This window comes from Ottowia sp., from assembly GCF_047975795.1.
Lineage (GTDB): Bacteria > Pseudomonadota > Gammaproteobacteria > Burkholderiales > Burkholderiaceae_C > Ottowia.
Genome location: NZ_JBKEEE010000048.1, coordinates 1 through 47,272 on the forward strand (window position 1 = coordinate 1; position 47,272 = coordinate 47,272).

At 63.2% G+C, this 47,272-nt stretch carries 41 protein-coding genes, 1 tRNA gene and 1 pseudogene; 25 read left to right on the plus strand and 18 right to left on the minus strand.

Annotated features, from left to right (window positions below):
• Nucleotides 1-156 precede the first annotated feature (156 nt).
• Nucleotides 157-233, minus strand: a tRNA-Pro gene (locus ACK5NW_RS07965).
• Nucleotides 234-260: 27 nt separating this feature from the next.
• Nucleotides 261-1,190, minus strand: a complete 930-nt coding sequence (locus ACK5NW_RS07970) for a polyprenyl synthetase family protein (protein WP_416926893.1) — start codon at nt 1,188-1,190, stop codon at nt 261-263.
• Nucleotides 1,191-1,441: 251 nt separating this feature from the next.
• Here ACK5NW_RS07970 and rplU point away from each other — a divergent pair, with 251 nt between their 5' ends.
• The 4 genes from rplU (at nt 1,442) to proB (ending at nt 4,613) form a co-directional block, all read left to right on the plus strand.
• Nucleotides 1,442-1,759, plus strand: coding sequence for a 50S ribosomal protein L21 (rplU, locus tag ACK5NW_RS07975; RefSeq protein ID WP_416926816.1), 318 nt, complete (start codon nt 1,442-1,444; stop codon nt 1,757-1,759).
• Between the two features lie 21 nt (nt 1,760-1,780).
• Nucleotides 1,781-2,044, plus strand: a complete 264-nt coding sequence (gene rpmA / locus ACK5NW_RS07980) for a 50S ribosomal protein L27 (RefSeq protein ID WP_416926818.1) — start codon at nt 1,781-1,783, stop codon at nt 2,042-2,044.
• Between the two features lie 286 nt (nt 2,045-2,330).
• Nucleotides 2,331-3,392, plus strand: a complete 1,062-nt coding sequence (cgtA, locus tag ACK5NW_RS07985; RefSeq protein ID WP_416926820.1) for an Obg family GTPase CgtA — start codon at nt 2,331-2,333, stop codon at nt 3,390-3,392.
• Between the two features lie 63 nt (nt 3,393-3,455).
• Nucleotides 3,456-4,613, plus strand: coding sequence for a glutamate 5-kinase (gene proB, locus ACK5NW_RS07990; RefSeq protein WP_416926822.1), 1,158 nt, complete (start codon nt 3,456-3,458; stop codon nt 4,611-4,613).
• A gap of 37 nt (nt 4,614-4,650) precedes the next feature.
• Here proB and ACK5NW_RS07995 read toward each other — a convergent pair whose 3' ends face one another.
• From ACK5NW_RS07995 to ACK5NW_RS08010, 4 genes are all read right to left on the minus strand, one after another.
• Nucleotides 4,651-4,872 (minus strand): hypothetical protein, encoded by a 222-nt coding sequence (locus tag ACK5NW_RS07995; protein ID WP_416926824.1) that lies wholly within the window; start codon nt 4,870-4,872, stop codon nt 4,651-4,653.
• Complete coding sequence (locus tag ACK5NW_RS08000) at nt 4,869-5,228, minus strand: class I SAM-dependent methyltransferase (RefSeq protein WP_416926826.1); 360 nt, start codon at nt 5,226-5,228, stop codon at nt 4,869-4,871. Before ACK5NW_RS08000 ends, ACK5NW_RS07995 begins: the two co-directional genes overlap by 4 nt.
• Nucleotides 5,229-5,352: 124 nt before the next feature.
• Entirely contained in the window at nt 5,353-5,892 is a 540-nt protein-coding gene (locus ACK5NW_RS08005; RefSeq protein ID WP_416926828.1) for a CNP1-like family protein, read from the minus strand.
• Nucleotides 5,889-6,569: an RNA pyrophosphohydrolase gene (locus tag ACK5NW_RS08010; RefSeq protein WP_416926830.1), complete on the minus strand. Its 681-nt coding sequence runs from the start codon at nt 6,567-6,569 to the stop codon at nt 5,889-5,891. Before ACK5NW_RS08010 ends, ACK5NW_RS08005 begins: the two co-directional genes overlap by 4 nt.
• Before the next feature lie 120 nt (nt 6,570-6,689).
• On the opposite strand from ACK5NW_RS08010, the gene ACK5NW_RS08015 reads away from it, so the two are divergent.
• The 13 genes from ACK5NW_RS08015 to ACK5NW_RS08075 all read left to right on the plus strand — a co-directional run bounded on the left by ACK5NW_RS08015 (nt 6,690) and on the right by ACK5NW_RS08075 (nt 22,553).
• A complete protein-coding gene (locus tag ACK5NW_RS08015; RefSeq protein WP_416926832.1) occupies nt 6,690-8,435 on the plus strand; it encodes a proline--tRNA ligase in 1,746 nt (581 codons plus the stop codon).
• Between the two features lie 128 nt (nt 8,436-8,563).
• Nucleotides 8,564-9,133: a lytic transglycosylase domain-containing protein gene (locus tag ACK5NW_RS08020; RefSeq protein WP_416926834.1), complete on the plus strand. Its 570-nt coding sequence runs from the start codon at nt 8,564-8,566 to the stop codon at nt 9,131-9,133.
• A gap of 565 nt (nt 9,134-9,698) precedes the next feature.
• Nucleotides 9,699-11,831: a TonB-dependent receptor gene (locus tag ACK5NW_RS08025; protein WP_416926836.1), complete on the plus strand. Its 2,133-nt coding sequence runs from the start codon at nt 9,699-9,701 to the stop codon at nt 11,829-11,831.
• A 3-nt stretch (nt 11,832-11,834) separates the two neighbouring features.
• The gene (locus ACK5NW_RS08030; protein ID WP_416926838.1) at nt 11,835-12,839 is read left to right on the plus strand and encodes an ABC transporter substrate-binding protein; all 1,005 of its coding nucleotides are present in this window, start codon (nt 11,835-11,837) and stop codon (nt 12,837-12,839) included.
• A gap of 10 nt (nt 12,840-12,849) precedes the next feature.
• Nucleotides 12,850-13,692, plus strand: coding sequence for an ABC transporter permease (locus ACK5NW_RS08035; RefSeq protein WP_416926840.1), 843 nt, complete (start codon nt 12,850-12,852; stop codon nt 13,690-13,692).
• Nucleotides 13,693-13,699: 7 nt separating this feature from the next.
• Entirely contained in the window at nt 13,700-14,557 is an 858-nt protein-coding gene (locus tag ACK5NW_RS08040) for an ABC transporter ATP-binding protein (RefSeq protein ID WP_416926842.1), read from the plus strand.
• Nucleotides 14,558-14,585: 28 nt separating this feature from the next.
• The gene (locus ACK5NW_RS08045) at nt 14,586-15,833 is read left to right on the plus strand and encodes an NnrS family protein (protein WP_416926844.1); all 1,248 of its coding nucleotides are present in this window, start codon (nt 14,586-14,588) and stop codon (nt 15,831-15,833) included.
• 178 nt (nt 15,834-16,011) lie between these two features.
• Nucleotides 16,012-17,781, plus strand: coding sequence for a hypothetical protein (locus tag ACK5NW_RS08050; protein ID WP_416926846.1), 1,770 nt, complete (start codon nt 16,012-16,014; stop codon nt 17,779-17,781).
• Between the two features lie 114 nt (nt 17,782-17,895).
• Nucleotides 17,896-20,073, plus strand: a complete 2,178-nt coding sequence (gene recG, locus ACK5NW_RS08055; RefSeq protein ID WP_416926848.1) for an ATP-dependent DNA helicase RecG — start codon at nt 17,896-17,898, stop codon at nt 20,071-20,073.
• A gap of 79 nt (nt 20,074-20,152) precedes the next feature.
• A complete protein-coding gene (locus tag ACK5NW_RS08060; RefSeq protein WP_416926850.1) occupies nt 20,153-20,350 on the plus strand; it encodes a heavy-metal-associated domain-containing protein in 198 nt (65 codons plus the stop codon).
• The gene (gene cueR / locus ACK5NW_RS08065; RefSeq protein WP_416926852.1) at nt 20,347-20,784 is read left to right on the plus strand and encodes a Cu(I)-responsive transcriptional regulator; all 438 of its coding nucleotides are present in this window, start codon (nt 20,347-20,349) and stop codon (nt 20,782-20,784) included. Before ACK5NW_RS08060 ends, cueR begins: the two co-directional genes overlap by 4 nt.
• Before the next feature lie 181 nt (nt 20,785-20,965).
• On the plus strand, nt 20,966-21,595 hold the full coding sequence (locus ACK5NW_RS08070; protein WP_416926854.1) for a Spy/CpxP family protein refolding chaperone: 630 nt from the start codon (nt 20,966-20,968) through the stop codon (nt 21,593-21,595).
• Between the two features lie 127 nt (nt 21,596-21,722).
• Nucleotides 21,723-22,553, plus strand: coding sequence for a crotonase/enoyl-CoA hydratase family protein (locus ACK5NW_RS08075; protein ID WP_416926856.1), 831 nt, complete (start codon nt 21,723-21,725; stop codon nt 22,551-22,553).
• A gap of 58 nt (nt 22,554-22,611) precedes the next feature.
• On the opposite strand, the gene ACK5NW_RS08080 is transcribed toward ACK5NW_RS08075, so the two are convergent.
• The gene (locus ACK5NW_RS08080; RefSeq protein ID WP_416926858.1) at nt 22,612-23,892 is read right to left on the minus strand and encodes an FIST signal transduction protein; all 1,281 of its coding nucleotides are present in this window, start codon (nt 23,890-23,892) and stop codon (nt 22,612-22,614) included.
• Nucleotides 23,893-23,928: 36 nt separating this feature from the next.
• Complete coding sequence (locus ACK5NW_RS08085) at nt 23,929-24,852, minus strand: PhaM family polyhydroxyalkanoate granule multifunctional regulatory protein (protein WP_416926860.1); 924 nt, start codon at nt 24,850-24,852, stop codon at nt 23,929-23,931.
• A gap of 338 nt (nt 24,853-25,190) precedes the next feature.
• On the opposite strand from ACK5NW_RS08085, the gene ACK5NW_RS08090 reads away from it, so the two are divergent.
• From ACK5NW_RS08090 to ACK5NW_RS08120, 7 genes are all read left to right on the plus strand, one after another.
• Nucleotides 25,191-27,524: a TonB-dependent siderophore receptor gene (locus ACK5NW_RS08090; RefSeq protein WP_416926862.1), complete on the plus strand. Its 2,334-nt coding sequence runs from the start codon at nt 25,191-25,193 to the stop codon at nt 27,522-27,524.
• Nucleotides 27,525-27,532: 8 nt separating this feature from the next.
• Nucleotides 27,533-27,898 carry a DUF3649 domain-containing protein gene (locus ACK5NW_RS08095; protein ID WP_416926864.1) on the plus strand — a complete coding sequence of 122 codons (366 nt, stop codon included), beginning with the start codon at nt 27,533-27,535 and terminating at the stop codon, nt 27,896-27,898.
• A 20-nt stretch (nt 27,899-27,918) separates the two neighbouring features.
• Nucleotides 27,919-29,583, plus strand: coding sequence for a PepSY-associated TM helix domain-containing protein (locus ACK5NW_RS08100; protein ID WP_416926866.1), 1,665 nt, complete (start codon nt 27,919-27,921; stop codon nt 29,581-29,583).
• Complete coding sequence (locus ACK5NW_RS08105) at nt 29,580-29,921, plus strand: DUF3325 domain-containing protein (RefSeq protein WP_416926868.1); 342 nt, start codon at nt 29,580-29,582, stop codon at nt 29,919-29,921. Before ACK5NW_RS08100 ends, ACK5NW_RS08105 begins: the two co-directional genes overlap by 4 nt.
• A gap of 43 nt (nt 29,922-29,964) precedes the next feature.
• On the plus strand, nt 29,965-32,547 hold the full coding sequence (locus ACK5NW_RS08110) for a TonB-dependent siderophore receptor (protein WP_416926870.1): 2,583 nt from the start codon (nt 29,965-29,967) through the stop codon (nt 32,545-32,547).
• A gap of 108 nt (nt 32,548-32,655) precedes the next feature.
• Nucleotides 32,656-34,863, plus strand: a complete 2,208-nt coding sequence (locus tag ACK5NW_RS08115) for a TonB-dependent receptor (protein ID WP_416926872.1) — start codon at nt 32,656-32,658, stop codon at nt 34,861-34,863.
• Nucleotides 34,864-34,889: 26 nt separating this feature from the next.
• On the plus strand, nt 34,890-36,116 hold the full coding sequence (locus ACK5NW_RS08120) for a PepSY-associated TM helix domain-containing protein (RefSeq protein ID WP_416926874.1): 1,227 nt from the start codon (nt 34,890-34,892) through the stop codon (nt 36,114-36,116).
• Nucleotides 36,117-36,282: 166 nt separating this feature from the next.
• Here the strand turns inward: ACK5NW_RS08120 and ACK5NW_RS08125 are convergent, their stop codons facing one another.
• The 9 genes from ACK5NW_RS08125 to ACK5NW_RS08165 all read right to left on the minus strand — a co-directional run bounded on the left by ACK5NW_RS08125 (nt 36,283) and on the right by ACK5NW_RS08165 (nt 45,509).
• Nucleotides 36,283-37,785 (minus strand): hypothetical protein, encoded by a 1,503-nt coding sequence (locus ACK5NW_RS08125; protein ID WP_416926876.1) that lies wholly within the window; start codon nt 37,783-37,785, stop codon nt 36,283-36,285.
• Between the two features lie 13 nt (nt 37,786-37,798).
• Nucleotides 37,799-40,072, minus strand: a complete 2,274-nt coding sequence (locus ACK5NW_RS08130; protein ID WP_416926878.1) for a TonB-dependent receptor — start codon at nt 40,070-40,072, stop codon at nt 37,799-37,801.
• 63 nt (nt 40,073-40,135) lie between these two features.
• Nucleotides 40,136-41,479, minus strand: coding sequence for an MbnH family di-heme enzyme (locus tag ACK5NW_RS08135; RefSeq protein ID WP_416926880.1), 1,344 nt, complete (start codon nt 41,477-41,479; stop codon nt 40,136-40,138).
• Complete coding sequence (locus ACK5NW_RS08140; RefSeq protein ID WP_416926882.1) at nt 41,476-42,459, minus strand: MbnP family copper-binding protein; 984 nt, start codon at nt 42,457-42,459, stop codon at nt 41,476-41,478. The genes ACK5NW_RS08135 and ACK5NW_RS08140 overlap by 4 nt, the downstream gene beginning before the upstream one ends.
• A gap of 120 nt (nt 42,460-42,579) precedes the next feature.
• Entirely contained in the window at nt 42,580-43,266 is a 687-nt protein-coding gene (locus ACK5NW_RS08145) for a Crp/Fnr family transcriptional regulator (protein ID WP_416926884.1), read from the minus strand.
• A 107-nt stretch (nt 43,267-43,373) separates the two neighbouring features.
• Entirely contained in the window at nt 43,374-43,799 is a 426-nt protein-coding gene (locus tag ACK5NW_RS08150; RefSeq protein ID WP_416926886.1) for a DUF2946 family protein, read from the minus strand.
• Nucleotides 43,800-43,843: 44 nt separating this feature from the next.
• On the minus strand, nt 43,844-44,314 hold the full coding sequence (locus tag ACK5NW_RS08155; protein ID WP_416926887.1) for a copper chaperone PCu(A)C: 471 nt from the start codon (nt 44,312-44,314) through the stop codon (nt 43,844-43,846).
• A 79-nt stretch (nt 44,315-44,393) separates the two neighbouring features.
• Nucleotides 44,394-45,053, minus strand: coding sequence for an SCO family protein (locus ACK5NW_RS08160; protein ID WP_416926896.1), 660 nt, complete (start codon nt 45,051-45,053; stop codon nt 44,394-44,396).
• Nucleotides 45,054-45,143: 90 nt separating this feature from the next.
• Nucleotides 45,144-45,509: a DUF2946 family protein gene (locus ACK5NW_RS08165; protein WP_416926889.1), complete on the minus strand. Its 366-nt coding sequence runs from the start codon at nt 45,507-45,509 to the stop codon at nt 45,144-45,146.
• A gap of 124 nt (nt 45,510-45,633) precedes the next feature.
• On the opposite strand from ACK5NW_RS08165, the pseudogene ACK5NW_RS08170 reads away from it, so the two are divergent.
• Nucleotides 45,634-46,275 (plus strand): annotated as a pseudogene (locus tag ACK5NW_RS08170) (glutathione S-transferase).
• Nucleotides 46,276-46,375: 100 nt separating this feature from the next.
• Here ACK5NW_RS08170 and ACK5NW_RS08175 read toward each other — a convergent pair.
• A complete protein-coding gene (locus ACK5NW_RS08175) occupies nt 46,376-46,846 on the minus strand; it encodes an FKBP-type peptidyl-prolyl cis-trans isomerase (protein WP_416926891.1) in 471 nt (156 codons plus the stop codon).
• Nucleotides 46,847-47,272 lie beyond the last annotated feature (426 nt).

Below are 47,272 nucleotides of genomic sequence, written 5' to 3' on the forward strand. Positions count from 1 at the left end.
ACGCTTGCGCGTGCGTTTGGCTGCAAGCTCGAATCCAGTGGTGGCAAGGCTTGTCTGTTGCATCGCTCCACTGTCTCAGATCAGGCCGTCATGGGGCTGACTTTTGCAGACCTTCCCTAAGTGCTTGATCCACTTGGGCTTTTCTGTTTTTTTGTTTGGTCGGGGTGAGAGGATTCGAACCTCCGGCCTCTACGTCCCGAACGTAGCGCTCTACCAGGCTAAGCTACACCCCGATAAGTGGCGTGGTGCGTAGCAAAAAACTACGAGCGCCGCTCTAAAAGTTGAGCCGCCAATTCTAGCAAACTGTCGGTGTATGGATTGCTCGGCAATTGGCGTGCAGCGTCTATGGCGCGCTGGGCTTGGGCGGCTGCGGCGGTGCGTGCGCCTTCCAGTGCACCGCTGGTGCGCACGATGTTCGCAATGGCTGGTAAATCGTCAGTGTTACCGGTTTCTATGGCTTGCCGGATCATGGTGGCGTCGCTTGGTTGTGCAGCCTGCATGGCCAAAATGAGCGGCAGTGTGGCTTTGCCTTCGCGCAGGTCGTCGCCCAGGTTTTTACCCATTTCTGCCACGTTGCCGTCATAGTCCAGCACGTCGTCGATAACCTGGAATGCGGTGCCCAGCGATTGGCCATATTCAGCACACGCGGCTTCCAGTCCAGACGGTGCGTCTGCCAAGACCGCAGCCAGGCGGCTGCTGGCTTCAAACAGCTTGGCGGTTTTGGAGCGGATAACGCGCAGGTAAGCGGCCTCATCCAGCGAGGCATCGTGCATGTTCATCAATTGAAGCACTTCACCTTCAGCGATAACGTTGGTGGCATCGGCCAGAATTTGCATGACACGCATGCTTTCAGCTTCCACCATCATCTGAAAAGCGCGTGAATACAGAAAATCGCCCACCAGTACGCTGGCTGGGTTGCCAAAGATCTCGTTGGCGGTGGAGCGGCCACGGCGCAAGGTCGATTCATCCACTACGTCGTCATGCAGCAGCGTGGCGGTGTGAATGAATTCCACCACGGCGGCCAGGTTGAAACGATGCGGGCTGGGGCAGTTCAGAGCGCCACACGTTAACAGCAGCAAAGCGGGGCGCAGTCGTTTGCCACCTGCGGAGATGATGTAGCGGGCCACTTCGCCCACCAAGGGCACACCAGAATCTAGTCGCTGGGCGATGGTGATGTCCACCTGCTGCATATCGGCAGCGACAAGCGTTAGCGCACGGCTGGTGGGTGTGTGAGGGGCTGACAAGACAAACGATCCAGTACTCGGCAAAGTGGCGCAGAAGATGCCTGCACGCTTGGCGCAGAGTTGGGCTGATTATAGATTCGCTCTGTGGCTGAATTCGGCTGTATGCAGCATCGTTTGCCAGTGATCTCTGAGACTGATAAAATGCGCAGTTCCCTGGAAATCCGTTCAGGGGAAAACTTTCAAAGAGGTTTCTTTACATGTACGCGGTCATAAAAACCGGTGGCAAGCAGTATCGCGTTGCCGCTGGCGAGAAGATCAAGATAGAACAGATTGCTGCGGACGTGGGTCAGGAGATCACCATCGACCAGGTGCTGGCTGTCGGTAACGGCGGCGAGTTACAGGTTGGTGCTCCTCTGGTCGCTGGTGCCACTGTGGTGGCCAAGGTGCTCAGCCACGGCAAGCACGACAAGGTGCGCATTTTCAAGATGCGCCGTCGCAAGCACTATCAGAAGCGCCAAGGCCATCGCCAAGGCTATACCGAGCTTGAAATTGGTGCCATCAACGGCGGCAAATAAAGCACAAGGAGTTCAATCACCATGGCACAGAAAAAAGGCGGCGGTTCCACGCGAAATGGCCGCGATTCCAAACCCAAGATGCTGGGCGTGAAAGTATTTGGCGGTCAAACCGTCAGTGCAGGCTCCATCATCGTGCGTCAGCGCGGCACACGCTTTCATGCAGGCACCAACGTAGGTGTGGGCAAAGACCATACGCTGTTCGCGTTGGTGGACGGGCAAGTGTCGTTTGCCACCAAAGGTGCGCTGAACAAGAAAACGGTGGAGATTAGTCCGCTGGCAGCCTGATCGGACGCAAGTCACAACCGTTTTGCAAGAAGCCTCGCCTGTGCGGGGCTTTGCTGTTTTGGTGGCTTGTGCGCGTTCGACGCTGATCCCGTGGCTTTAGAGCGTGTTCAAAGTATTCTCGCGACCATGTGGGCGCGTCTTCGGGCGGTCTGCTGCGTTGCAAATCCTTGCTGATACCCGCCTGGTATCGCTGCGATTTGCGCCTTGCATCCCGTCCCATCCCGATCCGCATTCCACACCTCTTTCGCAAAGACTTTGAACAACGTTCTTACACTCTGAGGTGATCATGAAGTTCGTTGACGAAGCTTATATCGACATCGCTGCGGGCGACGGCGGCAACGGTTGCGTGTCGTTTCGGCACGAAAAATACAAGGAGTTTGGTGGTCCCAACGGTGGTGACGGTGGCCGCGGAGGGCATGTGTATGCTGTGGCTGATACCAACCTCAACACGCTGGTCGACTTTCGCTACGCACGCAGGCACGAGGCCAAACGCGGCCAGCATGGCATGGGTTCGGACATGTTTGGTGCGGCGGGCGATGACGTTACGCTCAAGATGCCGGTGGGTACCCTGATCAGCGATGCTGAAACAGGCGAGGTGCTGTACGAGCTGCTGACGCCGGGCGAAACCCTCATGATCGCCAAAGGCGGCGATGGCGGCTTTGGCAACATGCGCTTCAAAAGTGCCATCAACCGCGCGCCCCGGCAAAAAACCCCGGGCTGGCCGGGTGAGCGCAAAAGCCTGAAGCTGGAGCTGAAAGTGCTGGCCGATGTGGGTCTGTTGGGCATGCCTAATGCAGGCAAATCAACCTTTATTGCGGCTGTCAGCAATGCGCGGCCAAAAATAGCCGATTACCCCTTTACCACCTTGCACCCCAACCTGGGCGTGGTGCGGGTGGGGCCAGCGCAGAGCTTTGTGGTGGCCGACATTCCCGGTCTGATTGAAGGGGCCAGCGAAGGCGCGGGCCTGGGCCACCAGTTTTTGCGCCATTTGCAGCGCACCCGCTTGTTGCTGCACATCGTGGATATGGCACCGTTTGACGATGCGGTTGACCCGGTGCAGCAGGCCAAGGCCATTGTGGCCGAGCTGAAAAAATATGACAAAACCCTGTACGACAAACCGCGCTGGCTGGTGCTGAACAAGGTGGACATGCTGTCCGCCGAGGAGCGCGAGGCGCGGGTCAAAAACTTCATCAAACGCTTGCGCTGGAAGGGGCCAGTGTTCGAGATATCAGCGTTGACCCGCGAAGGCTGCGAGCCGCTGGTGCGTGCCATCTACGGCCAGGTTCAGGCCGAGCAACAGGCCGATGCGCCCGAATCAGTTCCTGATCCACGCTTTGCTTCTGACTAACTTAAAGCTACAAATAATATAGCTGCTTGCGCAGACTGAATAAGCGCTAAACCCCTACATCATATGGAACAAAACATCTCCAGCGTGTTGCGCCAGGCGCGCCGCATCGTCATCAAGGTTGGCTCCAGCCTGGTCACCAACGAAGGGCGCGGGCTGGACGCAGCGGCCATTGGCGAGTGGTGCAGGCAAATGGCGGTGCTGGCGCAGGGCGATGGCGCGCTGGGGCTGGTGGGGCGGCGCGAAGTCGTCATGGTGTCCAGTGGCGCGATTGCCGAAGGCATGAAGCGGCTGGGCTGGGCCAAGCGCCCGCGTGAGGTCAATGAGCTGCAAGCCGCCGCTGCCGTGGGGCAAATGGGTTTGGCGCAGATGTACGAAACCAAGCTGCGCGAGCACGGCCTGCGCAGCGCCCAGGTGCTGCTCACGCACGCTGATTTGGCTGACCGTGAGCGCTATCTCAACGCCCGTTCCACGCTGATGACGCTGCTGCACTATCAGGTGCTGCCGGTCATCAACGAAAACGACACGGTGGTCACCGACGAAATCAAGGTGGGCGATAACGATACGCTAGGCGCGCTGGTGGCCAATTTGATTGAGGCCGACTTGTTGATCATTCTGACCGACCAAAAAGGCTTGTACACAGCCGATCCGCGCAGCAACCCGGCGGCTGAATTTGTGCACGAGGCCCGCGCGGGCGATGTGGCGCTGGAGCGCATGGCCGGTGGTGCAGGCTCAGCCATTGGCAAGGGTGGCATGCTGACCAAGATTTTGGCCGCCAAGCGGGCGGCTGGCTCGGGGGCGTCCACGGTGATCGCCTGGGGACGTGAACACGATACACTGCTGCGCCTGGCTGCAGGCGAGCGCATCGGCACCCTGCTGGTGGCACCGACGCAAAAAACCCAGGCGCGCAAGCAATGGATGGTCGATCACCTGCAATTGCGCGGCGCGCTGGTGGTGGATACTGGTGCAGCCACCAAGCTGCGGCACGAGGGCAAAAGCCTGCTGCCCATTGGCATGACGCAGGTTGAAGGTGTGTTTTCTCGCGGCGACGTGGTGGCCATCCGCGATCAGACTGGTGCTGACGTGGGGCGCGGCTTGGCCAATTACTCCAGCGCCGAGGCACGCCTGTTGTGCCGCAAGCCGTCCAGCGAAATGGGGGCGCTGCTCGGCTACAGCGCCGAGCCGGAGATGATTCATCGCGACAATCTGGTGCTGGCGCGCTAAAAGCGCCATCGCTCAACGAGCTGGATTGCCAGTGATGTCAGGCGGCACGCTCAACGGCCACTTCCCAAAGCGCCTTGGGTTTCATGTATTTGCGACTGACGAAGTGCTCAAGCGACAGTTGCCTCCACCCATTGGCGAAGAGTTCTGCGACAGACGCTTCATCAAAGAACCGCTTGGCTTGCCCGTTGACCATGAAGAAGTTGGGTTCGATCTCAGGGTGCCCGCTCGCACCGAAGTTGTGATCTTCGGTAGAGTTCAAGCGACAGAGCAGCAGACCTCCGGGTCGCAGTGTCTCTCGAATTCTTTGGACGATTGAAACCGTTTCTTGCCAAGAGAAGTAATGCAGCGACAGACTTGCAATGACTGCTCCACTGCCTTGGGATGATGTGGGAGAGGGGCTTGAACGTCGCGGCATTCGATCATGGCGGCTGGCACGCGAGCTTTGGCCAAGGCAACAGCGGTGCAAGAAAGATCGAAGGCTACAACCCGAAGACCGGCCTTGGTGAGGGTGGCCGTGTCGTCGCCATGACCGCACCCAATCTCAAGCACAGGGGCGTCAGTGGCGCACTCAGAAATCAACGGTAACCAGCGAGTAAGCCAAGGGTCGTGAAGCATCGTGTGAAAACGCTTAATGCGAAAGTGAGAGGCTGCCGGGACAAAGTGCAGGAAACCACGCGCGCAGCTTATGGTGATGTGAAAGAGAACGTGCGACAAGCTGCTGGGTTGAATGTCGCGCAGGTCAGTAATAGATGGAGCGGTTGCCCGTGCGCAGCTCGCGCACCATGTCCTGTGCGGTGCGTCGCAGCGTGGTGCCCACGCACAGTCCGTCGCGCGCCAGCCGCAAAGGGTGTGCCACCACCACGCCCGACTGCCCACGCATGGGTTTCCAGTCTTCGTCTTCCGAAGGGTTCCACGGGTTGCCGGGCGTTTGGCGCGCATACACGCGATATTCGCCCGTAGCACAGCGGATGCCTTCGTACGACGCATTGATGGCCGACGGGCCGCGCGCGACCACCACGTAACGTACCACCCCCGTTTGCTGGTTCAATACCAGGGTATCGGGATCCAGCCCCATCTTCACGTTTGATCTGACCGGCATTTCAATGTCGATCAGGCCGCTGGTGCTGTAGGCAGGCGGTGGGGGCACCGGGTCTTCACGCCAGTTGGGATCAACCTCGCCCAACAGCGGTTGCGCCCAGGCCGTTATGGCGCAGGCGCACAGGGTCGTCATCAGCGCCAATGAGCGCGTCAGCAGCGGCCACCACGGCATACGTTTCATGCGTCCTCGTGTGGCGCTAGCGGCCCAGACGCAGGCGTGCCGCTGCTGTGGCCCACCGAGACATCGTTGGCGACCCACGCATCGTGCGAATGCGCTTGCCGACCCTGGGGACGTCGCTCGTCTTGCTCTTGTGTTTGAATCGGCGGCGGCCCGTGGCGATCACGCGGCCGTACGCCACCGCGCAGGTAGCGGTTGCGGTGTTCTTGCCGTGGCAGGTGGCGCGCCAATTCGGTCAGCGCCATTTCGTACACACCGCGTTTGAATTCAACCACCACATCCAGCGGTACCCAATAATCGTTCCAGCGCCAGGCGTCGAACTCCGGATGGCTGGTGGCGCGCAGATTCAACTGCCAGTCGTAGGCCATCAGTTGAAGCAGATACCAGATCTGCTTTTGGCCTTTGTAATGGCCGCGCGCGTCGCGGCGGATGAACCGGTCTGGCACCTCGTAGCGCAACCAGTCACGGGTTCGGGCCACGATGCGCACATGCTCGGGCTGAAGGCCCACTTCTTCGTGCAGCTCACGGAACATGGCCTGCTCGGGCGATTCGCCCCGGTCAATGCCGCCCTGTGGGAACTGCCAAGAATGGCTGCGTATGCGCTTGCCCCAAAATACCTGATTTTTCTGGTTGAGCAAGATGATGCCGACGTTCGGGCGAAAGCCTTCCCGGTCAAGCATAATCAAACCCCAATTTTCAAAAAGTTGCAGCCATTATGCACGCCCGTCTGGGTGCAGCAAGTGGGCACAAACCCCCGCGCGGCTTTTAACCCAGTCGGCCGCCAGCGCAGTCGCCACGCCATGAAAGCTTCCCAGTTTCTGATTTCCACCCTCAAAGAGGCTCCGGCGGATGCCGAAGTGATGAGCCACCGGCTGATGATGCGCGCGGGCCTGGTCAAGCGCCTGTCGGCGGGTATTTACACCTACATGCCCATGGGCTTGCGCGTGATCCGCAAGGTGGAAGCCATCGTGCGCGAGGAGATGAACCGCGCTGGTGCCGTGGAATGCGCCATGCCGGTCGTACAGCCCGCCGAGCTGTGGCAGGAAACTGGTCGCTTTGAAAAAATGGGGCCTGAGCTGCTGCGCCTGAAAGACCGGCACGAGCGCGACTTTGTGGTGCAACCTACCAGCGAAGAGGTGGTGACCGACATCGCCCGGCAAGAGTTCAAAAGCTACAAGCAACTGCCACGCAACCTGTACCAGATTCAGACCAAGTTCCGCGACGAACGCCGCCCGCGCTTTGGCCTGATGCGCGGGCGCGAGTTCACCATGAAAGATGCCTACAGCTTTGACCGCGACGAAGCGGGTGCCCAAAAAAGCTACCAGGTCATGGCCGATGCCTACCGCGCCATTTTTGACCGCTTTGGCTTGACGTACCGCGCTGTGGCGGCCGATTCTGGGGCGATTGGTGGCGATTTGAGCGAGGAGTTTCAGGTCATCGCTGCCACGGGCGAAGACGCCATCGTCTACAGCACTGGCAGCGATTACGCCGCCAACATGGAAAAGGCCGAGGCGCTGGCACCGCAAGGCCCGCGTCAGGCACCAACGCTGCCGATGACCAAAACCCCCACACCGGGCAAAAGCACCTGCGCCGACGTGGCCGAATTGCTGGGCTTGCCACTGACACAAACTGTCAAGTCCCTGGTGCTGGCCACCGACACGCTGAACGCGCAGGACGAAATTGCCAAGACGCAAATCTGGCTGCTGCTGCTGCGTGGCGACCATGACCTGAACGAGGTCAAGGCCAGCAAGGTGCCGGGGCTGGATGTGGGTTTTCGCTTTGCCAGCGTGCCCGAAATCATTGAGCACTTCGGCACCAAACCCGGCTATCTGGGGCCGATCGGGCTGCAAAAGCCAGTCAAGATCGTCGCCGACCGTGAAGTGGCTGTGATGGCCGACTGGGTGTGCGGTGCCAATGACGAGGGCTTTCACATTACCGGCGTCAACTGGGGGCGCGATTTGCCCGAGCCGGATGCGGTGGCCGACGTGCGCAACGTGGTCGCCGGCGATGCGGCACCCGACGGCAAAGGCCAGATCGCCATCGAGCGCGGCATCGAGATTGGCCACATCTTCTACCTGGGCACCAAATACAGCGTGGCGATGAACGCCACCTTTTTGGACGAAGACGGCAAACCCAAACCTTTTCAGATGGGTTGCTACGGCATCGGCATCACGCGCCTGCCCGCTGCTGCCATCGAGCAAAACCACGACGAACGCGGCATCATCTGGCCTGACGCCATTGCCCCTTTTACGGCGGTGATCTGCCCGGTGGGCATGGACCGCAGCGAAGCCGTCAAAACCACCGCCGAGGCGCTGTATGCCGATCTGCTGGCCGCTGGTGTCGACGTGATTTTGGATGACCGCGGCGAGCGCCCCGGTGCCATGTTTGCCGACTGGGAACTGATTGGTGTGCCGCACCGCATCACCATCGGCGACAAGAGCCTGAAAGAAGGTCAGGTGGAATACCAGCACCGCCGCGACAGTGTGGCGACCAAAGTACCAGTGGCTGACGCGGCTGGTTTTGTGAAGGCGCGCCTGAAGCCATAACGGGTGGGCCGAAAACCGTTGCCAAAGAAAAGACCGTTGCAAAAATCATTGCGGCAACTGTTGTCTAAGGGGGTTTGATAGTTTTGGACAGAAGAACAGCCATATTGCGCTTGTCGACATTGCCTGGAATGTTGCTTTTTTCAGGGCAATCGCAGGCAGGCAGGCAGTTGGAAGAGCCATTGGTTGATTCTGTGCGCACGGCCTTGTCGTCGGCCATTGCCAACAGTGCGCCGCCAGTGCCGGTGTTTGCCAGCACCGAGGCGCGACTGGCTTACCTGCGTTGGTTGTCGGCCATGAGCGATCGCCTGTATCCGCGCAAGAAAAACTTTACCGACCGCACCGATTTTCTGCAAACCGTCTGGTACGAAAGCAAGCGCGCCGGGCTGAACACCTCGTTGGTACTGGGTTTGATTCAAGTGGAAAGCGCGTTCCGCAAATTTGCCGTTTCGCGCGTGGGCGCACGCGGCTACATGCAGGTCATGCCGTTTTGGACCCGCGTGATTGGCGACGGCGATCCCGGCAAACTGTTCCATATGCAAACCAACCTGCGCTTTGGCTGCGTGATCCTGCGCCACTACCTCGATCGCGAGCGTGGTGATGAATACATGGCCTTAGGCCGCTACAACGGCTCGCGCGGCAAGCCGCAATACCCCAATGCGGTGTTCGGTGCGCAAAAAAAATGGCTGTACACGCCTTGAGTGCCGGGGTGATGATCAGAGGTTAAACCCAGATCCAGCAGTTGACCGCTTGTGCTCTTCTTGAAAGCCGCATGAATACACCACTTTCTGCCCTTTCCCCAAGCTTACCCTGGAGGTCAAGGCGCTACGCACCCATTGGCACTGCGCTCGCCGCGCCATGCGGCGTTGCTCGTCCTTGCGGGCAGCAAGCCCGCAGCGTCCTCGCGTCTTGCCTGGCACGCCGATCACAGCACCATCGGATGCGTCCAACTGCCGGATCTAGGTTGAAAGCAGGTGCTACCGCTTGACCTTGTTCAAGGTTGGGGTTTGTCGGGCGCGGTACGCTTGTTGCAAATAGTTCCTATTTTTTGTTGCGGCTTGATCGATGCTAAAGCGTATGCGTATGCGTATGCGTATGCGTATGCCTATGCATCGTGCGATGTCGCACCACAGCCCTTTTTCAGCCAGCCCGCGTCCTTGGGGTGCCAGCCAGCCACCAACCGCATGCCCTCCCAACGTCCTTGGGCATGTTTGTTTTGGGAGCGCGCTAAAAATGTCCAGCCTGTCGGATTTTTGTTCTTGTGTGATGGCTTGCAAGCGTGGCCATTTGTCATTGGGTTTAAATCTGCCATTGGGTTTAAGTTTGGGCTATACGCCTTCGTCCTTGGCGCTGGCCGCCGCCGCCGTGATTCTGGGCCAGGCCGCAGCGGCCCAGCCAGTGGCACCGACAGCCGTCGCCAGTGAAGCGACGGCACCATCGCCAGCCGATGCGGCTACCCTGGCCGAGGTGTCGGTCACGGCCAAGGGACATGCCGCGGCCACGGTGGATACACCCGCTTCGGTGGAGGTCATCACCGCCGATGACATCGTTGAAAAAGGCACCACCAGCTTAGGGCAGGCGTTGGTGGGCGAGCCGGGCCTGTCTGCCACCAGCGACGGCGCGCCCAACATGAACCCGGTGGTGCGCGGGCTGAAAAAAGAATCGCTGGTGCTGATGGTCGATGGCATGCGGGTCAACTCGGCCCAGCCCTATGGCGCGGTCAGCTCGTTTGTCTCGCTGGGGCTGGCCGATCGGGTGGAGGTGCTCAAAGGCCCGGCGTCGGTGCTGTATGGCACAGGTGCGTTGGGCGGGGCGGTGAACGTGTTGCTGCCGCAGGCGCGCTTTGATGCGGGCGTGTCGGGCCGCCTAGGGCTGCGCGCGGCCAGTGGCGACCGCAGCGTGGGTGCCACTGGCTTGGTCAACTGGAGCGGGGGCGACCACGCCTTCATGCTGGGCGCAGCGGGCGCGCATTACAACGATTACCGCGCAGGCGGCGACCGGGTGGACCGCACCAGTTACGAAGCCGACGCGGTGATCGGCCAGTACCGCTATCGCATCGACAGCGCGCAGCAAATCCGCCTGTCGTTCCAGCGCGATAACCTGCACGATGCGTGGTATCCCGGCTCTACCCAGCCGAACGCCAATCCCATGGTCGGCTCCACCACCGTCCATTCGCCCCGGCAGTCGCGCCAGTTGGCAGAAATTGGCTACAGCCACAAGGGCCGCGGCCCGGTGGATTTTGATGTGCGGCTGTACCACCAAAGCATCGACCGCAAGATCAGTGCCTGGGCCAATGGGCCGATGCAGCGGGATATGACCAAGACCGACGTGTCGTTCGACACCACTGGCCTGGACGCGCGCGCCGACTGGGCGCTGAACGAGCAGCACTTGCTCAGCTTTGGTTTCAATGGCTGGCGCATGAAGGCATCGCCCGATCGCCACATGTTCAACAGCGGCGCGTATGTGCAAAACAACCCGTTTGATGACGGGCGCGTGCAGGCGCTGGGCGTGTACGTGCAGGACGACATGCGCTTTGGCAGGCTGGGTGTGGTGGCCGGGCTGCGCTACGACCGCGTGCACGGCAATGCCGATTCGGTGGCCAATGGTGCGGTCACCACGGGTTTGAAGCGCAACGACAGCGCGGTGTCGGGCAGTCTGGGCGCGATTTATGAAGTGCATCCGTTGTTCAGGCCCTATGTGGGTTTGTCACGCGGCTTTCGTGCGGGTGACATGCGCGAGCGCTTTGAGGCGTCGCCGCGCGGCGACGGTTATATGTACCTGGGCAACCCGCAGATCGAGCCTGAGGTGGCGCACCAGATCGAAGTGGGCGTGAAAGGCCAGTCGCCCGAGCTGCAATGGTTTGCTGCCGCCTACCGCAATCGCATCAGCGACTACATCACCGGCCAGGCCACTGGCGCAACCCAAAACGGTCTGCCGGTGCGGCGAACCGTCAACTTGGGCAGCGTGCGCATTACCGGGCTGGAGCTGGGCGCGCGCTGGCAGTTCATGCGCGGCCAGTGGCTGGGCCTGGGTTATTCGCATCTGCGCGGGCGCAACAAGGATCTGGACGAGCCGCTGTACCAGATGCCTGCCGATGAAGTGTCGATCACCTGGGAGGGTCAAATCGGCTGGGGTTGGAGCGCCGACGCGCGCGTGCGCCACGTGCGCCAACAAAACCGCGTAGCCACCGTCTTCTCGCGTGGGCTGGAAGACGCCACCCCCGGCTTCACCACGCTGGACATCGGGGCCACCTGGGTGCGCGGCCCGCACCAGGTGCGCGTGGCTGTGACCAATCTGACCGACCGTGAGTACCATGAGCACCTGGCCGAGGGGCTGGCGGGCTATGAAGTGCTGGCCCCGGGCCGCTCGGTGGCCGTCAATTACCGTCTTGAGTTCTGAATCATGCTGAATCGTCGAAGGCTTGTGCAATGCGCTGCCGCTGCGCTTGCGGCTCCATCTGCGGCTGTGCTGCGCGCCCAGGCCGCTGACCCGGTGGCGCTGCGCCTGTCCGGCCCGCCCGCGTCGGTCAGCAACCCGCTGATCCATCTGGCCGCGCAAGGGCGCTGGCCTGCGCTGTCGGACCGCATCAGCTTCAAGCCCTGGCGCGACCCCGACCAGTTGCGCGCGCTGGCCTTGCGCACCGAGGCCGACTTTGTCGCCATGCCCACCAACGTGGCGGCCAATCTGTACAACCGGGGCGTGCCTTTGAGGCTGGTCAACGTATCGGTGTGGGGCATTTTGTACATCGTCTCGCGCGATGTCGGGCGCAAGACCCTGGCCGACTTTCGGGGCGAAGAAATCGCCCTGCCGTTTCGCCAAGACATGCCCGATCTGGTGTTTCAGGAAACCGCCCAGGGGCTGGGCCTGAACCCGCAAACCGACTTCAAACTGCGCTACGTGGCCTCGCCGCTGGACGCCATGCAACTGCTGCTGACCCGGCGCGTGCGCCACGCGCTGCTGGCCGAACCGGCGGTGTCCATGGCCTTGCACAAAACCAAATCGTTTCCCGTCAGCGCGGTTGCGCCGGATTTGTACCGTGCGGTCGACGTGCAGCAGGAATGGGCGCGTGCCTTCAAACGCCCGCCGCGCATGGCGCAGGCGGGTATTGCCGCACTGGGGCCTGCCGCACAGGACGCCGCCTTGCTGGCGCGCTTTCAGCAAGCCTATGTCGAGGCCAGCGCCTGGTGCCAGGCCAATCGGCTGGCCTGCGGCAAAGAGGTGGCCGCCGTCGAGTCGCGCCTGAGCGTCGAGGCCGTGGCCGACAGCCTGAGCGTGGCACCGCTCGACCCCGTGCCTGCCGCTCAGGCGCAGGGCGAAGTGATGTTCCTGTTCGAGCGGCTTTACAAGCGCAACCCGCAATTGCTGGGCGGCAAGCTGCCGGACGCGGCTTTCTTTGCAGGCGCATGACGGCAGTGCGATGACCCCCCACGGCGCTGGCGGCCAGTCGCCCGAACTTTCTGAAAAACCGCGATCCGGCTGGCTGGCGCGCGCAGGCCACTACCTGTGGGGCGGCTGGACGGGTGTGGCCAGCGTGCTGCTGTTCATCGCTGCCTGGGATGCGCTGGCCCGGCAAGTGGGGCCGCTGGTGCTGCCCACGCCGCAAGACACCTTGGCCAGCCTGCACCAGATTGCCCAGCAGCCGCAAGCCTGGCGCGATCTGGGGGCCACGGCGCGGCGGGCGTTGACGGGCTACGGGTTGTCGGTGCTGGCCGGGGGCTTGCTGGGCATGGCGGTGGGCGCGTCGATCACGGCCACCATGATGGCCAGGCCGTTGGTCACGCTGTTGATTGGCATGCCGCCCATCGCCTGGCTGGTGCTGGCCTTGCTGTGGTTTGGCAGCGGCGATGCCACGCCGGTGTTCACCGTGTTCGTGGCTTGCTTTCCCATTGTGTTTGTGGGCGCGTTGCAAGGCACCCGCACGCTGGACGGCCGCCTGCGCGAGCTGGCGCAGGCCTACCGCCTGCCGCTGACGCAGCGGCTGACCGATGTGTACTTGCCGCACATCGCGTCTTACCTGTTTGCGGCCTGCATCACGGCGCTGGGCGTGTCCTGGAAAGTGGTGCTGATGGCCGAGCTGCTGGCCAGCGCCGACGGTGCGGGCGCGCAACTGGCGGCCACCCGCAGCCATTTGGACATGGGTGGCACGCTGGCCTGGGTGTCGGCGGTGGTGGGCCTGCTGTTGCTGACCGAATACCTGGTGCTGGAGCCGATCCGGCGCGAGATGGAACGCTGGCGCGGCGCGCCGGAACAACAGACGTGAAGCCGGCATGATGACGACACTGCCCGCGCTGGCGTTGCACGCCATCGGCCACCGCTACGGCCCCGCGACAGTGCTCGAAGGCGTTGACTTGCAGGTGCCGCCAGGCGAGGTGGTGGCGCTGCTGGGGCGCTCAGGCTGCGGCAAGACCACCTTGCTGCGCATCGCTGCGGGCTTGCTGACGCCCAGCGAAGGCCGCGTAGACACCGATTTTTCGCGCCACGCCATCGTGTTCCAGCAGCCCAGCCTGCTGCCCTGGCAGCGCTTGCTGGACAACATTGCGCTGGGCCTGAAAGCCCGGGGGCTGGCGCGTGCTGAACGGCGCGCCCGCGCGGCCACGCTGGCGGCGCAGGTGGGGCTGACAGAGCAAGACCACGCCAAATACCCGGCCGAGCTGTCGGGCGGCATGCAAAGCCGCGCTGCGCTGGCGCGCGCTTTTGCGGTGGAGCCAGCCCTGCTGCTGATGGACGAGCCGTTTTCGGCGCTGGACGTGGGTTTGCGCGCCGAAATGCATGCACTGCTGGCGCAACACATTCACGACCACGCCGCTGCGGCGCTGCTGGTTACGCACGACGTGATGGACGCCGTGCGGCTGGCGCACGGCCTGGTGTTCATGGTGCCCGATCCAGGGCGCGTGCTGGTGCGCTTTGGCATGGCGCAACCGCTGAACCAGCGCGATGACGAATGGGTGTTCCACCACACTGCGCTGTTGATGGCGCACCCGCTGGTGCGCCAAGCCTTCAGCCTGCCGCCGTTGACGCCGGAGGCCGCCGCGTCTGCGCAAACGCGGCTGGCCGCCAGCGGCATTCACATGCTGGCCTGTCCAGCGCAGGCCACACCGGTGGTCAGGGGTGCAGGCTGTGGCTGATGGCGGGGCAGCTTCCTGGTCTCGGCGCTTGCTGGCGACGCCGCTGATGTGCTGCGGCTTTCGCCCGTTTTTTCTGGGCGCGGCGCTGTGGGGCGCGGGGGCGCTGCTGCTGTGGATGGGCATGCTGTCGGGCGCGTTGCCCATGTCTGTGGCACCGCTGGGCGGCCCGGTCTGGCATGCGCACGAAATGGTGTGGGGCTTTGGCATGGCCGCCGTGACCGGATTTTTGCTGACGGCGGTGCCCGAATTTACGGCCACGCCTGCCTTTGCGCCGCGCGACACGGCCTGGCTGCTGGCGTTCTGGCTGGCCGCGCGGGCGTTTGGACTGCTGGGTCTGGCGGGTCTGGATGGCCTTGCCCAGGTCTGGCTGATGGCCTTGCCCAATCTGGCGCTGGTGCTCTGGCTGGGCGCACGCATTGCGCCGCGCCTGCTGGTGCAGCCTGATCGCCCGCACCTGGGCTTTGGCCTGGCGGTGGCCGCACTGGCCTTGCTGGAAGCGGGTTTCTGGTGGGACGCTGTGCAGGGGCAGGCTGACATGCGCTGGGTCAATGCGTTGGTGGGCGTGATGATGGTGCTGATCGTGCTGGCGCAAAGCCGCATTTCCATGCGCCTGCTGCACGGCATGCTGGACCACCTGGGCGTGCACGAGGCCGATTACCGTGCGCCGCCGCCCCGGCGTGGGCTGGCCATCTTCGGCATTGCGCTGGTGACGGCTGCCGAGTTGCTGGGCACGTCCACCCCCACGTTGGGCTGGCTGGCCCTGGCCACGGCGGCGGCCGTGCTGGCGCTGATGACCGACTGGCACTTTGGCCGCGCATTGCTGCACCGCTGGGTCTGGCCGCTGTATGCGGTGTACGTGGGCATGGCCGCAGGCTTTGCGCTGATGGGTCTGGCCTGGCTGGGCGCGCCTTGGGCACCGTCCGCAGGCCGCCACCTGCTCACCGTGGGCAGCATGGGGCTGGCGGTGCTGGCGGTGATGAACATCGCCGGGCGCATCCACGCGGGCCGCGCACTGGACGACCGGCGCTGGCGGCTGGTGGCCACGGGCCTGCTGGTGCTGGCCGCGCTGGCGCGTGCCGTGTCTGCCATGCCGGTGGCGGGTGTGGCCATGCTGGCCTGGTGGTGGGTGGCCGCGCTGGCTTGGGTGGTGGCCTGGCTGCTGTTCGCCGTGTTTGCGTGGCAACACTTGGTCGGTCCCCGGCTGGATGGCGGCACAGGTTGTGAAGAAGCGCTGGGCAATGGCATACCTGCTGCCTCGTCATCCTGTAAGCATTGACATGATCAACGGCCCTACAACCTGAAATCTGGAATCGGGTGCGCCACATGTGAAATATTGTGGACAAGAGAGTATGTGTCGAGCGCGTTTGTGGTTTGCTGAAATCAAAAGGCTATGAGTGGCTTAATTGTTTCTGATTGCGTCAATCTGGAACATGAAATCAAGGGAGAGAAAAATGATGCGTATTCGTCGCTCGGCGATGGTCATGTGCTGGGGGTTGATGGGCTTGATCACTACCGTACAAGCTGCGCCACCTTTGCAAACCTGCACTGCGGCCCAAGTACGCGCTGCGGAACGCTACTGGTTCACCGGTAACCGAGTGGCCATTGATTTTGGAATTTCTGGCAACGCCTACACCCTGTCCACCAATGCCTCAACGGTTGGTAGCGTGGCGGAAGGATCTACGGTGATTACCGATAACAACGGTACTCTCCAGTTCTGGCTGGGTGCAGGCAACATCTACAACCGCGATCAAGTGCCTATGGTTAACGGCACGGGCATTGTAGGCGGGGCCAGTGCAGTACAAATGGCGGCTGCATTCAATGCGCCCGGTGTTCCTGGGCGTTATTTTGCGGTGACTACGAGCGGCACAGGAGGAAGCCCTACGCCAGCGCCGGGGCAATTGCGTTACAACATCATCGACATGACAGCCAATGGTGGATTGGGGGAAGTGGTCACCAAGAACGTGGTCATTCCAGGAGTTTCTTCCAATGAGTTGTTGACAGCCATACCCACCAGCGATGGTTTGGGACACTGGGTGTTGACCACCCAGTTCAATTCCAGCAATCTGATTGCGGTGCGCTTTGATGACAGCGGCCCTGTGGGATCCCCGGTTGTTACCACACTTTCAACATTTATCCGACGAGTTTATGGGAGCATTTATTTCAGCCCTGATATGACCCGCATGGCGGTGTTGACCAGTGACATTCTTGCCCGTGACGGCAACCGTGTCTTTCTGATGGAATTTGACGCTGCGACAGGCGCAGCGACCGAACTGGCCGTCTGGCAGGTGCCGGTGGGCGGAACGGCAGATACAAATGCTGGTAGCAGCGGAAATCGCACTGCCTACGCGGCAGACTTTTCGCCCAGTGGTGATTATTTGTATGTTTCGCAAATCTATCCTGGCCGTCTGTGGCGTTACAACTTGACCACCGAAACTAGTGCTGCCATTGAGGTTTCGCAAGAGTTTGTGGGCATCACGGGTGATACTGCGTCTGCACAGGGCGGTGGTCATGTACGTCGCGGGCCAGATGGTGCCATGTGGGTGGGCAATCGCGGCAGTAGTGCTGGCACGACCCTAACTCGTATTCCTGACCCGGATGCAGCCACCGTTACAGATATCGGGTTTTCTCAGGGTAACGTGGCTTTACCCGTAGGCGTGTCAACTTATTGGGGCTTGCCCCAAACGGTGGCTGGTTGCGCGCGCGCTTATGAACCGGATGCAGTTCCAACCATCACTGCCCCGACAGCACCTGTAAATACCGGCACCGTGCAAAGTATTGTTGTGACTTTTGCCAATGAAGGCACGCTGGGCAACGTGGCCGATGGTCTTGGCACCATCACCTTGCCTCCGTATGTGCGCTTGTCTGGCGCACCGCCCGCAGGGTGCACGGTGGTTGCTGTACCCGCCACCGACCCGCAAGTGCTGTCCTGTGATTTGTCCAGTGCAGGCTTGGGGCCATTGGCTCCTGCCGCTGTGGTGCCGGTGAATTTTCAGGTGGTGGTTTCTACGCCGGGCACCTACGCCATTGATGTCGCTATTACGGGTGTTACCGATGAAGTTAATACGGCCAATAACACGACATCGGCTGCAATCACTGCGGTGATGAGTCCTTCGCCTGCTGGAGGAGGGCTGACGGCAGTGCCCACACTTTCTCAGGCGTTGCTTGGTTTGCTTGGTCTCATGATGGCAGGCTTTGCAGCGTTGCGTTGGCAGCAGCGGGCTTGATCGACCATTGCTATCCATGCTGAACGGGAGGCGATAGGCCTCCCGTTTTTTATGATTTGCTTGTGCCGCTGATGTCCTGATTTTTTTGACGGCAGAATCGACTTCATGCACGGCGTGGCAACAATTTTCCCCACAACCAAACCGCTTTCTGCGCCGCAAAAAGCGCTGCGCAAGCTGGGGCTGGTGCGCCCAATCGATCTGGCCTTGCACTTGCCGCTGCGCTACGAGGACGAAACGCGCCTGAGCAAGCTGCGTGATGCGCGTGAAGGCGATGTGGTGCAGTTCGAGGCCGAGGTCACGCAGCAAGAAGTGACTTACCGCCCGCGCCGCCAGTTGCTGGTGACAGTCAACGATGGCAGCAGCGCAGCAGTGCTGCGCTTTTTCAACTTTTACCCTTCGCAGCAAAAGCAGATGGCGGTGGGCCAGCGCTTGCGCGTGCGTGGTGAATTGCGCGGCGGTTTTGCGGGCCTCAGCATCATGCACCCCACGGTGCGTGCAGCCGGTGGTGCACTGCCCGAAGCCATGACGCCGGTATACCCCACGGTGGCGGCGTTGCCGCAGGCGTATTTGCGCAAGGCCGTGCTGGCGGGGCTGGCGCAGGCCGATTTATCGGAAACGATCGCGCCCCAAGTTTTAAATCAAATCGTCAACCAGAGCTTGTGGAATCTGCGCAACGCGCTCTCATTTTTGCATCAACCAACGCCTGATACCGCGCTGGCGCAACTCGAAGACCGCAGCCACCCGGCCTGGCAGCGTTTGAAAGCCGAGGAGCTGCTGGCGCAGCAGTTGTCGCAACTGCACACCCGCCGCGCGCGCGCGCGCTTGCGTGCCCCGGTGCTGCAAGGCGTGGCGGGCGGCGTGACCGAGCAATTACTGGTCGAGCAATTGCTGGCCGTGCTGCCTTTCACGCTGACGGCGGCGCAGCACCGCGTGGCGGGCGAAATTGCACACGATTTGGCGCGCACCCAGCCCATGCACCGCCTGCTGCAAGGCGACGTGGGCAGCGGCAAGACCGTGGTGGCGGCGCTGGCGGCAGCCACCACCATTGACGCCGGCTGGCAATGCGCGCTGATGGCCCCCACGGAAATATTGGCCCAGCAGCACTTTGCCAAGCTGACCGAATGGCTGACACCCCTGCTGGCCGCGCGCGGCCAGCGCGTGGCCTGGTTGACTGGCAGCCAGAAGAAAAAAGAGCGCACCGAGATGCTGGCGGCCGTCGAATCCGGTGAGGCCGCACTGGTGGTGGGCACCCACGCCATCATTCAGGCGCAGGTGGTCTTCAAACAACTGGGCCTGGCGGTGATTGACGAACAGCACCGCTTTGGCGTGCAGCAGCGGCTGGATTTGCGCAACAAGCTGTCGAATGCGGGCATCGCCGCCGGGCCGCCCCAAGGCGATGCAGCCCCCTCGGGGGGCAGCGAGCTGCGCAGCGGCGCAGCGTGGGGGCCGTCGGCTCAAGAACCCCACCTGCTGATGATGAGCGCCACGCCCATCGCGCGCACGCTGGCGATGAGCTATTACGCCGACTTGGACGTGTCCACCATCGACGAGCTGCCGCCCGGGCGCACGCCAGTGGTCACCAAGCTGGTGGCCGCGCACCGCCGCACCGAGGTGATCGGGCGCATCCGCGATCAGGTCGGGCAGGGGCGGCAGGTGTACTGGGTCTGCCCGCTGATCGAAGAAAGCGAGGCGCTGGACTTGCGCAACGCGACCGAAACGCATGAAGAGCTGGCCGCTGCGCTGGATGGTGTCAGCGTCGGCCTGCTGCACTCGCGCATGCCGGTGGCCGACAAAAAAGTGGTGATGGCGCAATTCACCCAAGGCCAGATGGCGGTGCTGGTCAGCACCACCGTCATCGAAGTGGGCGTGGACGTGCCGAACGCCAGCCTGATGGTGATCGAGCACGCCGAACGCTTTGGCCTGAGCCAGTTGCACCAGTTGCGCGGGCGCGTGGGGCGCGGTGCGGCGGCATCGGCCTGCATCTTGTTGTATGAAGTGCCCGATGGCGGCCGCTTGGGCGAGACGGCGCGCGCGCGCCTGAAAGCCATGGCTGAGACCAGCGACGGCTTTGAAATTGCCCGGCGCGATCTGGACATCCGTGGCCCCGGTGAATTTCTGGGTGCGCGCCAAAGCGGCGCGGCCCTGCTGCGCTTTGCCGATCTGGCCGAAGACGCGCCTTTGCTGGCGTGGGCGCGGCAGGCCGCTGCCTACATGCTGGATCACACGCCCGATCTGGCACAGCGCCATGTCGATCGCTGGCTGGGCGGGCGCGAAGATTTTTTGAAGGCGTGACTTCGTGCGGCTTGACCTTGCCACCGTGTCACACTTCAAACTCACAGGCATCGATAGGCTTTCAACGAGGACTTACGCCATGCAACAGCAACTCACCGTCACCGGCATGACCTGCGGCCATTGCGAGGCCGCAGTGCAGCGCGCCATCAAGCAACTGGATGGCAATGCACAGGTCAAGATTGACCGCGCCGCCAACCTGGTCGAGGTGGAATCCAGCCAGCCGCGCGAAGCCATTGCCGCTGCTATCCGCGAGGAAGGCTATACGGTGGCCGCATGAACACCGATCCGGCCGCAGGCCCGGTGCCGATTGGCGAGGCCGCGCGCGCCTCGGGCGTGTCGGCGCGCATGGTGCGGCATTACGAGGCGCTGGGTTTGCTGGGCGAGGTGGGCCGCACCGACGCGGGTTATCGCCTTTACACCGCGGCTGATTTGCACACCCTGCGCTTTATCAAGCGCGGGCGCGACCTGGGTTTTTCGATGGCCGAGATTGGCGAGCTGGTCAGCCTGTGGCACAACCGTCAGCGCGCCAGCAGTGAGGTCAAGCGCATTGCCGAGCAGCACGTGGGCGAGCTGGACAAGCGCATCGCCGCCTTGCAGGAGATGCGCCACACCTTGCGCACGCTGCTGATGCACTGCCACGGCGATGCGCGCCCCGAGTGCCCGATCCTGGACGATCTGGCTGGGCCATCGCCGGCTGAGCACTGCGGCTGAAAAGCTGAAGACCGTAGCGCGGGTCGCTACCTCAGCTTTGCCCATCTTTACAAAGCCTCATCTAAAAGCGATCGCACGGACACACAAGCGGGGCAGACTTCATCTCAAGCCGGTGCACCACTTTCAGCCGCGCCGGTCAGGACCCTTCGTGGTTTTGTTGTATTGAAAAAAGGAGTCTGTCATGACCATCCGCACTTCTCGCCAACTGTTGCTTTCCGCCTTGATCGCTGGGGCTTGCACCGTGGCATCGGCCCAGACCTCGCCTCCGCCGCCGCCGGCCAGCGCCCCTGTGGCTGGTGAAAAGGCAGCCCGCCCGGCCCCTGGTGACCGCCGCGCAGGCCGCATGGATCCGGCTGAAATGGAAAAACGCATGGCCGAACGCCACGCTCAGCGTCAGGCTGATTTGAAGGCTGCGCTGAAAATCACCGCCGCCCAGGAAACCGCCTGGGCCACCTACAGCGCGGCCATGCAGCCGCCCAAGCTGGACGATAAGCAGCGCCCCAGCCGCGCAGACATGGACAAGCTGACCACGCCGCAGCGCATCGATTTGATGGAGCAAATGCAGCAGCAGCGCGCTGCCGACATGAAAAAGCGCGGCGATGCCATCAAGGCGTTTTACGCCCAGCTCACGCCTTACCAGCAAGGGGTGTTCGACCAGCGCGCCATGCGCGGCTTTGGCGGCGGTGGTGAGCACCGCGGCCCAGGCCAAAAAGGCAAGGGCAAAGGCGGCCGCGACCATCGTCATGGCGGCGACCACGGCCCGCGTGGCGGCCCCGGCCCCGATAGGGATCAAGGCCCAGCGTCGCGTTGATCGCCACACTTGATCTGACAAAGCCAGCATGCGCTGTGGCGCGGCTGGCTTTTTTGCGTATCAAAAGCAAGGCACCCGGCGTGCACAGGTGACAGACCTGCCCAAGGCGCGCCACTACCATGCGCCGATGAACCTTGCTGACCCTGCCCCAACCCCGACGATTCCGCCGCCAGAAGGCTGCATCGACACCGAAGTACGCGATGGCGTGCTGCTGATCGGCATCAACCGCCCGGCCAAACGCAACGGCTGGACGGTGCCCATGTTCCGCCAACTGGCCGATGCCTATACCCGGCTGGACGACGACCCTGCGCTGCGTGTGGGTGTGCTGCATGCGTTTGGCGAGCACTTTACCGCCGGGCTGGATTTGCCCGCCATCGCGCCTTACATGCAGCGCGGTGAAGACATCATTGCCTATGGCATGGTGGAGCCATATGACTATGGTCAGCCTGGCTACCGACGGCGCACCAAACCGATGGTGGTGGCCGTCAGGGGTATTTGTTTTACGGTGGGCATCGAGCTGATGCTGGGTGCCGACATCGTGGTGGCGGGCGAGCAATGCCGCTTTTCACAACTGGAGGTGCAGCGCGGCATCATGGCCACGGGCGGTGCCACCTTGCGCATGGCCGAGCGCGCCGACCTGGGCAACGCCATGCTGCACCTGCTGACGGCTGACGAGTTTGACGCTGCCGAGGCGCTGCGCCTGAACTTCGTGCAAAAGCTGGTGCCGAATGACCAGGTGTTGGCCGAGGCGCTGCGCATCGCCGGGCAGATTGCCGCGCAAGCCCCGCTGGCCGTGGTCGCCACGCGGCAAAACGTACTCAAGGCGGTGGAATGCGGCCCGGTGGTGGCCATGCAGGACTTCATCAACACGCAAAAACGCCTGGCGGGCAGCGAAGACGCCGCCGAGGGCGTGCGCGCTTTTGTCGAGCGGCGGCCCGCGCGGTTTACGGGGCGCTGAAGGGGTTGCGGGGTATCTGTGGCGTGCAGGCGGACAGCTTGACGGTGGTTCACAGTGTTCAGTCGGCCATTTCATCCCCGGCAGTGAACACGGTCAGCACGCCGGTGTAGCCATACAGATCGCGCCCGGCAATCTCGCCGCCCGCAAAAAAACCGACCAGCGGCACGTCACCCAGTGCGTGGCGCAGGATGTGCATTTCAGCGCCCGGTGCGCCGAAGTGCGGCCCACCACGGCCCGCACAACTGATGTAGATCGCCCCGCGAATGCGGCGCGCCAGGTGTGGGGCGATCACCTCATCGGCGGCCACCAGGGCGGCGGCCATGCTGTGGGTCAGCGCTTCAGGCTCCAGCTCTTCGCGGATTTCGGCGGCCATGCGCATCAAATCGGCCCGAGCGGCGCTGGGGCTGCGCTCGCAAAAGGTCAAGCGCTGACCGGGATGGGCCTGACCGGCAATGGCAATGCCGCGCCGGGATGGGTCAACCCCAATGATGTGGCGCACCAGTGCATCGGCGTCCAGATGACGGCTGCGGTGTAGTTGGGCGCGGGCATCGTGGTGACTGCCCAGGCCAACCAGCGTTTGGCGCACCACGGCCAGCGCCTGTTGGGGCTGATTGAGGCTGATGCCCAAATCGCGCAGCATCACATCCAGTGCGGGCTGGCCATCCAGCGCCAGCAGCACGTGACCGTCTGTCGCAGTGATCTGGCGCGCGGGTGCCACCGGCTGGCAACCTTGGCTGACGCGCGAGATTAACGCCACGTCGTCACCAAACGCGACGCCCGACAAGCCACCTTGAAGCGCCCCGCCCGCTGCACCTTGGCCTGGGGTATTGCCGTGGCCCGACAGGGCAAACTGCACGGCCTGGCTGCGACTGGCAGTCAGGCCACCAAACAGATAGCCCGAAGTCGTGCGCGCGGCCATCTCGGCGATCAGCTCAGTGTTGTCGGGCAATTGGGCGTCGACATGCACCAAGGCGGTGTGCGGTGTAAAACGGTGGCGCTCAGGCAATGGTGCAACACCTGAAAACACGCGGTATTGGTCGACCGGCAGATCGCACAGCATGACGCACAGCGCAGGCTCGTCCATGTATTCGGCCCCGCTGGCACAAATGCCCACGCCCACGGTGCCCGCCCAGTCGGTCACCTCAGGCAGCTCGGCACTCAAATGGTCCAGGATGGCGCTGGCGTGTGGCGCGAGATGGTCGGTGATGTACAGCAGCCCCAGCGTGGGTGCGCTGGCGTGGCCCGGCAACGCCATTTGCGCCCGCAACTGGGCCAGCACCAGCCCGCACGCCATGGGCCATTGCGGGTGGGTGGCATGGCCACAGGGGAACAGGGGCATGGTGGCCGTGCGTGAATGTGGTGTGGGTGGCCGCTGTCAGCGGCTGGTCTTGAAAGGCGGCGGCAGCGGCCAGCCCAGCAACTGGGCGCGCGGGGTACGTGCGGCGGGTTTGGCCCCCTTGGCGCGGGAAGGGGATGCTTTTTTGGCGGCCGATTTTGAGATTGATTTGGCCGTGCGCGACGTGGTTTTGGCCTTTGGAGCGGGCTTTTTACGTCCGGTCGTTTTTTGGGCTGCTTTTTGGCTTTTGGCGCTTGCTTCGCCGACGCCAGAAGCTGCAGATTGTGAAGCGTCTTCAGCGCTGCCAGCCTCGTCCAAAGGTGCGTTGTGCGCTGCTTCACGCAGTGCACTGGCGGCGATATTTTGAAACTGCTGCGTCAGTGCGCCCCACCATTGCATGGGGTCGGCCATGGCGCTGGTCGGATCAGAGGTGGATTTAGCGGCGCTTTGGCGTTTGGATGTGCGCGCGGGCTGGGCGCGGGCAGCAGGCGCAGCCTCAGGTTCGCTTTCGGGTTCAGGTTCCGGTGCGGGTGCTTCCATGCTGGGCACTGCCGTCGTCGCAGAAGCCATGGGCTGTGTGAAAGGCCACTGCGCTGATGCGGCGGCGGGCGTGGACGCGGGCGCAGCAGCAACAGGGGCGGCCGCAGGCATGCTGAAGGCTTTGGTGACTTCGGCCATGTTCATGTTCATGTCCGACAGCGTGGCCAGCGTCATGCGCTGCACTTGCAGCGCCTGGATGGTGGCCTTGAGCGCGGTGGAATTCTGGTCCAGCCAGAACTGCACCGCCTTCAGCTCGTTGATGCGTTTGTCCAGCTCTTCCACGCTGACGGTGGGGGCGATCCAGCCGCCCAGGCCGGGCAAACCAGCGCCAGCGCCGGTTGCACCACGTTGGTTGGCCAGTTTTTGCAAAAAATCAAATCCGGGAACGAATTTGCCAAAGTCAAACGGCTGGGCAGCGCTCATGGCGGCTCCTTTCCTTGTCTGTCGATTTATGTGAAGGAAGCGATGCCACCGCCCCTGGCGCAGTGCGTTGTCTCCGGGGCCGTGGCTGAACGTAGCTTAACGCAAACCGTTTCGGCGCTGCCACGTGGTTTTCTCCCAAAGACCACGGTGCTTTGCGCTGGGCGCATTGGCTGCGCATGCAAACAAACAAAATACAAATAATAATAATTTGCATTAGTGTTACAATTCTGGCTGAATTTCTTTACCCGCCGGGCTGCCATCACAGCGATGGTGGCCTGTTTGGTGGGGACTGATCGCATTGAAGCCGGGTTTGCACCCGATATCTCTGACCAAGTGACATGAAAAAAACCAACACGGCACCAGCCGCCTTTGTTTTCAGAAAAAGCCGGGTTGCCGCAGGTGTGCTGCTGGCCTGCGGGGTCGCCGCACAGGCGCTGGCGCAACAGCAAGCCGTACAGGTGAATGCGCCGGACGCTGCTGCCAGCGCATCGGCGTCATCTGTGGTGCCGTCGCAAGGCGCATCAGAATCTGCGCCTGTTGAGACGCTGCAACCCGTGACGGTGCGCAGTGCGCGTGAAAGCTCGAGCACCACCGAAGGCACCGGCTCGTTCACCACCACAGCGCCGCTCAGCACAGCCACCGGGTTGGCGCTGAGTCCGCGCGAGACGCCGCAATCCATGACCGTCATCACGCGCGAGCGCATGGACGAGCAAGGCTTGACCACGCTGACCGAGGCGCTGGAGCAAACCACCGCCGTGGTGGTCAATCACAGCGATACCGAGCGCGTGAACTATGTCGCACGCGGCTACTCGATCAGCAACTTTCAGATCGACGGCATGTTGAGCAACTACGGCGGTTACCTCAAACCGGCGGGTGACACGGTGGCCTATGACCGCATCGAAGTGCTGCGGGGTGCAGCCGGGTTGTTGACCGGCGCGGGCGATCCGTCCGCCACGGTGAACATGGTGCGCAAGCGCCCAAGCCTGAATTTCAAGGGCAATACATCGGTATCGCTGGGCAGTCATTCGCTCAAGCGCGGCGAGGTCGATGTGGGTGGCCCGCTGGCCTTCAATCGCAAAGTGCGCGGGCGGCTGGCGGCGGCGGGGCAGCAATCTGGCTCGTTCAGGCCGCTGTACGAAAAGCGCACCAATGCGTTTTACGGCATTTTGGAGGCTGACGTGGGGCCAGCCACTACGGCGGCACTGAGTTTTGAACGCCAGCAGTCCGACCCGCGCGGTGTGTCGTGGGGAACGGTGCCTTACTGGGCGGCTGACGGCAGTGTGGCCAACTTGCCGCATGGGCTGAATCTGTCCACGCCCTGGGCGTCGTGGAACATGGTGGAGCGGCGCACCATGGCCACGGTGGAGCATCGCATCGCGTCTGACTGGCGTTTGCGAGGCGCGTTTGCCCACTCAGAGCGTGAGCAGGACGGGCACCTTTATTACGGTGGCAATGGCTATCCGGCAGCCGATGGCAGCGGCATATCGGCATGGTATGGGCGCTTTCCGGTTGAAGAGACGATGAAGGCGGCTGAGCTGAGTGTGGATGGCAAATTTGATGCCTTCGGTCGTCGTCACGATGTGGTGCTGGGCTACAGCCAGAACAAGCGCGATCAGGACACGCGGGGCGTGGAATACGCCACCATGCCAGACGACTACGCCAGCATCCCCAACTGGAACGACTGGACGGGCGATATCCCGGTGTTCGGCACCACGCTGCTGCCGCATGTGTCGCAAACCGCCATCACCAAACAAAAAGCGTTTTACGGAGCCACACGGCTGCACGTGGCAGAGCCGCTGAAGCTGGTGATGGGCGGGCGCATCAGCCGCTACGAGACGCACACGCAGGGCTACAACGCCAGCACCGGGGCGGCCACCACGTCGTCCGGGTACCGCAACAGCAGCGTGTTCACACCTTATGTGGGCGCGTTGTTTGACATCACGCCGCAGTGGACGGCCTACGTCAGCTACACCAGCATCTTTCAGCCACAAAATTACCGCGACAAGAACAACGAAATTCTGGAGCCGGTGGACGGCAACAGCTACGAAGTGGGCGTCAAGGGCGAGTTGTTCGAGCGCCGTCTGAACGTGGCGGGTGCCATCTTTCGCAGCAAGAAAAACAACGTGGCCGAGGTGGACGACAGCGTGCCCGAAAATTCGCTGCCGGATGGTTCGCAGGCGTACCGCTCCAGCGGCAGTGGCAACGTGATCGATGGCGTGGAGATCGAGGCCAGTGGGCAAATCACCCGGCAGTGGAATCTGTTTGCCAGCTACAGCCACACGCGCTCGCGCAACGCCGATGGCGAGGCGATCAACACCTATGTGCCGCGCAACCTGGTGCGGGTGTTCACCAGCTACCGGTTTGGCGACGGTTTGCGCTGGTCGGTAGGCGGGGGTATCAATGCGCAAAGCAGCCTCTGGCGCAGTGCCCGGCGTCCCACCGGTGCCACCAATGCCAGCGGCTCGCTGGTGACGGTAACAGACCGCATTACGCAAGGGGCGGTGATCACGGCCAACCTGATGCTGGGCTACCGCTTCAATGACCATGTGGCGCTCAACTTGAACGTCAACAACCTGTTCGACAAAAAATACTACGACAACGTGGGCTTTTATAGCGGGGTATACGCCGCCGAGCCGCGTACCGTGCGGGTGACGCTGCGGGGTGTGTTTTAGGCCGTGGCATGACCGCAGTTGCTGCTCAAACGGCTGATCAACCGTCCGATCAGCGCACTGAAAACACCCTGCGCAAGGCGCGCTGGCGCTACCGTGCAGGCGTCACATCGCGTGCGCTGGCCGCTGTTTTTGGCGGCTATGCGCTGGCGGCGCTGACCAGCGTGGCGCTGGCGCTGTGGTTGCCACTGGCGCGCGCCGAGGCGGTGACCTGGGGCATGCTGGCGTCGTTTGTGGTCTACCCCTGCGCGGTCATGTGGGTGTTTGCGGCGCGCAGTGCGGCGCGCGCATGGTGGGGGCTGCTGCTGCCCAGCGCGCTTTTGGCCTTGCCCGTGGCTTTGAGGCACTGGGGCGTGTTGACGGCTGGGGCGGCGTGAAAAACGGCTTTCGCCAATCAATGGCGTGGCTGCACACCTACAGCGGGCTGCTGGTGGGGTGGGTGCTGTTTCTGGTGTTTGCGGCGGGTACGGCGGCGTATTACCGCAGCGAAATGACCTTCTGGATGCAGCCGGAATTGCACCGCGTTGCACCACCTGCGCCCAGCGCTGCCACGCAGCCGCAGGTAACGCAGCGCGCGGTGGACTGGTTGCGGCAGAACGCGGCGGGCAGCCCGCGCTGGTTCATCACCTTGCCCAGCGCACGCGAGCCGGTGGTTCGCCTGTTCTGGGCCAAACCGCCCAGCCAGCAAACGGCCAGTGCCGGTCGGCGGGGCCGATTTGGTGAGGCAGTGCTCGATGCGGCCACTGGTCAGCCGCTGACCAGTGTGCGTGCCACGCGTGGAGGCGATTTTTTCTACCGCCTGCATTTCGATCTGCACTACATGCCCGCCCTGTGGGCGCGCTGGATGGTGGGGTTTTGCGCCATGCTCATGCTGGTGGCCATCGTCAGCGGCATCGTCACGCACAAGCGCATCTTCAAGGATTTCTTCACGTTCCGCCCCAAGAAGGGCCAGCGCAGTTGGCTGGACGCGCACAACGTGACTGCCGTGCTGGCGCTGCCCTATCACCTGATGATCACCTACACCGGGCTGCTGACGCTGATGTTCATGTACATGCCGTGGGCCATTCAGGCCGTGTACGACGAGCCGGGCGGGTGGCAGGCGTATCAGGCCGAAGCCTTGGGCGAGAGCGGCCCTCGTGCGCAAAAGGCCAGCGGGCAGGCTGCGGCGCTGGCCGATCTGGCACCGCTGGTGGCGCAAGCGCAGCAGCATTGGCAGGGTGCCATGGCCGGGCGGGTGGTGGTGCACAACCCGGGCGATGCCAGCGCCAGCATCAGCGTGGTGCGACAAGACGGGCAGGACATGCGGCTGCGTGCGCCGAGCATGCGTTTTGATGGCGTCAGCGGTGAAGTGAAAGGCGCGGCGGGCGAAGCGCCTGGAGCAGCGGTGCTGACTTACGACGTGTCGGAAGGGCTGCACGCGGCCCGTTTTGCCAGCCCTTTGTTGCGGGCGCTGTTTTTCATCTCGGGGCTGGCCGGTTGCGCCATGGTGGCCACGGGTTTGTTGCTGTGGGCGGTGAAGGAGCGGCCCGCGCACTTGAAGGCGCTCAAGCGGGGCGAGCGCGGCAGCCTGGCGCTGCGGTTGGTCGATGGCCTGAATCTGGCCGCCGTGGCGGGCTTGCTGGTGGCCATGCCCGCGTATTTCTGGATCAATCGGCTGCTACCCGTTGGCGCGGTTGACCGCGCGCAACTGGAAATTCACCTGTTCTTTGCGGTTTGGGGCGCGTGCGCGCTGCTGGGCCTGGTGCGGCCCACGCGCGGCATGTGGCGTGCGCAATTGGCGCTGGCCGGGGCGCTGCTGGCGCTGGTGCCGGTGCTCAATGGTTTGACCGGCGGCGCGCACTGGGGGGTGTCGCTTTCGGGTGGGCTGTGGCAGGTGGCGGGGTTTGATGCGGCGTGCCTGCTGCTGGGGTTGGGGCTGTTGGCCGCTGCGCGCTGGCTGAAGCGGGCCGTGCCGCATGGCAAGGCGCTTAAGACGGCGCATCCCGCCGCCGTTGCCACATCAGTTGTCGCCGTGGATGCATCAGCGGCTCAGGCATTAAAGCCTGGAGGTGCGGCGTCATGACGGGCGTGCTGCTGATGGCGTTGGCTTTTGTTGGCGCACTGAGTGCGTTTTTGACCCTCAGTCTGGCGATGGAGCGGCACTTTCAGGACGTGTTTGGACGCCACCGCCGCGATGGTGCGCGCTGGCAGCCCTGGCTGCGCGCCATCGGCTGGGTGGCGTTGGGGGCATCGCTTTTGATTTGCCTGGCGCTGGATGGCCCGACCAGGGGTTGGGTGTTGTGGCTGGGGGTGTTAACCGTGGCCGCGCTGGCGCAGGTGCTGCTGCTGACCTATGGCGCGCCGCACCTTGAAAAGCACCTGAAAAAGCAAACAAAAACTGCCGTTGACGCAAGCAAATAAGGCATCAACAGCTCTTGATTTCATAGCTAAAGGAGGAATTTCGATGGGCCTGAATCTGAACGGGTTGGTGATGACTGACACGCCTGCGCTGCGGCAGCGTGTGGCGGCGCGCACCAGTGCGTGCGTGGCAGCGGCCGCCTTGGGTGTATGGACAGGCCCGGCTCTGGCGGCAGAAGGTGAGGCCACAGGCCCAGTGCCGCAAGCTGCACCAGTGACGTCAGCCGCAGCGGCGCAAAACTTCAACGTGTCAGCCGGTGCGCTGGCCGATGCCTTGAAGGCGCTTGCGGCGCAGGCGAATGTGAGCGTGGCATTTGATGCGAACCAACTTCAGGGACTGACCACCCCTGGCTTGCAAGGAAGCTATACGGCAGTGGACGCTCTGGATCGTTTGCTGGCCCCTGCCAGGCTGCGCGCCGAACGTCATGCCAGCGGAGGTTATGTGGTGAAAGCTTCTGGTGCCAACACCAACACCAGCACCACCCGCACAGCGGGTGCGGGCGCTTTCAGCAGCGGGGTGGACAACACCTTGCCCACCGTGACGGTCAGTGCCGCCAGCGCGCTCGACGTCACCACTGAAGGCACGTCGTCGTATGCTGCGCCTGCCACCAGCATCTTCAAAGGCACGCAAATGCTGCGCGACATTCCGCAGCCAGTGACGGTGGTCACGCGCGCCGAGATGGACGACCGCGCCCAGGCTGATTTGCACGATGTTTTGCAGACCACGCCTAGCATATCGGTGGACTATGTGGACAGCGAACGGGTGACGTACTGGTCGCGCGGCTACCAGATCGACGCGCTGCAAATCGATGGACTGACTTTTAGCCAGGGCGGCTCAACCTTCATTCAGCCCGACACGGCGGTGCTCGACCGGGTAGAGGTGCTGCGTGGTGCTTCGGGCATGCTGCGTGGCGCGGGCAACCCCTCGGGTGCCGTGAACATGGCGCGCAAACTGCCCACGCGCGAGTTTCAGGCCAAGGCCAACGCCATGCTGGGTTCGTGGAGCCGCCGCCGCATCGAAGCCGATGTGGGTGGCGCGTTCAACCAGGCAGGCACCTTGCGTGGGCGCATGGTGCTGGTGGCCGACAACAAAGACTTTTTTCAGAAAGCGCGCGAAGAAGACCGCAAGGTGTTCTATGGCGTGTTGCAGGCCGACCTGGGGCCGCGCACCACGCTGACCGGCAGCTACCAGTACACCAGCCTGGATGCCACCGGGGCCTGGGGCAACCTGCCTGCCGACATCGACGGTTCGCCGCTGAATCTGCCGCGCGACACGTATCTGGGCGCGGCATGGAACCGCTGGAACCGTGTCAACCGGCAAGGCTATGTAGCGCTGGAACACAAGTTCGACAACGACTGGACGGTGCAGGCCAAGGCCGCGCGCCTGGTCATGCGTATGAAGGGCGACTACGGCTTTTTGCAAAGCTACATCAGCCGCCCCGCCAGCCAGACCAACCCGTATCTGGTGAACGTGACCACGTCGGCCTACACCGGCGATAAAACCACGCAGGACGTGGCTGCGCTGGTGGCCAATGGCCCTTTCAGCCTGTTAGGTCGCAAGCACGAGTTGACGTTGGGCCTGGAAACCCAGCGCAATAAAGTGATCGGCACACAGGGCTACTTCAACCTGGGGCCGATGACCAGCGTGGACATCAGCACCTGGGATCCGTACACCACCTACCCGCAGCCGGACATCGACCCCAGTGCAGGCACGGCGTATTCGGCCGCCAACAACAAGACCACGCAACACGGCGTGTATGCCGCCACGCGCCTGAGCATCACCGACCCGCTGCACCTGTGGCTGGGCGCGCGCCTGAGCTGGTGGGATTACAAAGTGCCCGAGCGCGCGTCCAGCAACTACAGCGTGGATCATGAGTTCACGCCCTACATCGGCGTCACCTACGACATTGCGCCTGCGCTGACGGCTTTTGCCAGTTACACCAGTATCTTTTCGCCCCAAAACAGCTACGACGCCAGCGGCAGCTTGCTCAAGCCGGTGCGCGGCAAGAACTACGAGCTGGGTTTGAAGGGCGATTTTTTCGATGGCAAGCTGCAAGCCACGGCCTCGCTGTTTCACATCAACAACGTTGGCAAGGCGGTGGAAGACACCAGTACCGCCAACCCTTGCCTGCCCTATTACGCCAGTGGCTATTGCCAGATGGCAGGCGGCAAAACGCGCAGCCGGGGCGTCGACCTGGAGGTGACCGGCGAGGTGCGGCCCGGCTGGCAAGTCAGCGGCGGCTACACCTACAACCGCACCAAATATGTCGCCGACAGCACAGCCAGCAACGTCGGTCAGCCGCTGCGCAGCCACGACCCCAAGCACCAGTTGCGCCTGTTCACGACCTACCGGTTTGGCGCTGGTGCCATGACGGGCTGGACGATTGGCGGCGGCGCGCAGGTGCAAAGCGACGGCCACGTCACCAGCCGGGGGCTGACGGCGCGCCAGGGCGGCTATGCGGTGTTCAACGCCATGGTGGGCTACCGCTTCAACAAGCAGTGGGCCTTGCAGCTGAACGTGAACAACCTGTTCGACAAGGTGTATTACAAGAAGTATTCGCCCACCGGCATCAGCAACTATTACGGCGATCCGCGCCATGTGATGCTGACGCTGCGCGCCAGCCTTTGAGCGACTGTGTGGTGGTCATATCAGGCTGATGAATGGATGAATTGCAGCAGATGCAGCCAGATACAATAAGTGAGTTTAATTCTCACTTTTGTCATAAAGGCTTCTTCTATGCTGCGCGCGCGTTCTTGCTGTTCACCCTTGTTGGCGGCCCTTGGCTGGCTGACGCTGCCCGCATGGGCGCTGGCACAAACCCAAGCCGCTGATGCCGACGCCGAGGTGGCCGGCACGCTTGAAACCGTGACGGTGCAGGCCAGCGCAGATGCGTCGGCTGAAGGCTTGAGCAAGCCGTTTGCGGGCGGGCAGGTGGCGCGCGGCAGCCGCATTGGCGTGCTGGGCACGATGGATCAGATGAGTACGCCGTTTTCGGCCACCAGCTATACCCATCAGCTGATCGAAGACCAGCAAAGCCAGAGCGTGGGCGATGTGCTGCGCAACGACGCTGCGGTGCGGCCAGCGCGTGGGTTTGGCAATTTTCAGCAGGCGTATTTCATCCGCGGCTTTACGGTGTATTCGGACGACATTGCCTACAACGGCTTGTATGGCCTGGTGCCGCGCCAGTACATGGCCACCGAATTTGTCGAACGGGTGGAGGTGTTCCGCGGTGCCAACGCCTTTTTGTCGGGCGCGGGTGCAGGCAGCGTGGCCGGTGGCGGCATTGGCGGGCTGATCAACGTGCTGCCCAAGCGCGCGGGCAACGAGCCGCTGAGTCAGGTTACCCTGGGCGGGCAAACCGGCGGACAAGGCTATCTGGCGGCTGATCTGGCGCGCCGTTTTGGGCCGGATGGGTCCACCGGCATTCGCCTGAATCTGGCACGGCGCGACGGTGGCACGGGTGTGCACGACGAAAAGCAGGAGTTGACCGCGCTGGCCGTGGGATTGGATTGGCGCAGCCGCAACGTGCGCTTGTCGGCCGATTTTGGTCTGCAAAACAACCACCTGCGTGCGCCCCGACCCAGCGTCACCCCGGCAGCGGGTCTGGCGCTGCCCGACACGCCCGATGCGCGCGACAACTTTGCCCAGCCCTGGACGTATTCCGACAGCCGTGACCGTTTTGCCACCGTGCGCGGCGAGGTCGATTTGTCTGACCGCACCATGGCCTGGGCGGCGCTGGGCGCGCGCTATGGGCATGAAGAAAACCGCCTGGTCAATCCCAGAGAGGTCGATACGGCGGGCAATTTCAGCGCGTACCGCTTTGACAACACCCGCCGCGACAGGGTGTTCACCGGCGAGCTGGGTGTGCGCACCAAGTTTGATACTGGCTCGGTGGGCCATACGGTGACGGCATCGGCGTCGCTGTTTCAGTCCAGAGAGCGCAATGCCTATGCCATGTCCAGCTTTACCAGCATTGGGGGCAACCTGTACAACCCCGTGGTGGTGGCCCCGCCTGTGGCCGATACCTATGTGGGCGGCGATCTGAGCTGGCCCCACGCCACTGCGCGCATCAACAACACCAGTGTGGCGCTGGCCGACACGCTGTCGATGCTGGACGACCGCCTGCTCGTCACGCTGGGCGCGCGTTACCAGACACTGGAAGACAAAGCCTACGACTACAACAGTGGCCAGCGCACTTCGCATTACGACGAACACCGTGTCACGCCCGTGGCGGGGGTGGTGTTCAAGCCGACCAAGGAGTTTGCCGTCTACGCCAACTACATCGAAGCGCTGGTCAAGGGCGACACCGCCAGCGGCGTGGGTGTGATCAACGTGGGACAGGTGTTTGCGCCTTACCGCTCCAAACAAAAGGAAGTGGGCCTGAAGTGGGAAAACGGCAAACTGGGTGCCAGCGTGGCCTACTTCACCACCGACAAGCCGCTGTCGGGCGTGTTTGATGGCGTGTATGGCCCCTACGGCAAGCAACGCAACCAGGGGGTGGAGCTGAACGTGTTTGGCGAACCCGTCAAGGGCCTGCGCGTGCTGGGCGGGGCCACTTTTTTGGATGCCAAGCAGCGCCGCACCGCAGGTGGTGTCACCGACGGCAAGCGCGTGATTGGCGTGCCACGCCACCAGTTCAATCTGGGCGCAGACTGGGACGTGCCCGGCGTGCGCGGGCTGGCGCTGGATGCACGCGTGATCTACACCGGCAAGCAATATGCCGATGCAGCCAACACGCAATCGCTGCCCTCGTCCACCCGCTGGGATGCCGGTGTGCGTTACATGATGGACATCGGCAGCAACCGGCTGTTGACGCTGCGTGGCCGTGTGGAAAACCTGACCAACAAAAGCTACTGGGAGTCCGCTGGCGGCTACCCCGGTTACGGCTACCTGGTGATGGCCAAGCCGCGCACCTTCTCGCTGACGGCCAGCGTGGCGTTTTGATTTTGCGTGGGTAAAAGATAAGCGTCATGCGTCCGTTGCTGACGCTGGTGCACCGCTGGCTGGGGCTGGCGGTGGCGCTGTTTCTGATCGTGGCGGGGCTGACCGGCGCGATGACCTCGTGGGATCACGAGATCGACGAATGGCTCAACAGCGACTTGTACAAAAACCAGAGTGCCGGGCCGTTTATCGACCCGGTGGCGCTGGCGAAAACCGTGGAGGCCAACGATCCGCGCGTGCGCGTGAGCTATGTGGCCCTGGGGCTGGAGCCGGGCCACAACGCCGAGTTTTTTGTTCAGCCCAAGCTCGATCCTGCAACGGGCCAGCCCCACGCGCTGGATTACAACCAGGTGTTCGTCAATCCGGTCAATGGACAGGTGGTAGGGCGGCGTGACAGCAACGCCGTATCGCTGTCGCGCCAAAGCCTGATGCCGTTTTTGCGCAGCGTGCACACCAGCTTGCACCTGCCCGCCATGTGGGGCACCGACCGCGTGGGCTACTGGATCATGGGCGCGGTGGCGCTGGTGTGGCTGATCGACAGCTTTGTGGCGCTGTGGCTGACGTTACCGCTGCGCCAAGGCAGTCGCAGTGCGACACCTGCGGCTGGGCGCTCATGGTGGACGCGCTGGCGGCCCGCCTGGCTGGTGCGCTGGCGTGCGGGCGGCTACAAGCTCAACTTTGACCTGCACCGCGCGGGCGGGCTGTGGACCTGGATCGCCATCGTGGTGATTGCCTTCACCTCGTTTTCGCTCAACCTGTACCGCGAGGTGTTTTACCCCGTGTTGTCGCTGGTCAGCCAGACCACGCCGGGGCCTTACGAAACGCGACCCATGGCCCCGCTGGGCGTGTATGTCCAGCCCAAGCTGGGCTTTGCCGACATCGTGGCGCTGGCTGCGCAGCAAGCGCCCGCACGCGGCATCACCATGCCGCCTGGCGGGGTGTATTACGAATCGCGCATGGGGTTTTACAACGTCTCGTTTTTCCACCCCGGCGCTGACCACGGCGAAGGCGGCATGGGCCTGGCCAATCTGTACATGGATGCGGCCACGGGCGAGGTGTTGAGCCAGAACGTGCCCTGGAAAGGCACCGCCGCCGACGTGTTCGTGCAGTTGCAGTTTCCGCTGCACTCGGGCCGCATCCTGGGTTTGCCAGGGCGCATTTACATGTCGGTCATGGGCCTGGTGGTGGCCATGCTGTCGGTCACCGGTATCGTCATCTGGGCGCGCAAGCGGCGGGCGCGGCGCGCGCGTGTTTAGAGCGTGTTCAAAGTCTCTGCGCGGGTGTGTGGGCGCGGCCCCGGGCGGTCTGCTGCGTTGCAAATCCTCGCGATACCGCCAGCGCCAGGTATCGCTGCGGTTTGTGCCTTGCAGCCCATCCCGATCCGCATCCCACACCCCTCAAGCTGAGACGTTGAACATGCTCTTAGCGCCGTGTCACGGTTTGCGACAGGGGATAGCCACGCATTGAGCCAATGGTGCCGTAGCCCGCTTCGGTGGTGCCGGTCATGCAGTCGTCGCCCATCATGCCGTCGGGGGCGCAGTCGGCGTAGGCCAGGGTGTCGATCTGCGCGGGCGTCAGTGCCAGCGTGGGGTCTTGCAGGGGCACGAAGATGCGGATGTAGGCATTGCCGGGGTTGGGGTGGGTGCGCGTGCCGCCCGCATAGCCCCAGTATTTCCAGCCGCCCGTGCCGGGGCTGAAACCGTCGGTGCCGCCGTCGCGCGCGTCGTCTGACAAGGTGTGGGTGCTTGCCAGCAAAAAGCTGGTGATCAGCAGGCCATCGCCTGCGGGCGCGTCGATGCTGGACAACTGGTGCGTCAGCGGCAGCAGGGGCATGCCGTCCGGGTAGGGCTGATTGGCCTGGTTGAGGCCGGCCATCACTTCGCTTAACTCACCTTGCAGGCCCGACACGTTGCGCAGGGTGGCGTTGTAGGTAAAGCGGCCATGAAACTCAGTCATGTCGTAGGCGTAGTCGGGTTCTTTGAACTTGACCACCACGTCGTAATCGGTCACCACGTCTGCCGCAGCAGACGCAGGCCCGGTGCCCACGGCGTTGGCCGCTTGCAGCACGAACGCATAGCCTGCGCAGCCGCTGGCCGGACAAGAGACGACGACGGGCAGACTGGCGGACTGCGCAGTGATGCCGGGCGGCACCGATGTGGCGATGTACTGCACGATGGCGCTGCCGCCGCTGTCCACCTGCCCGGCAGTCACCAGCACGGTGCCGCTTTGGGTGCCCGCGCTGGCGCTGACTTCGCCGGGTGCGCCGGGTGCTTGCTGCACGGGTGCCGCGTTGATGGCAAAAGACTGTGTGGCCTGCGTGGCGGCGTTGTAATGCGCATCGCCCGGTTGATCGGCGGCGATGGTGCAGGTGCCCACTGCCAGCGCGGTCACCAGGCCGCTGGCCGCGTCCACGCTGCATACCGCAGGGGTCAGGCTGCTGTACGCCACGGCCAGCCCTGAACTGGCGATGGCGCTGACGGTGGCGCTGGCTCCCACCACCAGCGTGGGTGCCGCACCAAAGCCGATCTGCTGCTGCGCATCCACCTGCACTGGCAGCGCCAGCGTGGCGCGCGTGGCAGCGGCCCAGGTGGCATCGCCGTCCTGGCTGGCGGCGATGGTGCAGGTGCCGGGCGTCAGCGCGGTGACGGTGCCGCTTTGCGCGTCCACCGTGCAGACGGTGGGGGTGTCGCTGCCGTAGCGCACCGTCAGGCCCGAGTTGGCCGTGGCCGACACGGTGGCCGTGCCGCCCAGCACCAGCGTGGGTGCGGTGGCAAAGACGATGGTTTGGGCGCGCGCGCCAACGGCGTTGCCCGATTCACCATCAGGCCCGTTGGCACCGCCGCAGGCCAAAAGCGTGATGGACGAGGTGGCTATCAGGGCCAGCGCTGCACGTGCACGCAAGGAAGAGACAAATTTGCTTGGCATGGTGAAATAGCTTTCAGAACTTGATGTTGACCCCGGCGTAGAACGAGCGTCCAGGCCCCGGCACCGGCACGCCCCAGGGAACGGTGTTGAGCATCATGGTGCTGCCCTGGCCGACATAAGCGCCACCCAGTGGCTGCGCGTAGAACTTGTCGAACAGGTTTTCAACCCCCAGGTCGATGCGCACGTCATTCACCTCGTAGCTGGCGCGCAGGTTGAACAGGGCGTAGCCGGGCGTGCGGGTTTCGTTGCGTACCTGCGAGACGCGCTTTTTGGCCTGCACGCCTTGCCATTCCAGCGTGGTGCTCCACTGGCCGTTGCCCAGCCGCATGCCGTGCGTCAGGCTGAGTTTGAGGTTGGGTGGCATGGTGTTGTACAGGCCGCTGCCGGTGCTTCGGTTCTTGCCGCGCAGCCAGTTGAGCGCGCCGCCCAGTGTCAGGCTGCCCAGTTGTTCGCTGCGTGCTGCGCGCCAGTGGCCCGAGACATCAAACCCGTACAACTGCGCTGTCTGGTTGGCGTATTGCAGCAGTACAAACTGGTCGCTGGCGTCGTTGTTGCCGCTTTTGCAGCGGCTGGCAGAGCAGCGGATGGCGTCGATGTAGTGGCGCACCCGTGTGTAGTAAGCACTGGCGTTCAGGCCCCAGGCATCGGCGTCCTGCGGGTCGTGCCATTGGCCGCCGAGGCTCAGGGTGTAGGCAGTTTCTGGCTCCAGGCTGGGGTTGCCCAGATAGCCGTTGCCGTCACCAACGAAGTTGTTCATGCCTGCGGCCATGGTGTTGGTCGACCAGGGGTAGCGCTCGTACAGGCTGGGCGAGCGGGTCTTGCGCGCAAAACCAGCTTCGTAACGCTGCCCGGCGCTGGGTGTGTAGCGGGCGATGGCGGCCAGATCCCAATGGTGGTCGGTGCGGCGTCGCTCCAGCGCGTTGAAAGCGGCGGCGTCATCGGCCCAGGTGGGCAGGCTGCTGTAGCCTTGCACCGGCCCGGCGTTGGTCATCACGCGGGTGTAGCGCAGACCGGCCAGCGTCATCCATTGTGGATTCCAGCGGCGTTCCCACTCGGCAAAGGCATCGGCCCGGTGGCGCTGACCGTTGTCCACGTTCCAGAAGTGGTTGGGTGTCATCACGCCACTGCTGCCTGCGGGTGGCCACCAGTCGTATAGTTTGTAGCGCTGGGCTTCGATCCCCAGGCGCACGGTGTCGCGCTCGCTGGTCAGCCAGTTGGCCTGGGCCGATGCGCCGGTGGTGCTGGCGTTGCTGCGCATGGGCATGCCGCTGCCGTAGCTGTAGCGGTCTTCGCCCATGTCCATGCGGTGGCGCACGCGCTGGTGAAAGGCGCGCAGCTTCAAGTCGCCCCAACTCCATTGCCCGGTGTAGCGCGCGTTCAACTGGGTGGAGCGGTTGTCGGTCATGTCCATGCGTTGATTGGGAAAGCCTTCGTGCGGAATGTCTTGCCAGCCGACATCGAGCTGCCACAGGTGCATGCCCTGCCGCCAGGCTGCGCCCAGTTTGTGGTTTTGGCTGCGAAAGGCGCTGGAGGCCACTTCGTCGCCGGGAATTGGCGCGCCCAGTTCGCTGCCCGCAGCTTCGGGCTTGAAAGATTGGGCCGCGTGGTAGTTGTCGGCGCGCGCCCAGGCCCCTTCGTAGTGCAGGTTGAGCTGCTCGGTGGCGAACATGGCCGAGCCGCCCACGCTGAAGCCATCGCCATTGCTGCGGTAGCTGGTGCTGGCGCTGCCTTCCAGCAGCATGGGCTGGCCGGGGGCGGCAAAGCGCGGCGGCGCAGATTCAACCTGCACCGTGCCGCCAATGCTGTCGCCACCCACGCTGACGGGGGTAACGCCGGCGTACACGGTCATCAAATCGACCTGACTGGGGTCGATGTACGACAGCGCGGGGTTCATGTGGTTGGGGCAAGCGGCAGCCAGATCCATGCCATCGACCAGCAGGCGCAGGCGCTCATCGCCCAGACCGCGCAGCACGGGCAGGCTGGAGACGCCGCCCGCGCCCTGGGTGCTGGCACCGGGCACGGCTTCGAGCAGGCGGGCTGAGTCGGCGGTGGCCGCGCGCGATGCGCCTGAGGGCCGCATGTCGAGCACGGTGGCACCCAGCTTGGCGTCGGTGGCGTTGGCGTCGGGGCGGGGTTGGAAAAGCTGGTGACCCTGCACCGTCACGTCGGGCAAAGCGTCGGGGTCAGGCGTGGCGGTGGGCTGCGCGGTGGCCGCCTGCGCCGTCAGCGCCAAAGTGGCCAGCGCGGTGGTGCGCCAGCGGAATGCAGCAGGACGGTCAGGGATCATTGTCAATATCAATTTAATAGCTGCAATCTCAATATGAAAAAGCGTTGGTGGCGAATTTGATGCTCAATCAAGGGGGAAAGACGTGATGGCATGGCCCTGCGGCGCGGCAAACGGGTTGGACAGCGCGGGGTTGCCCAAAAACTCTTCGTCGGTCAGCGTTTTTAGAAAGGCCACCAGATCGGCTTGCTCTTGCGTGGACAGTCCCTGGTCGACGAGCAGCGGGCTTTTGTACGGGTTGGTGCGGCCATCGCCCGCGTTGGGGCCGTTGGTGACGTTGCGCCCGCCACCGGCCATGATGGCCACCGCCTCTTGCAGTGTGGCCACCGAGCCGTCGTGCATGTACGGGCCGGTGACTTCGATGTTGCGCAACGTGGGCGCGCGGAATGCACCCATGTCGGCCAGGTTGCCGGTAATGTCCAGCGCACCCTGGTTGTCTTTGGGGTAAGCGCCCTGCCCGTTCAGGTTGTACAGGCCGACGTTGTGGTAGCGCACGGCCAGCGCGCTGGTCTGCACGCTGACGAACTGGCCGCCAAAGTGCGGCGGGGCATGGCACTGCACGCACCGGGCCGTGGTGAACAGCTGTAACCCGTTCAGTTCTTGCAGTGTGAGTTGGGCGCGCTGCTGCACGTGGCGGTCGTAGCGGCTGTCGGCTGAAATCATGGTGCGCTCAAAAGCGCTGATGGCTTTGAGGACGTATTCCCAGGTCAGCAGATCGCCCGTGTTGTTGGTGCTGTCCGTAAAGGCTTGTTGAAAGTGCGCCACGTAGTCCACATCAGTGGCGTTTGCAAGGCGTTGCAGCACGGCGTGCGCACTGCTTTCGTCTACGCCCATTTCGACCGGCTCGGTGCCGAACACTGGGTTGGTGATTTGCCGCTCCAGCGTGGCCAGGGCCGGGTTGGCCCAGGTTTGTGTGGCGTTGTAGGCCACGTTCACCAGCGCCATCGAGTTGCGCGGGTGCACTTGGCCGGTGATGCCCGTCGGGCGCGCCAGAGCATCCGAAAACGCCCGCGACTGCACATGACATGAAGCGCACGACAGGCTGCCGTCGCCCGACAGGCGGGGGTCATAAAACAGCAGGCGGCCCAGCGCCACCTTGGCCGCGTTCATGGGGTTGTCGGCGGGCACGCGCGGTGCGGGCATGTGCGCGGGCAGCGCCCAAGGCCAATCTGCGGACGCCGTGTCAGCGGGGTAAGTCCAGTTCAGCACCGTCGGTTCAAGCGCGGTGGCCGTGGTGTCATCGCCGCTGCCACCGTCGCCACCGCCGCAAGCCAGCAAAAGCGCACCGCCCAGCAGGCCCATCAGGACCCGCGCCGCCTGGTTGGCCCAGCGGCGCGGGTGTCGGCGCGCCCAGCCCGTCGCACCGGCAACAGTGACGGTGGCGTCAGGATGGACAGCGGGCCAGATCATCGGCTCATGGCCTTCAGCACTACCTGGCTTTGGCCATCCAGCGGCAGGCCGGTGCCCGTGCCATCGACCTTCCAGTCCAGCGCCAGCGCCTCGAAAGGTTTGGCGCAGGCCGGGTCGGTGGCGCTGGACATGCAGCCGCGGTCACCTTCGGTGGCGCTGGCAATGTCGTAGTTGAACAGCGCGCCAGCATCAAAAGCCACCACTTGGGTGCTGGGGTCAAAGCTGTCCAGCGTGACCGGCACGCGGTTGGACGCGGTGCAACTGGAAATGGGCGTGCCGTTGGCCGGATCGCCCACGCAGCCGGTGGAGCCCAAGTGCAGCAGCACGTAGCCCAGCTTGCCTTCGGCCACGCTGTCCCACTGGGTGGTGTCGACGCTGCTGTCTTGATCGAACTCGATGTTGGTGAACTTGCGACCGCCACGCCAGTTCCAGGCCATGCCCGGATGCACGGCCGATTGCAGCACCGCAGGCGTGGTGGTGGCGGTGGCGTCCAGGTGGTTCAGCTCGAACGGCACGCCCAGTGTCATCTCGGCACCGACGTAGCGCCCCGGCGTGACAGTGCCGGTGATGGTGGTGTTGGTGGGCACCGAACCATCGCACAGGCCCGTGCCTTCGACTTCAAAGTCCAGCAGACTGACGGCGTGGGTACCGTCGTCGTAATTGTTGTCATCGGCTGGGTTGGCCAGCGTCAGGCGCACTTTGGTGCCGTCTTCTTTGAGCAAGTTGACGTTGGAGATGTAAAAGCGGAAGTCCCACATCTTCACGGCGCGCTGCTGGGTGCCCAGCGTCAGTTGCGAATTGCAGTCGATGGCGGTGTTGCCGTTGTAGGCGGCAAATTGCAGCGTGACATGGCCCGCCGCATCGGTTTGCCAGCCTGCGGCGCTGCTGTTGTCGCCATCGTCGTCGTCGCTGCCGCCGCAAGCGGCCAGCAAGGTCAGCGCCGCCAGGGCGCAAGTGCTCAGTGCCAGTTTTTTGTTCATGTGAAAACGCCTTAAAAAAGATGACATGGAATATTCAAGCTGCCGCAGCGCCCAGATGAGTCCGGGTGCACTTTCCCGCGCGGCGACGAGTACGCATCAAAGTTCACATCAAAGTGCGTATCAATGCGCCAGGGAAGTGGCCGCGCCCAAGGCGCTGGCTGATGTGTGGTGCGCCGGTGGCGCGTCATTGGCGCTGCTCACATCGGACGGTTGCACCTCGGACAGGGCGGTGGGCAATGTGCGGCACACGGTTTCCACCGTGGCGTCGATCAGCCGGGCCAGCTCTTTCAACGCGGGCAGGCGCTCGCGCTCCAGTGGCTGGCCGTGCGCCGCCAGGTGCGCCAGCAGGCAGCCCAGCCTGCGCCGCACGGGGCCGGTGCGCAGGCCAGCCATCAGGCGGGCGTGGCGGGCTTGTTGCGCCAGTGCACTTTGGTACAGGCGCATCGCATCGTGCAGGTGGTCCGAGGTTTCGGGGCGTGCCGTGGCGGGCACCAGCGCCACCGCGCTGGCGTCATACGTGGCCGCGTCCAGCGTGGTCAGACCGAGCAGATCGCCCGGCCCGGCGAGGCCGAGCACGTGCCGATCACCCGCCGTATTCGGCGTGTCGTGCGTCAGCACGAACCAGCCTTGCACCACGCGCCACAGTGGCCCGTGGGTACCTGCTTGCAGCAAGGACTGGCCTGCATTCAAGCGGATGCTGGCGGATGAGGATGGGGGCGTTTTGACCCAGGAGGCCCCCAGTGCGGGGGCGGCCAGTGTGGGTATGGCGGCGGCGCGTTGCACCGCCACGGATGGCATCGCATGCATAAGTTGAACTCCTTTCCTGGTCGCGGCGCGGTGTGTGGGCGCGCGCGAGCCTTTGTGATGAATACGCATGGCCTGCGCGTGCACACGCAGGCCATGCGCGCGCCATGTCAGGCCATCAGAGAAAGCAGTTCAGTGGGTGGGCCGCACGAGGGTGGCAGCCAGAAAGGGGGTGCCCGGCTGGCGGCCACCCGGATGGAAGGCGGGTGGGTTTGCGGCGAGGGGGGCAGCGCTGGGAGGTTCAGTGCGGGCGCAGGCGGTGCCAGCCGGTCGGCCATGAGCACGCACAGCCCGCAGGCGTTGATGCTGGGCAGCTCAGCCGGGGTGTCGTTGTCTGGGCTGTCTGCCTGCTCGGCATTGCCCGCATCAGTGGGCACCCAGCGCACGCCTTGGGGGGTGCAGACTTCCGTCCACGCCACCGCGGTGCTGGCTGCTGACCACAAAGTGCGCGACACCGTGGGTGCCAGCGCCGCCAGCCCGACGATCCACAGGATCAGCCAGGCGATGCGGCGGGGCGGTTGGCGCAGCGTGGTCATGGTGGCGGCGTGACTCTGGTCAGGCTGGGGTGCTGGCCTGAAGGTCAGTGCTTCATGCCGTGTGCAGGTGCGGCGGTGTTGCCCAGCGCTTTGGCGGGTGCCGTGATTTGCTGTGTGAACGGTTTTTTGTCGGCCACGTTTTCAAACGTCAGCGTCACCGGTACCTGGTCGCCGTCTTTGACCTGCTGCTTCAAGTCCATCAGCATCACATGGTGGCCACCGGGCTTGAGTTCGGCGGTTTGGCCCTTGGCGATGGGCAAGCCGTCTTTGAGCTGGCGCATTTTCATCACATTGCCGTCCATCGTCATCTCGTGGATCTCAACCACCCCCGCCACAGGCGAAGTGGCCGAGATCAGGCGCACGTCTTGCGCGGCCTCGATCTTCATGAAAGCGCCGGTGGCTTTTTGCGACGGCACCGTGCCGCGCACCCAAGGCTCGGAGATGGTGACCTGGGCCTGTGCGGCAAAGGCCGCTGTAGTGGCCAGCAGGCCGATGACGAGGTGTTTGCGAATCATGAATTTGCTCCTTAAAAAATATCTGATAGCGCTTTGTGGACAGGCGCTGGGTGGTAAAAACGTTAAGAAATGAAGTGCTTTAGGTGCTGCCCTTCAGCAGCATGCGCACGTCGTGCACATAGTCTTCGGCGGGCTGGGCGTGGCGCAGCATCAGCCGCAGCCGCCCTTGCGGGTCAAACAGGTAGGACTGGGCCGAATGGTCCATGGTGTAGCTGCTGCCGGTGGGCACGGCTTTGTAAAAAATCCGGAAATGCTGGGCCACGGCCTTCAGTTGCTCAGGCGTGGCCGGACGCAAGGCCATGAAGCTGGGGTCGAACGCGGCCATGTACGCGCGCAGCAGCTCGGGCGTGTCGCGTTCGGGATCGACGGTGATCATCACCACCCGAAAGCGCTGACCGTCGGCACCCAGCAGGCGTTTGACTTCTGCCGCGCGGGTTAACGCCGTGGGGCACACGTCCGGGCATTGCGTAAAGCCAAAGTACAACTGCACCACCTGGCCACCAAAGTCGGCCAGCGTGCGCTGCTGCCCCTGGGCGTCGGGCAGATCAAAGCCCGCGCCCCAGTCTGCGCCGGTGATGTCCAGACCCCGAAAACCTTCGGGCGCAAACCACTGGCTCCATTGGTCGCAACCGGTCAACATGTCCATGCCCATGCCCATGCCCAGCGGCAGGGCTGTGGCCCAGCTCAAACGCTTAAGCCAGCGGCGGCGCTGTGCGTTCATCACCGACGCGTGTTCCATGGGCATGCCCATGACACCTCCAGAACTCTGATTAAAAACAGACGCCAACGCCTGATACACAAGCGTTGGAAGCTATAAAAACAGCAGCAATCAGAGAGTGGGTGGGGCGCGCGCTTGCCAAGGCAGTGCAGCGGCTGTCTGGCGCAATGCCTGTGCCATCAGCGCGTGGCGCTCGGTGGGCAACGGCGGTGGCAGCGGTGCCATTACCGCAGGCGGCGGCGGGGCCGACAGGGGCACGCACAGCGGGCAATCCAGGTGTGCACTGGCCGGGGCTGGGCTGCCGTCGTCCAGCACCGCCACGGTCTGCAGCATGCCTTCGCCGGTGCACACCGTGGTCATCGCCACAGGCTGCACCAGTGGCGAGGCCACCGCCACGCCCATCACCAGCCACAGCCACACCAGCATGAAGCGGGCGATGCGGCGGGCGTGCAAAGACGTGGAGCCTTGGGCGAACATGCGGCGCATTATGCCCCGCCGGGTGTGGATGGGCAAATCCAACGTCGATCAGGCGACAGAGCCAGCGCAGCCCAGCGGCTAAGCTGGCGGCCGCTGTTTATTTACCCCATCAAGGAGAAACCCCATGCTCAAACTCTGCGGCTTTGCGGCCAGCAACTACTACAACAAGGTCAAGCTGGCGCTGCTGGAAAAAGGCGTGCCGTTTGAAGAAGTGCTGGCCTGGGTGGGCGAGACCGACCGCGTCGCCAGCCCGCTGGGCAAAGTGCCTTACGCCATCACCGATGAGGGGCCGATGAGCGAATCGACCATCATTTTGGAATACGTTGAAGACCGCTACCCCGAAAAACCGCTCATGCCCGCCAGCCCCTACCAGGCGGCCAAGGTGCGCGAGCTGCTGCGCTACATCGAGCTGCACCTGGAGCTGGTGGTGCGCAACCTGTACCCCGAGGCATTTTTTGGTGGCAAAGTCAGTGACAACCTGAAAGCCAAGCTGCGCCCGCAGTTGGAGAAAAACATCGCCGCGTTTGGCCAGTTGGCCTAGTTTTCACCCTACATTGCGGGCGCTCAATTCACCCTGGCCGACTGCGCGGCTGCCGTGCATCTGCCGCTGGTGGCCAGTTGCACCAAAATCATCTACGGGCAAGATTTGATGGCGGATTTGCCGGTGAAGGACTACCTCAAGCGCGTGGGTGAGCGCCCCACCGTGCAGCAGGTCAACGCTGATCGCAAAGTGAATACTGAACAGCTGATGGCGCGGATGAAGTGACTGGGTTTGGATAAAAACCAGCTTCGGCGCTTGGTGGACATGCACGGAAAGCTATTGAAAACATAGCGCGTTGTGTCGTGTCGTGCCGTGATTGATGGCCTCAGTGCTGGTGCCCATGCGCGCCATGCACGTGGCCGTGGGCCAGCTCTTCGGCTGTGGCCGGTCGCATGGACTTCACAGTGGCTGCAAAGCGAACCGCGCGGCCTGCCAGCGGGTGGTTGGCGTCCAGGTGCACCTCAGGCCCCTTGATTTTGACGACCCGGTACAGCACCGGGTGTCCCTGTGGCCCCGGCCCCTGCAACTGGCCGCCGACTTTGATGCCGGGTGGGAATTCGCTCTTGGGGATGGTGCGCACTAACGCCTCGTCATGCTCGCCAAACGCTTCGGTGGCGGTTAAATCTAGCGTCACCGTGTCGCCCACCGCCTTGCCGCCCAGTGCAGCCTCGACCCGGGGAAACAGGTTGTCGTGCCCATGCAAATACGCCGTGGTGCCCGCATCCAGAGGTTTGCCCGTGGCGGCATCGGTGATTTTGTAGGCCAGGGTGACGGCGGTGTCTTGGATGATGGTCATAGCTGAATTCTATTGTTTATTTATTCGAGCGGCTATCTCTTGTTTTCCAACGTCAATGTTGTCTATTCTCCGCACGATGAGGTAAATTCCTGCAGTCAATATGGCCGCATAAAGTTCAGGATCGGACAGAGAGTTTTTTTCGATCGCCAATTTATAAGTGGCAATAAGCATTCCGGCGCAAATTTCAGTCACTCCATATATTATTCGATATTTTTTTCTTAAAGCGAACAAAAGTGTCGCTATGAGTGGAATAATAATAAAGGAGATGGCAAAACGGAGTGCTAAAGACGCGGTCGACCCAAAGAAAATTAAGGAAGGTCTGCAAAAGTCAGCCCCATGACGGCCTGATCTGAGACAGTGGAGCGATGCAACAGACAAGCCTTGCCACCACTGGATTCGAGCTTGCAGCCAAACGCACGCGCAAGC

Bases quoted from the DNA above. Each gene is read 5' to 3' on its own strand.
- ACK5NW_RS07970 (WP_416926893.1), bottom strand. From the start codon at position 1,190: ATGCAGCAGGTGGACATCACCATCGCCCAGCGACTAGATTCTGGTGTG.
- rplU (WP_416926816.1), top strand. From the start codon at position 1,442: ATGTACGCGGTCATAAAAACCGGTGGCAAGCAGTATCGCGTTGCCGCT.
- rpmA (WP_416926818.1), top strand. From the start codon at position 1,781: ATGGCACAGAAAAAAGGCGGCGGTTCCACGCGAAATGGCCGCGATTCC.
- cgtA (WP_416926820.1), top strand. From the start codon at position 2,331: ATGAAGTTCGTTGACGAAGCTTATATCGACATCGCTGCGGGCGACGGC.
- proB (WP_416926822.1), top strand. From the start codon at position 3,456: ATGGAACAAAACATCTCCAGCGTGTTGCGCCAGGCGCGCCGCATCGTC.
- ACK5NW_RS08000 (WP_416926826.1), bottom strand. From the start codon at position 5,228: ATGCTTCACGACCCTTGGCTTACTCGCTGGTTACCGTTGATTTCTGAG.
- ACK5NW_RS08005 (WP_416926828.1), bottom strand. From the start codon at position 5,892: ATGAAACGTATGCCGTGGTGGCCGCTGCTGACGCGCTCATTGGCGCTG.
- ACK5NW_RS08010 (WP_416926830.1), bottom strand. From the start codon at position 6,569: ATGCTTGACCGGGAAGGCTTTCGCCCGAACGTCGGCATCATCTTGCTC.
- ACK5NW_RS08015 (WP_416926832.1), top strand. From the start codon at position 6,690: ATGAAAGCTTCCCAGTTTCTGATTTCCACCCTCAAAGAGGCTCCGGCG.
- ACK5NW_RS08020 (WP_416926834.1), top strand. From the start codon at position 8,564: ATGTTGCTTTTTTCAGGGCAATCGCAGGCAGGCAGGCAGTTGGAAGAG.
- ACK5NW_RS08025 (WP_416926836.1), top strand. From the start codon at position 9,699: ATGGCTTGCAAGCGTGGCCATTTGTCATTGGGTTTAAATCTGCCATTG.
- ACK5NW_RS08030 (WP_416926838.1), top strand. From the start codon at position 11,835: ATGCTGAATCGTCGAAGGCTTGTGCAATGCGCTGCCGCTGCGCTTGCG.
- ACK5NW_RS08035 (WP_416926840.1), top strand. From the start codon at position 12,850: ATGACCCCCCACGGCGCTGGCGGCCAGTCGCCCGAACTTTCTGAAAAA.
- ACK5NW_RS08040 (WP_416926842.1), top strand. From the start codon at position 13,700: ATGATGACGACACTGCCCGCGCTGGCGTTGCACGCCATCGGCCACCGC.
- ACK5NW_RS08050 (WP_416926846.1), top strand. From the start codon at position 16,012: ATGCGTATTCGTCGCTCGGCGATGGTCATGTGCTGGGGGTTGATGGGC.
- ACK5NW_RS08060 (WP_416926850.1), top strand. From the start codon at position 20,153: ATGCAACAGCAACTCACCGTCACCGGCATGACCTGCGGCCATTGCGAG.
- cueR (WP_416926852.1), top strand. From the start codon at position 20,347: ATGAACACCGATCCGGCCGCAGGCCCGGTGCCGATTGGCGAGGCCGCG.
- ACK5NW_RS08070 (WP_416926854.1), top strand. From the start codon at position 20,966: ATGACCATCCGCACTTCTCGCCAACTGTTGCTTTCCGCCTTGATCGCT.
- ACK5NW_RS08075 (WP_416926856.1), top strand. From the start codon at position 21,723: ATGAACCTTGCTGACCCTGCCCCAACCCCGACGATTCCGCCGCCAGAA.
- ACK5NW_RS08080 (WP_416926858.1), bottom strand. From the start codon at position 23,892: ATGCCCCTGTTCCCCTGTGGCCATGCCACCCACCCGCAATGGCCCATG.
- ACK5NW_RS08085 (WP_416926860.1), bottom strand. From the start codon at position 24,852: ATGAGCGCTGCCCAGCCGTTTGACTTTGGCAAATTCGTTCCCGGATTT.
- ACK5NW_RS08090 (WP_416926862.1), top strand. From the start codon at position 25,191: ATGAAAAAAACCAACACGGCACCAGCCGCCTTTGTTTTCAGAAAAAGC.
- ACK5NW_RS08095 (WP_416926864.1), top strand. From the start codon at position 27,533: ATGACCGCAGTTGCTGCTCAAACGGCTGATCAACCGTCCGATCAGCGC.
- ACK5NW_RS08100 (WP_416926866.1), top strand. From the start codon at position 27,919: ATGGCGTGGCTGCACACCTACAGCGGGCTGCTGGTGGGGTGGGTGCTG.
- ACK5NW_RS08105 (WP_416926868.1), top strand. From the start codon at position 29,580: ATGACGGGCGTGCTGCTGATGGCGTTGGCTTTTGTTGGCGCACTGAGT.
- ACK5NW_RS08110 (WP_416926870.1), top strand. From the start codon at position 29,965: ATGGGCCTGAATCTGAACGGGTTGGTGATGACTGACACGCCTGCGCTG.
- ACK5NW_RS08115 (WP_416926872.1), top strand. From the start codon at position 32,656: ATGCTGCGCGCGCGTTCTTGCTGTTCACCCTTGTTGGCGGCCCTTGGC.
- ACK5NW_RS08120 (WP_416926874.1), top strand. From the start codon at position 34,890: ATGCGTCCGTTGCTGACGCTGGTGCACCGCTGGCTGGGGCTGGCGGTG.
- ACK5NW_RS08125 (WP_416926876.1), bottom strand. From the start codon at position 37,785: ATGCCAAGCAAATTTGTCTCTTCCTTGCGTGCACGTGCAGCGCTGGCC.
- ACK5NW_RS08130 (WP_416926878.1), bottom strand. From the start codon at position 40,072: ATGATCCCTGACCGTCCTGCTGCATTCCGCTGGCGCACCACCGCGCTG.
- ACK5NW_RS08135 (WP_416926880.1), bottom strand. From the start codon at position 41,479: ATGATCTGGCCCGCTGTCCATCCTGACGCCACCGTCACTGTTGCCGGT.
- ACK5NW_RS08140 (WP_416926882.1), bottom strand. From the start codon at position 42,459: ATGAACAAAAAACTGGCACTGAGCACTTGCGCCCTGGCGGCGCTGACC.
- ACK5NW_RS08145 (WP_416926884.1), bottom strand. From the start codon at position 43,266: ATGCATGCGATGCCATCCGTGGCGGTGCAACGCGCCGCCGCCATACCC.
- ACK5NW_RS08150 (WP_416926886.1), bottom strand. From the start codon at position 43,799: ATGACCACGCTGCGCCAACCGCCCCGCCGCATCGCCTGGCTGATCCTG.
- ACK5NW_RS08155 (WP_416926887.1), bottom strand. From the start codon at position 44,314: ATGATTCGCAAACACCTCGTCATCGGCCTGCTGGCCACTACAGCGGCC.
- ACK5NW_RS08160 (WP_416926896.1), bottom strand. From the start codon at position 45,053: ATGGAACACGCGTCGGTGATGAACGCACAGCGCCGCCGCTGGCTTAAG.
- ACK5NW_RS08165 (WP_416926889.1), bottom strand. From the start codon at position 45,509: ATGTTCGCCCAAGGCTCCACGTCTTTGCACGCCCGCCGCATCGCCCGC.
- ACK5NW_RS08175 (WP_416926891.1), bottom strand. From the start codon at position 46,846: ATGACCATCATCCAAGACACCGCCGTCACCCTGGCCTACAAAATCACC.